The organism is Curtobacterium sp. UNCCL20 (assembly GCF_900101675.1).
In the GTDB taxonomy this organism is placed as follows: Bacteria; Actinomycetota; Actinomycetes; order Actinomycetales; family Microbacteriaceae; genus Curtobacterium.
Map to the genome: position 1 here is coordinate 431,769 of NZ_FNKG01000003.1, position 57,671 is coordinate 489,439.

49 protein-coding genes, 1 tRNA gene and 1 pseudogene (1 of these 51 only partly in view) are annotated in these 57,671 nt (G+C 67.9%); 31 read left to right on the plus strand and 20 right to left on the minus strand.

The genetic code is table 11. From position 1 onward, the window contains the following. Positions 1 to 292: 292 nt before the first annotated feature. Positions 293 to 378: transfer RNA gene (locus tag BLT36_RS15120), tRNA-Leu, on the minus strand. Positions 379 to 540: 162 nt separating this feature from the next. On the opposite strand from BLT36_RS15120, the gene BLT36_RS15125 reads away from it, so the two are divergent. From BLT36_RS15125 to mshC, 3 genes are read left to right on the plus strand one after another with little or no spacing between them, the layout of a single operon-like run. After that, positions 541 to 1,857, plus strand: a complete 1,317-nt coding sequence (locus BLT36_RS15125; RefSeq protein WP_092096351.1) for a M20/M25/M40 family metallo-hydrolase — start codon at positions 541 to 543, stop codon at positions 1,855 to 1,857. 59 nt (positions 1,858 to 1,916) lie between these two features. Beyond that, positions 1,917 to 2,747, plus strand: coding sequence for an undecaprenyl-diphosphate phosphatase (locus BLT36_RS15130; protein WP_092096352.1), 831 nt, complete (start codon positions 1,917 to 1,919; stop codon positions 2,745 to 2,747). Further along, entirely contained in the window at positions 2,744 to 3,988 is a 1,245-nt protein-coding gene (gene mshC, locus BLT36_RS15135; protein ID WP_092096354.1) for a cysteine--1-D-myo-inosityl 2-amino-2-deoxy-alpha-D-glucopyranoside ligase, read from the plus strand. Before BLT36_RS15130 ends, mshC begins: the two co-directional genes overlap by 4 nt. A gap of 89 nt (positions 3,989 to 4,077) precedes the next feature. On the opposite strand, the gene BLT36_RS15140 is transcribed toward mshC, so the two are convergent. Continuing rightward, the gene (locus tag BLT36_RS15140; RefSeq protein ID WP_092096355.1) at positions 4,078 to 5,007 is read right to left on the minus strand and encodes a proteasome assembly chaperone family protein; all 930 of its coding nucleotides are present in this window, start codon (positions 5,005 to 5,007) and stop codon (positions 4,078 to 4,080) included. 160 nt (positions 5,008 to 5,167) lie between these two features. Here BLT36_RS15140 and BLT36_RS15145 point away from each other — a divergent pair, with 160 nt between their 5' ends. From BLT36_RS15145 to BLT36_RS15185, 9 genes are all read left to right on the plus strand, one after another. Further along, positions 5,168 to 5,878, plus strand: a complete 711-nt coding sequence (locus BLT36_RS15145) for an HAD family hydrolase (RefSeq protein ID WP_254787683.1) — start codon at positions 5,168 to 5,170, stop codon at positions 5,876 to 5,878. Beyond that, complete coding sequence (locus BLT36_RS15150; protein WP_254787684.1) at positions 5,875 to 6,972, plus strand: tRNA (adenine-N1)-methyltransferase; 1,098 nt, start codon at positions 5,875 to 5,877, stop codon at positions 6,970 to 6,972. The genes BLT36_RS15145 and BLT36_RS15150 overlap by 4 nt, the downstream gene beginning before the upstream one ends. A 43-nt stretch (positions 6,973 to 7,015) precedes the next feature. Further along, a complete protein-coding gene (locus tag BLT36_RS15155) occupies positions 7,016 to 7,945 on the plus strand; it encodes an FKBP-type peptidyl-prolyl cis-trans isomerase (protein ID WP_092096357.1) in 930 nt (309 codons plus the stop codon). A 71-nt stretch (positions 7,946 to 8,016) separates the two neighbouring features. Beyond that, on the plus strand, positions 8,017 to 9,087 hold the full coding sequence (locus tag BLT36_RS15160; RefSeq protein ID WP_092096358.1) for a helix-turn-helix transcriptional regulator: 1,071 nt from the start codon (positions 8,017 to 8,019) through the stop codon (positions 9,085 to 9,087). After that, positions 9,080 to 10,051: a helix-turn-helix transcriptional regulator gene (locus BLT36_RS15165; RefSeq protein WP_092096360.1), complete on the plus strand. Its 972-nt coding sequence runs from the start codon at positions 9,080 to 9,082 to the stop codon at positions 10,049 to 10,051. Before BLT36_RS15160 ends, BLT36_RS15165 begins: the two co-directional genes overlap by 8 nt. A 288-nt stretch (positions 10,052 to 10,339) precedes the next feature. Beyond that, the gene (gene tatC, locus BLT36_RS15170) at positions 10,340 to 11,092 is read left to right on the plus strand and encodes a twin-arginine translocase subunit TatC (RefSeq protein ID WP_092096570.1); all 753 of its coding nucleotides are present in this window, start codon (positions 10,340 to 10,342) and stop codon (positions 11,090 to 11,092) included. Then, positions 11,089 to 13,530, plus strand: a complete 2,442-nt coding sequence (locus BLT36_RS15175) for a DEAD/DEAH box helicase (RefSeq protein WP_092096361.1) — start codon at positions 11,089 to 11,091, stop codon at positions 13,528 to 13,530. The genes tatC and BLT36_RS15175 overlap by 4 nt, the downstream gene beginning before the upstream one ends. Before the next feature lie 11 nt (positions 13,531 to 13,541). Next, the gene (gene lnt / locus BLT36_RS15180) at positions 13,542 to 15,176 is read left to right on the plus strand and encodes an apolipoprotein N-acyltransferase (protein ID WP_254787685.1); all 1,635 of its coding nucleotides are present in this window, start codon (positions 13,542 to 13,544) and stop codon (positions 15,174 to 15,176) included. A gap of 120 nt (positions 15,177 to 15,296) precedes the next feature. Then, positions 15,297 to 15,647: an RNA polymerase-binding protein RbpA gene (locus tag BLT36_RS15185; RefSeq protein ID WP_070419007.1), complete on the plus strand. Its 351-nt coding sequence runs from the start codon at positions 15,297 to 15,299 to the stop codon at positions 15,645 to 15,647. A gap of 145 nt (positions 15,648 to 15,792) precedes the next feature. Here BLT36_RS15185 and BLT36_RS15190 read toward each other — a convergent pair whose 3' ends face one another. Together BLT36_RS15190 and BLT36_RS15195 are read right to left on the minus strand one after the other, a co-directional pair. Further along, on the minus strand, positions 15,793 to 17,028 hold the full coding sequence (locus BLT36_RS15190) for an SPFH domain-containing protein (RefSeq protein WP_092096363.1): 1,236 nt from the start codon (positions 17,026 to 17,028) through the stop codon (positions 15,793 to 15,795). Then, complete coding sequence (locus BLT36_RS15195) at positions 17,025 to 17,498, minus strand: NfeD family protein (RefSeq protein ID WP_092096364.1); 474 nt, start codon at positions 17,496 to 17,498, stop codon at positions 17,025 to 17,027. The genes BLT36_RS15190 and BLT36_RS15195 overlap by 4 nt, the downstream gene beginning before the upstream one ends. Positions 17,499 to 17,652: 154 nt before the next feature. On the opposite strand from BLT36_RS15195, the gene BLT36_RS15200 reads away from it, so the two are divergent. The 5 genes from BLT36_RS15200 to BLT36_RS18835 all read left to right on the plus strand — a co-directional run bounded on the left by BLT36_RS15200 (position 17,653) and on the right by BLT36_RS18835 (position 22,219). Next, entirely contained in the window at positions 17,653 to 18,423 is a 771-nt protein-coding gene (locus BLT36_RS15200; RefSeq protein WP_092096366.1) for an SDR family oxidoreductase, read from the plus strand. 52 nt (positions 18,424 to 18,475) lie between these two features. Further along, positions 18,476 to 18,931, plus strand: a complete 456-nt coding sequence (locus tag BLT36_RS15205) for an NUDIX hydrolase (RefSeq protein ID WP_092096367.1) — start codon at positions 18,476 to 18,478, stop codon at positions 18,929 to 18,931. 63 nt (positions 18,932 to 18,994) lie between these two features. Then, entirely contained in the window at positions 18,995 to 21,361 is a 2,367-nt protein-coding gene (locus BLT36_RS15210) for an ATP-binding cassette domain-containing protein (RefSeq protein WP_092096369.1), read from the plus strand. Between the two features lie 166 nt (positions 21,362 to 21,527). After that, positions 21,528 to 21,833 carry a hypothetical protein gene (locus BLT36_RS15215; RefSeq protein WP_092096371.1) on the plus strand — a complete coding sequence of 102 codons (306 nt, stop codon included), beginning with the start codon at positions 21,528 to 21,530 and terminating at the stop codon, positions 21,831 to 21,833. Positions 21,834 to 22,042: 209 nt separating this feature from the next. Next, positions 22,043 to 22,219, plus strand: coding sequence for a hypothetical protein (locus BLT36_RS18835; RefSeq protein WP_175529668.1), 177 nt, complete (start codon positions 22,043 to 22,045; stop codon positions 22,217 to 22,219). Between the two features lie 3 nt (positions 22,220 to 22,222). Here the strand turns inward: BLT36_RS18835 and BLT36_RS15220 are convergent, their stop codons facing one another. Further along, the gene (locus BLT36_RS15220; protein ID WP_092096372.1) at positions 22,223 to 23,200 is read right to left on the minus strand and encodes a D-alanine--D-alanine ligase family protein; all 978 of its coding nucleotides are present in this window, start codon (positions 23,198 to 23,200) and stop codon (positions 22,223 to 22,225) included. Next, positions 23,187 to 24,365, minus strand: coding sequence for an alanine racemase (gene alr, locus BLT36_RS15225; protein ID WP_092096573.1), 1,179 nt, complete (start codon positions 24,363 to 24,365; stop codon positions 23,187 to 23,189). The genes BLT36_RS15220 and alr overlap by 14 nt, the downstream gene beginning before the upstream one ends. Before the next feature lie 338 nt (positions 24,366 to 24,703). On the opposite strand from alr, the pseudogene BLT36_RS19060 reads away from it, so the two are divergent. Beyond that, positions 24,704 to 25,621: pseudogene (locus BLT36_RS19060) on the plus strand (IS3 family transposase); the annotation flags it as partial. Between the two features lie 93 nt (positions 25,622 to 25,714). Here the strand turns inward: BLT36_RS19060 and BLT36_RS15235 are convergent. Genes BLT36_RS15235 through BLT36_RS15250 form a run of 4 tightly spaced genes read right to left on the minus strand, consistent with a single transcriptional unit; the run spans position 25,715 to position 29,300 of the window. After that, entirely contained in the window at positions 25,715 to 26,728 is a 1,014-nt protein-coding gene (locus BLT36_RS15235) for a zinc-dependent alcohol dehydrogenase (protein ID WP_092096376.1), read from the minus strand. Next, positions 26,728 to 27,588 (minus strand): fumarylacetoacetate hydrolase family protein, encoded by an 861-nt coding sequence (locus tag BLT36_RS15240; RefSeq protein WP_092096378.1) that lies wholly within the window; start codon positions 27,586 to 27,588, stop codon positions 26,728 to 26,730. Before BLT36_RS15240 ends, BLT36_RS15235 begins: the two co-directional genes overlap by 1 nt. A 33-nt stretch (positions 27,589 to 27,621) precedes the next feature. Continuing rightward, on the minus strand, positions 27,622 to 28,515 hold the full coding sequence (locus BLT36_RS15245; RefSeq protein ID WP_092096380.1) for an SMP-30/gluconolactonase/LRE family protein: 894 nt from the start codon (positions 28,513 to 28,515) through the stop codon (positions 27,622 to 27,624). After that, positions 28,512 to 29,300 (minus strand): IclR family transcriptional regulator, encoded by a 789-nt coding sequence (locus BLT36_RS15250; protein ID WP_217638317.1) that lies wholly within the window; start codon positions 29,298 to 29,300, stop codon positions 28,512 to 28,514. The genes BLT36_RS15245 and BLT36_RS15250 overlap by 4 nt, the downstream gene beginning before the upstream one ends. 117 nt (positions 29,301 to 29,417) lie before the next feature. Between BLT36_RS15250 and BLT36_RS15255 the strand changes: the two genes are divergently transcribed. The 6 genes from BLT36_RS15255 (at position 29,418) to BLT36_RS15280 (ending at position 39,331) form a co-directional block, all read left to right on the plus strand. Next, a complete protein-coding gene (locus BLT36_RS15255; protein WP_217638318.1) occupies positions 29,418 to 31,136 on the plus strand; it encodes an IlvD/Edd family dehydratase in 1,719 nt (572 codons plus the stop codon). Positions 31,137 to 31,182: 46 nt separating this feature from the next. Beyond that, a complete protein-coding gene (locus BLT36_RS15260) occupies positions 31,183 to 33,966 on the plus strand; it encodes an FAD-binding and (Fe-S)-binding domain-containing protein (protein WP_254787694.1) in 2,784 nt (927 codons plus the stop codon). 40 nt (positions 33,967 to 34,006) lie between these two features. Continuing rightward, the gene (locus tag BLT36_RS15265) at positions 34,007 to 34,732 is read left to right on the plus strand and encodes an SDR family NAD(P)-dependent oxidoreductase (protein ID WP_092096383.1); all 726 of its coding nucleotides are present in this window, start codon (positions 34,007 to 34,009) and stop codon (positions 34,730 to 34,732) included. Positions 34,733 to 35,253: 521 nt separating this feature from the next. Continuing rightward, positions 35,254 to 37,026, plus strand: coding sequence for a hypothetical protein (locus BLT36_RS15270; RefSeq protein ID WP_217638319.1), 1,773 nt, complete (start codon positions 35,254 to 35,256; stop codon positions 37,024 to 37,026). Positions 37,027 to 37,244: 218 nt separating this feature from the next. After that, the gene (locus BLT36_RS15275) at positions 37,245 to 38,498 is read left to right on the plus strand and encodes a Bcr/CflA family efflux MFS transporter (protein WP_092096384.1); all 1,254 of its coding nucleotides are present in this window, start codon (positions 37,245 to 37,247) and stop codon (positions 38,496 to 38,498) included. A 59-nt stretch (positions 38,499 to 38,557) separates the two neighbouring features. Beyond that, complete coding sequence (locus BLT36_RS15280) at positions 38,558 to 39,331, plus strand: SGNH/GDSL hydrolase family protein (protein WP_175529669.1); 774 nt, start codon at positions 38,558 to 38,560, stop codon at positions 39,329 to 39,331. On the opposite strand, the gene BLT36_RS15285 is transcribed toward BLT36_RS15280, so the two are convergent. From BLT36_RS15285 to BLT36_RS15320, 8 genes are all read right to left on the minus strand, one after another. Beyond that, positions 39,328 to 39,936, minus strand: a complete 609-nt coding sequence (locus BLT36_RS15285; RefSeq protein ID WP_368086384.1) for a Gfo/Idh/MocA family oxidoreductase — start codon at positions 39,934 to 39,936, stop codon at positions 39,328 to 39,330. The two genes, BLT36_RS15280 and BLT36_RS15285, sit on opposite strands and share 4 nt — an antisense overlap. Then, the gene (locus BLT36_RS15290; protein ID WP_092096389.1) at positions 39,896 to 40,636 is read right to left on the minus strand and encodes a sugar phosphate isomerase/epimerase family protein; all 741 of its coding nucleotides are present in this window, start codon (positions 40,634 to 40,636) and stop codon (positions 39,896 to 39,898) included. The genes BLT36_RS15285 and BLT36_RS15290 overlap by 41 nt, the downstream gene beginning before the upstream one ends. Beyond that, positions 40,633 to 42,234, minus strand: a complete 1,602-nt coding sequence (locus BLT36_RS15295) for a DUF5597 domain-containing protein (protein ID WP_175529670.1) — start codon at positions 42,232 to 42,234, stop codon at positions 40,633 to 40,635. The genes BLT36_RS15290 and BLT36_RS15295 overlap by 4 nt, the downstream gene beginning before the upstream one ends. A gap of 105 nt (positions 42,235 to 42,339) precedes the next feature. After that, on the minus strand, positions 42,340 to 43,449 hold the full coding sequence (locus BLT36_RS15300; RefSeq protein WP_175529671.1) for a serine hydrolase domain-containing protein: 1,110 nt from the start codon (positions 43,447 to 43,449) through the stop codon (positions 42,340 to 42,342). A 128-nt stretch (positions 43,450 to 43,577) separates the two neighbouring features. Next, on the minus strand, positions 43,578 to 45,098 hold the full coding sequence (locus tag BLT36_RS15305; RefSeq protein WP_217638320.1) for a glycoside hydrolase family 43 protein: 1,521 nt from the start codon (positions 45,096 to 45,098) through the stop codon (positions 43,578 to 43,580). A gap of 103 nt (positions 45,099 to 45,201) precedes the next feature. Next, positions 45,202 to 46,491, minus strand: a complete 1,290-nt coding sequence (locus BLT36_RS15310) for an ABC transporter substrate-binding protein (protein WP_175529672.1) — start codon at positions 46,489 to 46,491, stop codon at positions 45,202 to 45,204. An 89-nt stretch (positions 46,492 to 46,580) separates the two neighbouring features. Beyond that, positions 46,581 to 47,405 carry a carbohydrate ABC transporter permease gene (locus BLT36_RS15315; RefSeq protein WP_092096395.1) on the minus strand — a complete coding sequence of 275 codons (825 nt, stop codon included), beginning with the start codon at positions 47,403 to 47,405 and terminating at the stop codon, positions 46,581 to 46,583. Then, a complete protein-coding gene (locus BLT36_RS15320; protein ID WP_092096396.1) occupies positions 47,402 to 48,343 on the minus strand; it encodes a carbohydrate ABC transporter permease in 942 nt (313 codons plus the stop codon). The genes BLT36_RS15315 and BLT36_RS15320 overlap by 4 nt, the downstream gene beginning before the upstream one ends. A 181-nt stretch (positions 48,344 to 48,524) precedes the next feature. Here BLT36_RS15320 and BLT36_RS15325 point away from each other — a divergent pair, with 181 nt between their 5' ends. Both BLT36_RS15325 and BLT36_RS15330 read left to right on the plus strand, forming a co-directional pair. Beyond that, positions 48,525 to 49,520: a LacI family DNA-binding transcriptional regulator gene (locus tag BLT36_RS15325; protein WP_254787695.1), complete on the plus strand. Its 996-nt coding sequence runs from the start codon at positions 48,525 to 48,527 to the stop codon at positions 49,518 to 49,520. 302 nt (positions 49,521 to 49,822) lie between these two features. Beyond that, on the plus strand, positions 49,823 to 50,911 hold the full coding sequence (locus BLT36_RS15330) for a sodium:calcium antiporter (protein WP_092096399.1): 1,089 nt from the start codon (positions 49,823 to 49,825) through the stop codon (positions 50,909 to 50,911). A 13-nt stretch (positions 50,912 to 50,924) separates the two neighbouring features. Here BLT36_RS15330 and BLT36_RS15335 read toward each other — a convergent pair whose 3' ends face one another. Further along, entirely contained in the window at positions 50,925 to 51,956 is a 1,032-nt protein-coding gene (locus BLT36_RS15335; protein WP_092096401.1) for an alcohol dehydrogenase catalytic domain-containing protein, read from the minus strand. Between the two features lie 145 nt (positions 51,957 to 52,101). On the opposite strand from BLT36_RS15335, the gene BLT36_RS15340 reads away from it, so the two are divergent. The 4 genes from BLT36_RS15340 (at position 52,102) to BLT36_RS15355 (ending at position 56,170) form a co-directional block, all read left to right on the plus strand. Continuing rightward, the gene (locus tag BLT36_RS15340; RefSeq protein WP_092096402.1) at positions 52,102 to 52,542 is read left to right on the plus strand and encodes a GNAT family N-acetyltransferase; all 441 of its coding nucleotides are present in this window, start codon (positions 52,102 to 52,104) and stop codon (positions 52,540 to 52,542) included. A gap of 273 nt (positions 52,543 to 52,815) precedes the next feature. Further along, the gene (locus BLT36_RS15345) at positions 52,816 to 54,216 is read left to right on the plus strand and encodes an extracellular solute-binding protein (RefSeq protein ID WP_092096404.1); all 1,401 of its coding nucleotides are present in this window, start codon (positions 52,816 to 52,818) and stop codon (positions 54,214 to 54,216) included. Next, entirely contained in the window at positions 54,213 to 55,184 is a 972-nt protein-coding gene (locus BLT36_RS15350; protein WP_092096405.1) for a carbohydrate ABC transporter permease, read from the plus strand. The genes BLT36_RS15345 and BLT36_RS15350 overlap by 4 nt, the downstream gene beginning before the upstream one ends. Continuing rightward, positions 55,181 to 56,170: a carbohydrate ABC transporter permease gene (locus BLT36_RS15355; protein ID WP_092096407.1), complete on the plus strand. Its 990-nt coding sequence runs from the start codon at positions 55,181 to 55,183 to the stop codon at positions 56,168 to 56,170. The genes BLT36_RS15350 and BLT36_RS15355 overlap by 4 nt, the downstream gene beginning before the upstream one ends. 65 nt (positions 56,171 to 56,235) lie before the next feature. Here BLT36_RS15355 and BLT36_RS15360 read toward each other — a convergent pair whose 3' ends face one another. Beyond that, positions 56,236 to 56,916: an SDR family NAD(P)-dependent oxidoreductase gene (locus BLT36_RS15360; protein ID WP_092096408.1), complete on the minus strand. Its 681-nt coding sequence runs from the start codon at positions 56,914 to 56,916 to the stop codon at positions 56,236 to 56,238. Positions 56,917 to 57,018: 102 nt separating this feature from the next. On the opposite strand from BLT36_RS15360, the gene BLT36_RS15365 reads away from it, so the two are divergent. After that, positions 57,019 to 57,671 carry the 5' portion of a helix-turn-helix domain-containing protein gene (locus BLT36_RS15365; protein WP_092096579.1) on the plus strand. It continues 187 nt past the right edge of the window, so 653 of the gene's 840 nt are visible here — the first part of the coding sequence; it begins with the start codon at positions 57,019 to 57,021; the stop codon falls past the right edge of the window.

Consider the following 57,671-nt stretch of genomic DNA (forward strand, 5'->3'; position numbering starts at 1 on the left):
TGCACGCGCATCGACTGCGTGTGCATGTTCCGACGTTCCACGTGTCGATCGACGGGTGCGGTGTCGAATGATGCACGCGCACCGACCGCCGCACCCACCCCCACCGCACCCGCACCGCACGCACGACCGCCCTGAGCGCAGCGAAGCGGCGAAGTGGCGCAGCGACCGCCCTGAGCGAAGCGAAGCGGCGCAGCGAGGCGGTGACGCCCTGAGCGCCAGCGATGGCGGCACTCGCCGGGAAGACACAACAGAAATGCCCCCCGACCGCAAGGTCAGGGGGCATGCATTTCTGTGTCCGAGGGGGGACTTGAACCCCCACGCCCTAATACGGGCACTAGCACCTCAAGCTAGCGCGTCTACCAATTCCGCCACCCGGACAGGGTGTCTGGTGTCTGTTTCCCGGGTTTTCCCCGGCGTTCCTGCCGAGAGAAGACACTAGCACGGGTCTGAACGCCCGATGAACACGGTCGCGCATCCCGGGCGAGTCCCGCGGTGTCACGGGCCGCGGCGGGGTCGGTGGCGACCGGTAGCGTTGCGGGCATGACGAACCCGGAGGCGACGCTGACCGACCTCGAGGCAACGGCGGCGATCGCCCGCGACCTCATCCGCATCGACACGACGAACTGGGGCAACGGCAAGTCCCGCGGCGAGACCGAGGCGGCGCACTACGTCGAGGCGAAGCTCCGCGGGCTGGGGCTCGAGCCGCAGCTGTTCGAGTCGGAGCCGGACCGGGTGAGCGTCGTCGCGCCGGTTCCGGGGCGCAACCGCGACAAGCCGGCGCTGGTGGTGCACGGGCACCTCGACGTGGTCCCGGCGGACCCGGCGAACTGGTCGGTGGACCCGTTCGGCGGCGTCGTGCAGGACGGCTCGCTCTGGGGTCGCGGTGCGGTCGACATGAAGAACATGGACGCGATGATGCTGACCTCGCTGTCGGACGTCATCGCGCAGCAGGGGGCTCCCGAGCGGGACCTCGTGATCGCGTACTTCGCCGACGAAGAGGCCGGGGGAGTCCTCGGCTCGCACCACGTCGTCGAGCACCACCCCGAGGTCTTCGCCGGGGCGAGCGCGGCCATCAGCGAGGTCGGGGGGTACTCGATCACGCTCGGCGACCGGCGCGCCTACCTGCTGCAGACGGGCGAGAAGGCCCTGATGTGGATCAAGCTCGTCGCCACGGGCACGGCTGCGCACGGTTCGCACGTCATCCGCGACAACGCGATCACCAAGCTCGCCGCGGCCGTCGCGCGCATCGGCAGCGAGGAGTGGCCGGTGCGGCTGTCGGCGACGACGGACGCGATGGTCGCCGAGGTCGCACGCTTCCTCGGGGTGGACCCCACGGTCACCGGGCCGGACGAGGTGGCCCTCGCGACGGGCTCGGCCTCCCGGTTCATCCACGCGGCGCTGCACACCACGTCGAACCCGACGGTGCTCACCGCCGGCTACAAGCACAACGTCATCCCGGACCACGCCGAGGCGCTGGTCGACATCCGCTGCCTGCCCGGCGACGAGGAGTCCGTGCTCGAACGCGTGCGCGAACTGGCGGGCGACGACGTCGAGGTCGTGATGTCCTTCCGCGACATCGGTCTCGAGCAGGACTTCGGCGGTCCGCTGGTCGACGCCGTACGCGACGTCCTCGGCCGTCACGACCCGGGCGCTCCGGTGCTGCCGTACCTGCTCTCCGGCGGCACGGACAACAAGGCGCTCTCGACGCTCGGCATCGCGGGGTACGGGTTCGTGCCGCTGCAGCTGCCGGCCGGCGTGGACTTCCCGGCGATGTTCCACGGGGTGGACGAGCGCGTGCCGCTCGACTCGCTGGCGTTCGGTCGGCGCGTCCTCGGGGACCTGCTCGCCACGTACTGATATTGTGCATGGTCGCCGTCGTGGCGGTGTTCTGACAGTCCTCCCCGAAAGGCCCGCGCGTGCACATCCTCGAGGCGATCTTCCTCGGCTTCGTCCAGGGGCTCACCGAGTTCCTGCCCGTCTCCTCGAGTGCGCACCTCCGCATCGTGGGGCTGTTCCTGCCGGACGCGAAGGACCCGGGTGCGGCGTTCACCGCGGTGACCCAGCTCGGCACCGAGACAGCGGTGCTCATCTACTTCTGGCGGGACATCACCCGGATCGTCGGGCGCTGGTTCCGGTCGCTGTCGGGCAGGACGGTGCCGCGCAACGACCCGGACGCCCGCCTCGGCTGGCTGGTGATCATCGGTACGGTCCCGATCGGCATCGCCGGCATCCTGCTGAAGGACTCGATCGAGACGACCTTCCGCTCGCTGTGGATCGTGGCGATCGTGCTCATCGTGTTCGGCATCGTCCTCGGGTTCGCCGACGTCCTCGGCCGCAAGGTCCGGCGCATCGAGCACATGACGTTCGGGGGCGGCATCCTGATCGGGCTCGCGCAGGTGCTCGCGCTCGTGCCCGGGGTCTCCCGGTCCGGCGCCACGGTGTCGATGGGCCTCGCGCTCGGCTACACCCGTCCGGCGGCCGCACGGTTCGCGTTCCTGCTCGCCGTTCCCGCGGTGTTCCTGTCCGGGTTGTACGAGGCCGCGACGAGCCTCGGTGACCACGGCGCGCCCTTCGGCCTGGCCGACACGCTCATCGCGACGGTCGTCGCGTTCGTCGTCGGCTTCGTGGTGATCGCGGCGTTCATGAACTACATCAGCAAGCGCAGCTTCCTCCCCTTCGTGGTCTACCGGATCGCACTCGGTATCGTGCTCATCGTGTTGTTGTCGCTCGGAGTGATCCAGCCGTGAGGGCCTGGCAGGTCCCGTCCGTCCCCGAAGTCCCCGGTTCCGCCCCTCGGCCGGTCGTGCACGACACGGCGAGCGGGAAACCCCTCGACCCGACCGGCGGCGAGGAGCGTGCGGCGCTCTACGTCTGCGGCATCACCCCGTACGACGCCACGCACCTCGGCCACGCCGCGACGTACCTGGCGTTCGACACGCTGGGCCGCGTCTGGCGCGACGCCGGGCTCGAGGTCGAGTACGCGCAGAACACGACCGACGTCGACGACCCGCTCCTCGAGCGCGCAACCCGTGACGGCGTCGACTGGCGCGAGCTCGCCGCCTCGCAGATCGACCTGTTCCGCCGCGACATGGAGGCGCTGCGCGTCCTCCCGCCGGACGACTACGTGGCCGTCACCGACGAGGTCGAGCGCGTCGCCGAGGCCGTCGCGTTCCTGCAGGAGACCGGTTACGCCTACGCCGTCCCGACACCCGAGTCCGAGGGCGACGACCTCTACTTCGACGTGAACCGTCCGACCGAGTCCTGGACGCTCGGCGACGAGAGCGGACTCGACCGAGAGACGATGCTCGCCCTGTCGGCCGAGCGGGGCGGCGACCCCGACCGCGCCGGCAAGCGCGACCCCCTCGACCCGCTGCTGTGGCGTGCCGCCCGCGTGGGCGAACCGAGCTGGGACACGGTCATCGGCCCGGGGCGACCCGGCTGGCACATCGAGTGCAGCGTCATCGCGGGCGACCGCCTCGGCCTGCCGATCAGCGTGCAGGGCGGCGGCAGCGACCTGGTCTTCCCGCACCACGAGATGAGCGCCGGGCACGCCGCGGCACTCGCGCACCAGCCGCTCGCGAACGCGTTCGTGCACACCGGGATGGTCGCCTACCAGGGCGAGAAGATCTCGAAGTCGCTCGGCAACCTCGTCACCGTACGGGGGCTGCTCGACGACGGCGCCGACCCGCGCGCGATCCGGCTCGCACTGCTGTCGCACAAGTACTCCGACGACTGGGAGTGGTTCGACACCGAGCTGACGAGCGCCACGACGCGGCTGGCGACGTGGGACGCGTGGGTCTCCGGGGCCGACGCAGGCCACGCCGACGATGCCGCCGAGGTGATCGCGCGGGTCCGAGCGCGCGTCGCCGACGACCTGGACACGCCGGGTGCGGTCGCCGCCGTCGACACCGCCATCGCCGGCGGGACGGCGGTCACGCCGGACCTCGTCGACCTCGTCGACGCATTGCTGGGCATCCGGCTGGGCTGAGCGGGGCGCCCCGCGCCCGACGTCACCCCTGACGGCCTGGAGGCGCGGTGCCAGCTGGCACCGCGCCTCCAGGCCCGGGTGGATCGCGCCTACTGCGGCGGGTGCGGCGGTCGGAATCCCTCACCGCCGGCGGTCCCGCCGTCCTTGCCGTCCTTGCGCTCCCGACGTCGCAGGTACTGCTCGAACTCCTGCGCGATGGCGTCGCCGGAGGCCTCGGGCGAATCCACCGTGTCGCGCGCCTGCTCGAGCTGGCCGATGTAGGACGCCATGTCCTCGTCATCGGCGGCGAGGGCGTCGATGCCCTCCTCCCACTCGGTGGCGTCGTCGAGCAGGCTGCCGCGCGGAACGGTCACGTCGGTGAGTTCCTCGATCTTGTCGAGGAGCGACAGGGTGGCCTTGGGCGACGGCGAGTTGTGCACGTAGTGCGGCACCGAGGCCCAGAGGGACAGCGTCGTGAGACCGGCCTTGTCCATCGCGTCGGCGAGGACCCCGAGGATGCCGGTCGGCCCCTCGTACGACGACTTGTCGACGTCGAAGGCGGCGCGGACGCCCGCGTTCTCGCTCGACACGAACACCGAGATCGGACGAGTGTGCGGGACGTCGGCGAGCATCGCCCCGACGAACACGACCGCGTCGATCGAGTACACGTCGGCGAGGTCGATGATCTCGGCACAGAAGGCGCGCCAGGTGCGGGAGGGCTCGGGGCCGACGAGGACGAACACGTCGCGCTCGGTGGGGGAGCCGGTCGCGCCGATCACCGGACGGCCCTCGGCGCCGGGGCCGTACAGGACGATCCGGGGCCACTGGACGCCGCGCACGCCGTTCTCGTCGGTACCGACGTTCGGCCGGTTGAACTGGTAGTCGACGTACCGCTCACCGTCGAGTTCGCGGAGCTCGTCGAGCTCGAGCGACTCGACGATGCGCCGGGCGAGACCGCTCGCCGCTTCGCCGGCGTCGTTCCAGCCCTCGAACGCGACGACGAGCAGTCGGCCGTCGCTGAAGGGGGAGTGCTCTGGCACGGACGGGACCTCCTGGTGGTGGAGCGGGGCGGGAGCGGCGGAGGCCGCGCACGGCCGGACACGATTCGCAGCAATAAGGATAGGGCCGCGGGGAGTCCGCGCGCCCGCTCGTCCGCGGTGAGCGGAACGGTGCGGGGGTGCCCCGGTAGACTCGTCGCCCGTGACCGCGCATCCCTCCGCCCTCGTCCCGCCCGCAGCCGTGCTGTGGGACATGGACGGCACGATCATCGACACCGAGCCGATCTGGCAGCAGTCCCAGGTCGAACTGACGGAGCGCTACGGCGCCGAGTGGACCCACGAGGACGGCCTGTCGCTGGTCGGCAGCGGCCTCGAACGCTCCGGTGAGCTCCTCCGCGACAAGGGTGTCGACATGGAGGTCGAGGAGATCATCCAGTGGATGACCGAGTACGTGATGGTGCGGCTCCGCGACGCCGAGCTGCCGTGGCGTCCGGGTGCGCGTGAGCTCATCGAGGGGCTGCACGCCCGGAGCATCCCGACCGCCCTCGTCACGATGTCCCGCCGCAAGATGGCCCTCGTGGCTGCCGAGGCGCTCGGCGACCGTGGCTTCCGTGTCGTCGTCGCCGGCGACGACGTCGAACGTCCGAAGCCGTACCCGGACGCCTACCTGTCCGCCGCTGCCCAGCTCGGTGTCGACCCCACCGCGTGCATCGCCATCGAGGACTCCGCCACCGGCGTGGCCTCGGCCGTCGCGTCCGGCGCCGTGACGGTCGCGGTCGAGCACATCGTCCCGCTGTCCGAGATCGCTGGCGGCGACGTCCACCTGACCACCCTCCGGGACGTCGACGTCGACCGTCTCATCGAGCTGACCGGCCCGGCCCTCGCGGCCCGCACCCAGGAGGTCGCACGATGACCGACGCACTCCCGAACCCGATCGAGGCCCTGCCGCACACCGCCGGCGGTGCCCCGCACACTCCGCCGCGCGGGCCGTTCCGCGCAGGCGACCGGGTCCAGCTGACGGGTCCCAAGGGCAAGCTCACCACGCTCTCGCTCGAGGTCGCCGGCGAGTACCACACGCACCGCGGCGTGCTCCGGCACGACGACGTCATCGGGCAGCCGGACGGGTCGGTGATCCGGGCGAGCACGGGCGACGAGTACCTCGCGCTCCGCCCGCTCCTGAACGACTACGTGATGTCGATGCCGCGGGGTGCAGCGATCGTCTACCCGAAGGACGCGGCGCAGATCGTCGCGTTCGCCGACGTCTTCCCGGGTGCCCGCGTGGTCGAGGCCGGCGTCGGCTCCGGTGCGCTCTCGCTGTTCCTGCTCCGGGCCATCGGGCCGACCGGGCAGCTGCAGTCGTTCGAGCGCCGTGCGGAGTTCGCCGCCATCGCCCGCGGCAACGTCGGCACCTTCCTCGGGGCCGTCCCGGACAACTGGTCGGTGACCGTCGGCGACCTCGTCGAGGAGCTGCCCTGGGCGACCGACGAGCAGAGCGTCGACCGGGTCGTGCTCGACATGCTCGCCCCGTGGGAGTGCGTCGACGCCGCAGCCGACGCCCTCGTGCCCGGCGGACTCATCGTCTGCTACGTCGCGACCGCCACGCAGCTGTCCCGCACGGCCGAGGCGCTCCGGGACACCGGCCGCTACACCGACCCGCAGTCGAGCGAGACCCTCGTCCGCACCTGGCACGTCGAGGGGCTCGCGGTCCGCCCCGACCACCGCATGGTCGGGCACACCGGGTTCCTCATCACGGCGCGCCGTCTCGCCGACGGGGTCGTCCTCCCCAACCTGAAGCGTCGCGCAGGCAAGGCCGAGTTCTCCGACGAGGACGTCGAGGCCTGGACGCCCGGCGCCGTGGGGGAGCGCTCCGCCAGCGACAAGAAGCTCCGCAAGGTCGCCCGGCAGGCCGCCGCCCAGGCGCGGAAGGTGGCCGCCGCCGAAGCGTCGACGCCCGACGTCGATCCCGCCGCGTCACCCGCGGACGAGCCTGCTGCAGACGCCCGGTAGGCTACGCACCGTGCCCGTCCTGCATCGAACGGAAAGAGGGTCCGTGCGCACCATCCCCGCACTCCTGGTCACCATCGGCCTCGCCGCAGCGCTCACCGGCTGCGCGTCCAGCGGGGCCGGCACCACGCCGTCGAGCTGCGCCGCCCCCGGTGCCGCGTCCGAGGCCGTGACCGCCTCCGGCGCATTCGGCAAGCAGCCGAAGGTGTCGATCCCCAGTGGCCTCACCACGAAGGGCACGCAGGTCTCCGTCCTGAAGCAGGGCGACGGGCGCCAGATCGGCAACGGCACCCCGGTCCTCATCGAGTACACCCTCGTCGACGGCGCCACCGGTGACGTCGCGCAGACCAGCGGCTACTCGGGGAAGACCGCCCCGATCACCGCGGGGGCGTCCAACTACGGCGCGCTCGGCGCCTCGCTCGAGTGCGCCCACGTCGGGGACCGCCTCGCGGTCGCCCTGCCGAAGAGCGCGCTGAGCTCGAGCAGCACCGGCAGCACCGAGACGCCGTCGAAGAAGACGGAGGACGCCGTCGTCGCCGTCATCGACGTGAAGAAGGCCTTCGACGCCCGGGCGACGGGCACGCCGCAGCTCGCCGGCGACAAGATGCCCGCCGTGGTCCTCGCACCCTCCGGTGCGCCCGGCATCACCATCCCGTCGTGGAACGCACCGTCCTCGGATGAGACGCACCTGCTCCGCAAGGGCTCCGGCGCGACCCTGACCGCGAAGGACACCGCGGTCATCAAGTACACCGCCGTGACCTGGGGGACGGAGGGTTCCGAGGCATCCGTCGCCGGCTCGAGCTGGACCGACGGTTCCGGCGGACAGACCGTCCCGCTCGCGAAGGGCCAGATCCAGGAGGGCATCCGCAAGGCCATCCTCGGCCACCGCGTCGGGGACCAGGTCCTGGCGATCGTGCACCAGCAGGGCACGGCCTACGCGTACGTGATCGACGTGCTCGGGAAGATGTCGAGCTGACCCCGTCCGACCATCCACGGACCGCGGCGCGGGTGCACTTCGGTGCACCCGCGCTGCCGTAGGATCGGCTCGTGCCAGCGACCCGTGTGCCCCGTGTGCCTGCCGAGGAACGGCTGTTCAGCCTGGTCCTCGCGCTGCTCTCGACGGAGTCCGGCCTGACGAAGTCCGAGATCCTCGCGAACGTGCAGGGCTACCGCCAGCGGTTCAGCCCGGGCGGTGACAACGCCTCGCTCGAGCGCCAGTTCGAGCGGGACAAGGACGACGTCCGCGAACTCGGCATCCCGCTCGAGACGATCGAGACCCCGGGAGCCGCGGGCAACAACCAGACGCTCCGCTACCGGATCCCGAAGGGCGAGTACGACCTGCCCGACGACGTCCGGTTCACACCGGACGAGTCAGCGCTCCTGTCGCTCGCGGCGATGGCCTGGCGCGAAGGCGCACTGTCGGCCGACTCCCGCCGGGGCCTGCTCAAGGTCCGATCGGCCGGGTCCGAGGACGACGACGGTGCGGGTGCCGGGGTGATCGGCGTCGACGCCTACGCGCCCAGGCTCCGAGCCCGTGACGTCGCCTTCGAGCCGCTGCGCTCCGCGCTCGACCGCGCCGCTGCCGTCCGGTTCGACTACATCACTCCCGGGCAGCACGAACCCCGGCGCCGCCAGGTCGCTCCGCTCGCGCTCGTGCAGCACGGCGGCCGGTGGATGCTCACCGCGCACGAGTTCGCCACGGACAGCGAGAAGAACTACCTGCTCTCGCGGATCGTCGGCCCCGTCGCGCAGTACGAGGTCGGGCAGCACCCGGCGCCGGCGGGTGCCGGGGAGCGCGCACTCGCCGAACTCGAGCGGATCTGGGCCGAGCGCACCGCGCGGATCCGGGTCGCACCGGGGTCCGACGCCGAACGACGACTCGCCCGTCGCCGTGACACCGTGACCGACGAGGCCGGGGTGCTCGTCCTCCACCACGTCGACCCGCAGATCCTGGCCGAGGAACTGGCCGCTTTCGGGCCCGAGGTGCGGGTGCTCGAGCCGGCGGACCTCCGCGACCGCGTGACCGAGCGGCTGCGTGCCCTGGTCGCCGACCACACGTCCGCGGCCGACGACCAGCAGGGAACCGCCGACGACCAGCAGGGAGTCGCCCGTGGCTGACCAGCAACCGCTGCAGGCGCAGGACAAGCTCGCGTTCCTGCTCGCCCTCGTGCCGTACCTCATCGACCGCGAACGCGTCTCGGTGGCCGAGGCGGCGCGGCACTTCGGCGTGCCCGAGGCCCGGATCCGCCGTGCCGTCGAGCTCATCGCGGTGTCCGGCGTGCCCGGCGAGACGATGCAGTACCAGCACGGCGACCTGTTCGACATCGCCTGGGACGACTTCGACCAGAACGACATGATCGTCCTGACGAACCTCGTCGCCATCGACGACTCCCCGCGGCTCTCCGCCCGCGAGGCCTCGGCGCTCATCGCCGGCCTCCAGTACCTCTCCGCGCTGCCCGAGGCCGCCGACCGTGACGCGATCCGCGCGCTCATGGCGAAGCTGTCCCGCGGTGCCGGGGGAGCGGCGGCGAACGTCGCGGTCGGGCAGGACCTGCACGACGTCGCCCTCGCCACGATCCGCCGTGCGATGGCCGACGGTCGCGGGCTCGCCTTCGAGTACGCCGGTCCGCGCACCCAGGGCGGTCCGCGTCGGGTCGACCCGCTCCGCGTCGAGTCGATCGACACCGACTGGTACCTCCGCGCGTGGGACCTCGACCGCCAGGCCCTCCGGACGTTCCGCCTCGACCGGATGTCCGGCGTGCAGGTCGACGAGCGTGCCGCCGAGAAGTCCATCGATGACGTCGTCATCCCGGACACCCTGTTCCAACAGGCCGCCGAGGACGTCATCGTCACGGTGGAGCTCGACTCGTCGTCGCTGCCGCTCGTGGCCGACTTCCTCGCCGACACCGCGGACGCCCCGGACGGCGACGGTCGGGTGCGCATCCGGCTCGCGGCCTCGAACGGGTTCGACGGTGTGGTGCGGCTCGTCGCCGGGCTGCCCGGGCGCGCCGTGGTGCTCGACCCGCCGGCCGCGCGTGCCGCGGTCCGCGACTTCGCGGCGGCGGCCCTCGCCGCCGACTGACACCGGGCGCCAGGCGGCCGCGGCGCGGCGCCCGCCGGCGGCCGCCGGCCGGCGGTCGCCGCCCGAGTCTCGCGTCCAGCGACACTCCTCGTGGTCATCGCCCCGCGAACCGTCGCTCACCGCGAGACTCGGCTCGCGAACGTCGCGCCACCGCGAGACTCGGGTCGCCCCCGAGACAGTCGCGGCAGACTGTCGGCCCCGGTCCCGTAGGATCGGTGCATGGCTTCGACGACCGCGCGCGGGCGAGCGAGGCGGACCGGGCGTCCGACGAAGGACACCGACGGCCGCATGTCGCTCGGGCAGCACCTCATCGAGCTGCGCAACCGCCTCTTCAAGGCCGTCATCGCGGTGGCGGTCTGCGCGGTCGGCGGGTGGTTCCTCACCCCGTTCGTGCTCGACTCGCTGCGCTCCCCGGTGGCCCAGCTCGCCAAGGTCGGTGGGCACACGGCAGAGCTGAACTTCCCGATGATCACGGGCGCGTTCGACCTGAAGCTGCAGATCGCGATCACGATCGGCATCGTCATCGCCAGCCCGGTGTGGCTCTACCAGATCTGGGCGTTCATCGTCCCGGCGCTGGTCCGGCGCGAGAAGCAGTACGTGTTCGGGTTCCTCGGCACGGCCATCCCGCTGTTCTTCGCGGGCTGCTACTTCGGGTGGTACATCCTGCCGCACGTGGTCGGCATCCTCGGCAGCTTCGTGTCGTCGCAGGACACCTCGATCGTCGACGCGAAGGCCTACTACGACTTCGTCATCAAGCTCATCGTGGCGGTCGGCATCGCGTTCGTGCTGCCGGTCTTCCTGGTGCTCCTCAACTTCGTCGGCGTCCTGTCGGCGTCGTCGATCATCAAGTCCTGGCGCATCGCGATCCTCTGCATCCTGGTGTTCTGCGCCATCGTGACGCCGAGCGCCGACGTCATCTCGATGTTCCTGCTCGCCGTGCCGATGATCGTGCTCTACGTCGCGGCCTGCGCGGTCACGTGGCTGCACGACCGCCGGATGGCGAAGCGCCAGGCGAAGCTCGACGAAGAGTACGGACTGTGACCGCCGAACCGAGCGCTGCGGAGCGGTTCGCCGCCGCGAAGGTCCGGAGCCGCTCCCGCAACCTCGAGCTGTTCCGCGCCGACCTGCGCTTCGACCTCGACCCGTTCCAGCTGGCCTCGTGCGACGCGCTCGACCAGGGGCGCAGTGTCCTCGTCGCCGCGCCGACCGGTGCCGGCAAGACGATCGTGGCGGAGTTCGCGATCTGGCTCGCGATGCGCCAGCCGACGGCGAAGGTCTTCTACACCACGCCGATGAAGGCGCTGAGCAACCAGAAGTACTCCGAGCTCGTCGACGTCTACGGCGAGTCCGAGGTGGGGCTCCTCACCGGCGACACGAACGTGAACCCGCGGGCCCGTGTCGTCGTGATGACGACCGAGGTGCTCCGCAACATGATCTACGCGGACTCCGACCTGCTCGACGACCTCGCGTGGGTCGTCCTCGACGAGGTGCACTACCTCGCCGACCGGTTCCGCGGCGCGGTCTGGGAAGAGGTCATCCTGCACCTCCCGACCGAGGTCCGCCTGGTCTCGCTCAGCGCCACCGTGTCGAACGCCGAGGAGTTCGGCGACTGGCTGCAGACCGTCCGCGGCGACACCGACGTCATCGTCTCCGAGGACCGTCCGGTGCCGCTCGAGCAGCACGTGCTCGTCGGGTCGAAGATGGTCGACCTGTTCGACTCCAGCGGCGCAGCGGCGACGAACCGGGTGAACCCGGAGCTCCTGCGCCTCGTCGGGGGTGCGGCGCGCAGCGAACGGAACGGCGGCGGGCACCGGGGGAGCCGGGGGCGTGGCGGCTACCACGACCGCCGTGGGCCGCGCACCGAGAAGCTCCACCGCGAGAAGATCGCCCACATGCTCGACGAGCGGATGCTGCTGCCCGCGATCTTCTTCGTGTTCAGCCGCAACGGTTGCGACCAGGGCGTCCGCAACGTGCTGCGCTCCGGGCTGTCCCTGACGACGGCGCAGGAGCGCAACGAGATCCGCGAGACGGCGGAGTACCACTGCCGGACCCTCCTCGACGAGGACCTCGCCGTCCTGGGCTACTGGGAGTGGCTCGAGGGCCTCGAGCGCGGCGTCGCCGCCCACCACGCCGGCCTGCTCCCCGCCTTCAAGGAGGTGGTCGAGGACCTCTTCCAGCGCAAGCTCCTCAAGGTCGTGTTCGCGACGGAGACCCTGGCGCTCGGTGTGAACATGCCGGCGCGCACGGTCGTCCTCGAGAAGCTCGAGAAGTTCAACGGCGAGGCACGCGTGCCGATCACGCCGGGGGAGTACACCCAGCTCACCGGTCGTGCCGGCCGTCGCGGGATCGACGTCGAGGGGCACTCGGTCATCCAGTGGTCCGACGGCCTCGACCCGCAGGCGGTGGCCTCGCTCGCCAGTCGTCGCACGTACCCGCTGAACTCCTCGTTCAAGCCGACCTACAACATGGCCGTGAACCTCATCGAGCAGTTCGGCCGGCAGCGCACGCGCGAGGTCCTCGAGACGTCGTTCGCGCAGTTCCAGGCCGACCGCTCCGTGGTGGACCTCGCCCGCAAGGTCCGGTCGCAGCAGGAGTCGCTCGACGGCTACCAGCAGGCCATGCAGTGCCACCTCGGCGACTTCACCGAGTACGCGGCCCTGCGTCGTGAACTGTCCGACCTCGAGCGGACGAACGTGCCCGGCGGGCGCGAAGCCTCGCACGGCGCCCGTGCCGAGCGACAGGCCGCGATCACCGAGGTCCGTCGGCGCATGCAGCGGCACCCCTGCCACGCCTGCCCCGACCGCGAGGCACACGCCCGCTGGTCCGAGCGCTGGTACAAGCTCAAGCGCGCCAACGACAAGCTCGTGCAGCAGATCCGCTCCCGCACGGGCGCCGTGGCGACGACGTTCGACCGTGTCACCGACGTGCTCCTGCAGCTGGGGTACCTCGTCGACACCGGCAACGGCGAGGCGACCGTCGCCGCGGGCGGCCGGCGGCTGCAGCGCATCTACGGCGAACGGGACCTGCTCGTCGCCGAGTGCCTCGAGGCCGGGGTCTGGAAGGACCTCACGCCCGCCCAGCTCGCCGCGATGGCCGCGACGATCATCTACCAGCCCCGTCGCGAGGACGCTCCGGGCACGGAGCACGCGCTGCCCCGCGGCGCGTTCCGCCCCGCACTCGACGAGACCCTGACCATCTGGTCCCGCCTCGACGACATCGAGCGTGACGCCCGGCTCGCCGGCTCCCAGCCGCCGACCCCGGCGATGGCGGTCGGCATGTTCCGGTGGGCGTCCGGCTCGGCGCTCGACGACGTCCTGCGGACGCTCGACCTGCCGGCGGGCGACTTCGTCCGCTGGTCGAAGCAGGTCATCGACCTCCTCGACCAGATCCGGAACGCCGGCGACGACGCGCTCGCCCAGACCGCCCGGCGGGCGACGGACGCGGTGCGCCGCGGCATCGTCGCGTACGCAGCGGTCTGACTGGAGGCACGGTGCAGCACTCCGAGTCCGTCGTGCGTCCGCGAGACGCCGGCTTCACCGCGATCCCGCGTGACTCCCCGGCCGTTGGTGCTCCCGCGGACGCCCGTGGCCCGTTCGACGCGCTGCCGCTCGCACAGGCGTTCCCGCTCGCGGTGATCGGCGGGGTGCTGTTCGCCCTGTCGTTCCCGTCGCCCGGCTGGTGGTTCCTGGCGTACCCCGCACTGGCGTGCATGCTCCTCGCCGCGATGGGACAGCGCGCCCGTCGCGCCGCCTGGCTCGGCTACGTCGCGGGGGCCGCGTTCTACGTCCCGGCGATCTCCTGGGCCGGCCGGTACCTGGGTCCGGTCCCGTGGTTCGCGCTCGCGCTGTTCGAGGCCGCGTTCTTCGCGCTCGGCAGCGTGGCGATCGCGCTCGCGTACCGCTGGGTCGCGCGCGTGGTGCCGTCGACCGCCGGACGCGTGTGGGGCCTCCCGGCCGTGGTCGCCGCACAGTGGACCGGACGCGAGTGGTTCTCCGGGAGCTGGCCCTACGGGGGCTTCGCCTGGGGGCGCGTCGGGCTGTCGCAGTCGCAGGGTCCGTTCACGCACCTCGCCGCGTACGTGGGCGTGCTCGGGCTGACCTTCGTCGTCGTCTACTGCACCGCGGTCGTGCTCTCCCTCGCGCTCGTGGCGCCCCGAGCGCCGGGCGTGACCCTGCGCCTGCCGATGCGTGTGGCGACCGCCGGGCTCCTCGTCGCCGCCGTGCTCGCCGTACCCGCGTGGCCGACCGCGACGAACGGCACGATCCGCATCGAGTCGGTGCAGGGCGACGGTCCGGCCGGGTACTTCGACGGTGCGGCGCCGGGCGAGGTGCTCAACGCGCAGGTCGCCGCGACCGACGTCGACGCGAAGGGCGTCGACCTGGTGGTGTGGCCCGAGGGGTCCGCCGAGTTCGACCCGCGGCAGCAGCCGGTGATCGCCTCGGCGCTCGACCAGGTCGTCGACGCAGTCGGTGCGCCGATCGTCGCGGGGGCCATCACGCAGACGTCGTCAGGCGTGCTGCACAACACCTCGTTCGTGTGGACGGCGAACGGGTGGCAGTCCTCCTACGACAAGAAGCGCCCGGTGCCGTTCGGCGAGTACGTGCCCGACCGGTGGTTCTTCTCCAAGCTCGCGCCGTCCCTCATCGGACTGCTCCAGCGGGACTACAGCCCCGGCACGAAGCCGAATGTGCTCTCGGTCGCCGGCGTGAAGGCGGGCATCGCGATCTGCTTCGACATCGTCGACGACGGGCTGACCCGGGACATGGCGCGGGGCGGCGCGCAGGTCATCCTCGCCCAGACGAACAACGCGGACTTCGACGGCACCGACGAGAACCTGCAGCAGCTCGAGATCGCCCGGATGCGCGCCATCGAGACCGGTCGCTCGCTCGTGAACATCTCGACCGTCGGTGCTTCGCAGGTCATCGACCCGAGCGGCCGGACGATCGACCGCGTCCCGGCGTACACCGCGACGTCGATGATCACCGATGTGCCGCTCGGCACCACGACGACCCCGGCCACCGTGGCGTCCGGGTGGATCGCGCTCTTGCTGTCGCTCGGCGGGCTGCTCGTCCTGCTCGCCTGCGCGCCGTGGTCCCGGCGCTCGCGCGACAGCCGTCTCCCCTGATCGCCCGCGTTCCTGAGCACCGCGGTCCCGCACTGGGAACGGACTGTGAATGCGCCTGGGTGGGATTGATGTGGCGTGGGACAGTGTTGGAGAGGGCAGACGAGCGAGAGGAGCACACACATGGCTGATCGGAGTCTCCGCGGCATGCGGCTCGGGAGTCAGAGTCTCCAGAGCGAGGAGGGCGTCGAGCTCTCCGACCGCAAGCGCGCGGTCTACCAGACGGAATCGGGGGAGACGTTCGACATCGTCTTCTCCGCAGATGCAGACGTCCCGCAGACCTGGTCGGAGCCCCGCTCCGGTCGCGAAGGTCGACTGCTCGGCGACGACGGGATCCCCGTCGAGGTCGCCGAAGAGGACGTGAAGGCCCCCAGGACGCACTGGGACATGCTGCTCGAGCGCCGCTCGCGCGAAGAGCTCGAGGAACTGCTGCAGGAGCGCCTCCAGTTCCTCCGTGCACGCCGCGGCGCCTGACGCGCCGTGCTCGACCGCTTGCGCCTGAACCCCCGAGCCTGAATCCCTGCGACTGACAGCACGACGCTCGACAGTACGACGCTCGACAGTACGACGCCCGCCCCGGTGATCCGAGGCGGGCGTCGTCGTGTCGGGGCCGTGCTGACTAGCGGCGTCCGGAGCCGTCGCTGGTGCGGTGGCCGGAGGCATCGCCCGGCTGCTGCGGATCGGTGCTGCTACTGCTGGCCGACTGCCCGTTCGTCGCGCCGAGCTGCTGCTCGGCCTCGTCGTCGGCTGCCGCGAGGTGCTCGTCGACGCTGCGGTTCGACTCCGCCAGACGCTGGTCGAGCTCCGACTCGGGGACGATGTCCGCCGCGGTCGCGTCCGGTCGCGGTGCCGAAGCAGCCGCACCGTCCGCCGACGCCGTGTTCGCGAGGCTCTCGTTCGCGAGCTTCGAGATCCGCGAGAGGAAGTCGCCGCCCGCGCCACCGCCCGCGACCGGACCGCTGCCCGTGCGACCGCCGACGAAGCCCCGGGCGATGCCGGACAGCGCCTCGGTGAACTCGCTCGGGATCATCCAGAGCTTGTTCGCGCTGCCCTCGGCGATCTTCGGCAGGGTCTGCAGGTACTGGTAGGAGAGCAGCTTGTCGTCCGGGTCACCCGTGTGGATGGCGTCGAAAACGGTCGCGATCGCCTGCGCTTCACCCTCGGCCCGGAGGACCTGGGCCTTCGCGTCACCTTCGGCAGCGAGGATGGCGGCCTGTCGCTGGCCCTCGGCCTCGAGGATCTGCGACTGCTTGGTGCCCTCGGCCTGCAGGATCGCGGCACGACGGCTGCGCTCGGCACGGAGCTGCTGCTCCATCGCGTCCTGGATGGACACGGGCGGTTCGATGGCCTTCAGCTCGACTCGGCCGACGCGGATGCCCCACTTGCCGGTCGCCTCGTCGAGCACGACGCGGAGCTGCCCGTTGATGTTGTCGCGGCTGGTCAGGGCCTCTTCGAGGTTGAGGCCACCGACCACGTTGCGGAGCGTCGTGGTCGTCAGCTGCTCGACCGCGCCGAGGTAGTTCGCGATCTCGTAGGTCGCGGCGCGGGCGTCGGTGACCTGGAAGTAGACGACCGTGTCGATGGAGACGACCAGGTTGTCCTCGGTGATGACCGGCTGCGGCGGGAACGAGACGACCTGCTCGCGCATGTCGAGCAGGGGTCGGAGACGGTCGATGAACGGGACCAGAAGGTTCAACCCGGGGTTGAGGGTCTTGTGGTACTTCCCGAGTCGTTCGACGATGCCCGCGGTTGCCTGCGGCACGATGCGGATCGCACGCGACAGGACGACGATCACGAAGATGACGACGACCAGGATGAGGACGAGCAGAGCGATCGTCCCGGCTGAGATGGTCACGAGGTGGCCCTTTCTCCGAGGCGGACGACAGCCGTCGACCCCTCGATGGACTCGACGACCACGGGGGTCCCGAGCGGCGGTGTTCGGTCAGTGGAGTCGGACGAGATGCGGGCGCTCCACGTCTCGCCGTTCGCCAGGCGGACCTGGCCGGGGGCGGACGACGTGAAGCCGACGGCGACGGTGCCGCGGAGCCCGATGAGTCCCTCGACGTTGGTGCGGTGCGGGTCGGCGTTCCGGCCGAGCGCCGCGATGAGGCGCGGCCGGACGAGCGACAGCAGCAGGAGCGCGACGGCGGCGGCGATCAGCGCGGACAGCCACCAGGGCGCCCCGAGGAGTGCTGCGATCAACCCTCCGGCGGCACCGGCCGCGAGCATGATGAAGATGAAGTCGAGAGTGAAGATCTCGACGACACCCAGCAAGAGCACCAGTCCGATCCAGATGCCGGTCTGGATCCAATCGATCCCGTTCACGCGATCTCCCTCCCTCGGTCGCGTGCGGCTGTGCGCTGCATCGCGACGGCCGGTCCAACTCCGTTCAACATATCAGCACCGGGCGGCCCACGCCCAGGCGGTTGGTAGGCTCGACGGCGGCCGAACCGCCGGAACAGACCTGGAGAACACGACTGTGAGCAACCCCCTCGCCCCCGGATCCCTCACCGACAAGCGCGCCCTCGTCACGGGGTCGTCCCGCGGCATCGGTGCCGACACCGTCGGCTACCTGGCCGAGGCCGGCGCCAAGGTCGTCGTCAACTACCGCAACAAGGCCAAGCGCGCCGAGCAGATCGCCGAGAAGATCGTCGCCGCAGGCGGTTCCGCGCTGGCCGTCGGCGCGGACCTCACCGACCACGATTCCGTGCAGGCGATGGTCGACACCGTCGTCGCGGAGTGGGGCGGCATCGACCTGCTCGTCCTGAACGCCTCGGGCGGCATGGAGTCCGGTCTCGGCGAGGACTACGCCCTCCGTCTCAACCGCGACGCCCAGGTCGACATGCTGCAGACCGCCGTGCCGCACATGCCCGCCGGCTCGCGCGTCGTCTTCGTCACGAGCCACCAGGCCCACTTCGTCGAGACCGCCGAGACGATGGACGAGTACATCCCGGTCGCGAAGAGCAAGCGTGCCGGCGAGCTGGCACTGCGCGAGCTCGTCCCGCAGCTCGAGGCCGCGGGCATCGAGTTCGTCGTCGTCTCCGGCGACATGATCGAGGGCACGATCACCGCGACGCTCCTCAACCGCCTCAACCCGGGCGCCATCGAGGGCCGGCGCGAGGCCGTCGGCAAGCTCTACAGTGTGTCGGAGTTCGCCGCCGAGATCGCCGCCGCCGCCATCGAGCCCATCCCCGCCGACCACACCAAGCTCGTGGGCGACGTCACCGAGTTCCTCGGCAAGCGGTCCTGACGGGCACGCGCGGGTCCTGACGGGCGCGCGCTCGCGCGGTAGCGTCGGTCGGGTGACTGCGAAGCCCGGCCTCCGACTGACCTCCCGCATCCTGCTCCTCGACCCCGAGGGGCGTGTGTTCCTGATGGACACGAAGTCGCCCTCGTCCGACGGCGCGCACCGGTGGATCACGCCCGGTGGTGGCGTCGACCCGGGGGAGACCCACCGCGATGCCGCCGTCCGTGAGCTCCGCGAGGAGACCGGCCTCGTCATCGACGAGCCGGGTGAGCCGGTGTGGTCGTGGGACTTCGACGTCGAGTGGGACCTCGCCGACCACGACCGCGGGCACGCCGAGTTCTACGTCGTCCGGACGCCGGGTTTCGTCCTGTCCGATGCCGAGTGGACGGACGACGAGCAGGTCGACATCCTGCAGTCGCGCTGGTGGACCGCCGACGAGCTGGACGCCACCGACGAGGAGTTCGAGCCGGCCGAGCTCCCGGAGCTCGTCCGTCGCCACGCGCCGTCCTGAACCGGGCGGTTCCAGTGCGGAACCGTCCTGTAGAACGTCACACGTCACCGCTAGCCTGGCGTCATGGAACCCAGTGCCGAGCACGCCGCCGACCTCCACGACCGCATCCGGGTCCGTGGCGCGCGCGAGAACAACCTGCAGGGCGTCGACGTCGACCTGCCGAAACGCCGCCTGACGGTGTTCACGGGGGTGTCCGGCTCCGGCAAGAGCTCACTGGTGTTCGCGACCGTCGCTGCCGAGTCGCAGCGGATGATCAACGAGACGTACAGCGCGTTCGTGCAGGGGTTCATGCCGTCCCTGGCCCGCCCGGACGTCGACCTCCTCGACGGCCTCACCACCGCGATCGTCGTCGACCAGGAGCGCATCGGCGGCGACCCACGTTCGACGGTCGGCACGGTGACCGACGCGAACGCCATGCTCCGCGTGCTCTTCAGCCGCCTGGGGACACCGCACATCGGCGGCCCGAACGCGTTCTCGTTCAACCTCGCCACGGTGACCGCCGGGGGAGCGATCACGGTGCAGAAGGGGAAGGACGCCAAGGCCGAGAAGGTCTCGTTCTCGCGGCTCGGCGGCATGTGTGCCGACTGCGAGGGGCGCGGCTCCGTGACCGACATCGACCTCACCCAGCTGTTCGACGACTCGAAGGCCCTCGCCGACGGGGCGATCACCATCCCGGGGTACGGCACCGACGGGTGGATGGTCCGGATGTACGCCGAGTCCGGCTACGTCGAGCCGGACAAGCCGATCCGCGACTTCACCGAGACCGAGCGTCAGGACTTCCTGTACCGCGAACCCACGAAGCGCAAGATCGCCGGCATCAACATGACCTACGAGGGACTGATCCCACGCGTCCGTCGGTCGTTCCTCCAGAAGGACAGAGAGGCGATGCAGCCGCACATCCGGGCCTTCGTCGACCGCGCGGTCACCTTCACCAGGTGTCCGTCGTGCGACGGCACGCGGCTGAACGACGTCGCCCGGTCCTCGACGATCGCCGGCAAGAGCATCGCCGACGTGTGCGCGATGCAGATCACCGACCTCGCGGGCTGGCTGCACGGACTCGACGAACCGACGGTCGGACCGCTGCTCGACGGGCTGCGGGACGCGGTGGACTCGTTCGTCGAGATCGGCCTCGGCTACCTGTCGCTCGACCGTCCGACCGGCACGCTGTCCGGCGGCGAGGGGCAGCGCGTGAAGATGGTGAAGCACCTCGGTTCGTCGCTGAGCGACGTGACGTACGTCTTCGACGAGCCGAGCACCGGCCTGCACCCGCACGACATCGAGCGGATGAACGAGCTGCTGCTCCGGCTCCGCGACAAGGGCAACACCGTCCTCGTCGTCGAGCACAAGCCCGAGGTGATCGCGATCGCCGACCACGTCGTCGACCTCGGGCCGGGTGCGGGGACCCACGGCGGGACGCTCTGCTACCAGGGGCCCGTCGACGGACTGCGGGGGAGCGGGACGGTCACCGGCAAGCACCTGGACGACCGGGCGTCGGTCAAGTCCGGGGTGCGCGATCGGACCGGCGTGATCGAGATCCGCGGTGCCGATGCACACAACCTCCAGGACGTCGACGTCGACGTGCCGACCGGGGTCCTGACGGTGGTCACCGGCGTCGCCGGGTCCGGCAAGAGCACGCTCATCCACGGATCGCTGTCTCCGCGTGACGACGTCGTCGCCATCGACCAGCGGGCCATCCGGGGTTCGCGGCGCAGCAACCCCGCGACGTACACCGGCCTGCTCGAACCGATTCGGAAGGCCTTCGCGAAGGCGAACGGGGTCAAGCCGGCGCTCTTCAGCGCGAACTCCGAGGGTGCCTGCCCGGTGTGCAACGGGGCCGGTGTGATCTACACCGACCTCGGGATGATGGCCGGGATCGCCACCCCGTGCGCCGAGTGCGGCGGCAAGCGGTTCGACCAGTCCGTGCTCGAGTACCGCCTGGGTGGCAAGGACATCAGCGAGGTGCTCGCGATGCCCGTCGCCGAGGCGGAGCAGTTCTTCGCCGCGGGCGAGTCGAAGCTCCCGGCGGCACACGCGATCCTCTCGAGGCTGGTGGACGTCGGGCTCGGCTACCTGACGATCGGGCAGCCGCTCACGACGCTGTCCGGCGGCGAGCGGCAGCGACTCAAGCTGGCGACGCACCTCGGGGACCGCGGCGGCGTCGTCGTGCTCGACGAGCCGACCACCGGTCTGCACCTCGCCGACGTCGATCAGCTGCTCGGGCTGCTCGACCGGCTCGTGGACTCCGGCAAGACCGTCGTCGTCATCGAGCACCACCAGGCCGTCATGGCGCACGCGGACTGGATCATCGACCTCGGCCCGGGCGCCGGGCACGACGGCGGGCGCGTCGTGTTCGAAGGCACCCCCGCGGAACTCGTCGCGGGCCGGTCGACGGTGACAGGGGAGCACCTCGCGGACTACGTCGGCGCGTGAGCCGGCGGGGCTGGAGTGGGAGCCTGAGCCACCGAACGCGGAGGGCGCCGATCCTGAACGCGAGCCGTGAACTCGGTCTAGCGTGTCGAGAGACGCTCATGCACGGCTACCCGGCCGGCGGCTGCCCGGCCGCTCGTCGAGCGTCCGGATCGAAGGAGCAGCCCTCATGTCCAACCAGAACGGTGGACCGAACTACCCCGCAGCCAACACCCCCGGTAGTGCCCCGGCGAGCTCGAGCAACGGACTCGCCATCGCGAGCCTCGTGCTCGGTATCGTCGGCGTCGTCGGCGGTTTCCTGTTCGCACTCGTCGGCGTCGTCGCCGGCATCGTCGGCCTCGTGCTGGGCATCCTGGCGCGGCGTCGTGGGCTCAACCGTGGCATCGTCCTCGCCGGGATCATCCTGTCGGCCGTCGCGATCGTGATCGGCATCATCGGGTACATCCTCACGGCGGTCGTCCTCAGCCAGTCCTGACCGGCCGAGCACGGAGCTCGACGTTCGTCCGCATCCCCTCGTCGGGTCGTGACCCGACGACGCGTGCAGCGTCCGATCTCGGGAACCGGAGGCGCGTGGCGGCACCGCCACGCGCCTCCAGTCCGTCGTGGCGCAGCGTCAGCTCGCCGTCAGCGCGTCCTGCGGACTGCCGGACACCCGCTCAGGGCACCCCGCGTAGCGTCCCGCGCATGAGCTACAGCCAGCCTGACCCCGCCGAAGAGACCACCCAGGCCGCCGAGCCGGAGCAGCCCGACACCGATCGCGAGGTGCTCGAGGAACGCGACGACGAGCAGGCCGCCCTCGAGATCGACGCAGACGACGTGCCGACCGACGGCGAGGACCCCGCAGCCGACAGCGACTCCTGACCCTCAGTCCGCGGCGACGGCTGCGGTGAGCAGTTCGTCGACCAGCGCAACGTACGGCAGCCCGACCGCGGCGAACATCCGTGGGACCTGCGACTGCTCCGTGAAGCCGGGGCAGGTGTTCACCTCGTTGAGGAGGATGCCGTCCGTCGTGACGAAGAAGTCGAAGCGGGCGACGCCGGCGCACCCGAGCCGATCGTAGAGGGTGTGTGCGGCCGCCTCGAGGGCTGCGTGACCGGCTTCGTCGAGACGGGCCGGCACGGTGAAGTCGGCGGTGCCGTCGTACTTCTGCGAACGGTCGAAGACGTCGCCGTCCGCCACGCGGATCTCGAGCGTCGCGCCGGATCGCAGCGCTCCGGAGCGGTCGCGGAAGACGGCGATGTCGACCTCGCGGCCCGTCACGAACTGCTCGACCAGGACGGCGTCGCCGGTGGAGCGTGCCAGTTCGAGGGCCGGTCCGTACTGTTCGACCGACCGCACGACGGAGACGCCGTTGCTCGAGCCGCCGGTGGTGGGCTTCACCACGAACGGTGGTGCGAACGGCAGAGAGGCCGTGTCGGCGTCGGGCGCCACGAGGACTGACGGTGCGGTCCGGATGCCGACCGCCTCGGCGAGCGTCTTCGTGACCCACTTGTCGATCCCGAGTGCGCCGGCGCGGACGGGGGAGCCGGCGACGGGGACGCCGATCATGGCGAGCAGTCCGGCGGCGGCGCCGTCCTCGCCGTTGACACCGTGCAGTGCCGGGAACGCGACGTCACAGGTGCTGAGCACGGCGACGGCATCCGCAGCGCTGAGCGGCGGTCCGCCGGTGTGGCCCCACGCTCCGGATCGGCCGATGGTCACGGGGACGGCCTCGAGTCCGAGTGCTCGCACCGCGCGGGTGACCGCCGCCGCCGAGGCGAGCGAGACGTCGTGCTCGTCGTTGACCCCACCGCCGAGGACGGCGACGCGCCGGACGGCCGGGAGCTGGTCATCGGTGTGCATCGCAGGCTTCCTGGTCGTCGATCGACGTGGTGGAGCGGTGGACCCGGGCCACGCGTGTGCCGATCCGGGTGACGATCTCGTGCTCGATGGTGTCCGCCCAGCCGGCCCAGTCCGTGACGGTGGGCTCGCCGTCGTGGCCGCGCCCGAACAGCGTCACGGTCTCACCGAGCCCGAGTCGTTCGTCGCCGGTGTCCACGACGACCATGTCCATCGAGAACCGGCCGACCAGGGGACGGCGGCGCCCGCGGACCTGCACCTCGGCGCGTTCGGACGCCGACCGGGGGAGTCCGTCGCCGTAGCCGAGGGGGAGCAGCGCCAGGTTCGTCCGGCGGTCCGCGACGTGGTCCAGTCCGTACCCGATGCCCGTGCCGGCCGCGATCTCCCGCGTCGCGATCACCGGCGCGGTCAGCGACAGGGTCGGCTCGAGGTCCGTCGAGGTGCCCGAGGGGTCGATCCCGAACAGACCGGCGCCGATGCGGTGCACGTCGTGCGTGCCCCCGACGCCGGTGATCGTCGCCGCGGTCGCCGCCAGGTGGGTCACGAAGCCGGCGAGTCCGCGACGCCGTGCGGTACGGACCGCGTTGTCGAACAGCAGCCGCTCGCGGTCGTTCTGCGGGTCGGCGGGACGGTCGGCGCACGACATGTGGCCCATCACCCCGACCACCCGGATGCTCCCGTGCTGTTGGAGCTCGAACGCCGCTGTGCAGAGCGCCGCCCAGGTCTCCGGTGGCGCACCGTCCCGTGCCATGCCGACGTCCGCGTGCAGGTGCACCCTGGCTCGTCGGCCGGTCCCGACGGCAGCTCGGCTCACCGCGCTGAGGAGCTCCACACCGGACACCGCGATGTCGACGTCGGCGAGCACCGCGCCGGCGAAGTCTGCGTCGATCGGGTTCAGCCAGCTGAGGACCGGCACCGCGGCGCCGGCGGCGCGGACCGCCAGCGCTTCGTCGATCGTCGTCACACCGATGGACGAGGCGCCCGCGTCGATGACGGACCGGGCGATCGCGCCGTGTCCGAAGCCGTCCGCCTTGAGCACGGCCATCAGTCGTCCGTGGGTGCGAGCTGCGAAGGCGGCCGTGTTCGCACGGATCGCGTCGTCGTGGACGACGAGCTGGGGGACCGACGCGGTGGCGCGGGTGGCCGCATCGGCGGGACTCGTGTGCATGGTGTCGATCGTCCGGTACGGCGGCTCCCGCGACATCACCCCGGCGGATGACGCGGCTCGCCGCGAGGACGAAGTGGGTCGCGTCGGACGGATGACGTGCGATCAGCGCGTGGTGGTGGTCGGACTGGAGGCGCGGATCACCCGAGCCGATCGGCCACCGTGATCCGTGCCTCCAGTCCGACGGTGTGGAAGGATCGCAGTCTTGTGACTGAGGACACGATCGTGACGCACGACCGGCCGGTCCTCGGCGTGGACGACGTCGTCCGCGTTCCGCTGGATGTTTCCTGGGAGCCAGTCCGGTACGAGGACCTCAGTGTTGCAGCGGTGCCGTCGGCGAAGCGGTGGAGCAGGCGGAGCTGCGGGACGCGCAGAAACGGATCCGGCTGCTCGAGCAGGAGAACGAGATCCTCCGCCGGGCGGCCGCGTACTTCGCACAGTCGCAACTCCCAAGATGATCTACCCGCTGGTCCTCGAACTCGCCGACGACGGTGTTCCTGTCGCGGTGGCCTGTCGGGTGTTGGGTTGTTCGAAGCAGTTCTTCTATCGGTGGCGTGCTGATCCGGTGACCGAGCGCGACTGGGCGGACGCGCACCTGACCAACGGAGCGATCGATGCGCATCGGGGCGATCCGACGTTCGGGTACCGGTTCATCGCGGATGGCCTTCGTGCTGCCGGCCGCTGGGTGTCGGAGCGGCGGGTGTGGCGGTTGTGCTCGCAGCAGCGGCTGTGGTCGCTGCATGCGAAGAAGCGTGGCCTGAACCGGAAGGCCGGGCCGCCGGTGCACGACGACCGGGTCCGGCGTGCGTTCACGGCGCCGGACCTCGACAAGCTCTGGCTGACCGACATCACTGAGCACCCGACCGGTGCGGGCACGCTCTCCCTCTGCGCGGTCAAGGACGCCTGCTCGCGCCGAATCGTGGGTTACTCACTCGGCGATCGCGTGCGGTCCCCGCTCACCGTCGCGGCCCTGCGGATGGCGGTGCACCGCCGGAACCCGACCGGGACGGTCGTCCACTCGGATCGCGGGGCGGGTCGGCGCGTGCGCGGACCATGCGGCGATGGAATCGTTCTTCGCGCTCCTGCGGAAGAACGTCCGGAACCGGAGACGCTGGGCGACCCGGGAAGAGCTCGGGCTGGCGACCATCACCTGGATCGAGGCGACCTCCCACCGGAGACGCCGGCAACGAGGTCTGGGGAAGTTGACCCCGATCGAGTACGAGACGATCATCAACCCACGGGTCGCACTCGCGGCCTCAACGAACGAGTCAACGCAACCTGCAGCAGTCCCCAGATTCATCGGCCCGCATCACCGGTCATGACGGCGACGAGTCTGGCGAAGTCGTCCCTAGTCAGATCCTTGGGTCGATGTGCATCTTCGGCCCGGGCCCGGATCTGTCCGGTCGCACGCCAGCAAGCACCCCGGCAGCGCCATCGAGACCAACGGTTCCAGCAACCAGGCCGCGGGGGTCCACCGCCCCCGACGCATACTGCTCAATCGTCCCAGCCAGACCCGGCGATGCGCTCAGCACACCAACCGCGGTGACGTCTCGCAGAGCGACGTCTCGGGTATCGAGCAAGCTGGGGGAGCCGGCGAGGCCGACGAACACCACACGGCCACCGGGCTCGACGAGTTCGACTGCGCGCGCCGGCAGCGACGGCGCGTTCGATGCGTCCACGACGGCGTCGAACGGCAAGACGGGGAGTTCTTCAGAACTCCACACGCCGTCAAATCCCAGCGTCCGAGCGAACTCTAGCGACCGCTCGGACCGTCCCATCAGGTGCACCTCGGCCCCTTGCGCCTTCGCGAACTTGGCGACGAGGAGGCCGATGGTGCCGGGGCCGAGGACGAGGATCCGGTCGCCCGGGTGGACGTTCGCACCCCACACTGACCGGAGCGCGTTTCCGCCGGGCTCCACGAGTGCGCCGAGCGTGTCGTCAACCTCGTCAGGAAGTGCGTGCAACGCCGTTGCCGGCATGGCGAGCTGCTCCGCGAGGGCGCCCGGGAACCCCCCTCGCACTCCCACTTCGAACCGGAACTCGCAGACGTGTTGATGGCCGCGAAGGCACCGGCGGCACGTTCCACACCCGAGCATGGTGTCGCCCGTAACTCGGCGGCCCAGCCAGGCGCTGTCAACACCTTCCCCGATTGCGCTGACGACACCCATCCACTCGTGGCCGAGTCGCATCGGGAACGCGGCGTGTCCTTCGTGAAGGTATTGCATCTCCCCGGTGAAGAACTCAACGTCAGTGCCGCAGACACCTGCTCTGTGGACGTCGATGACGACCTGGCCGGGACCCGCGGTCGGGGATGCAACGTCTCGCACGCCACCCTCACCGGGCGCGGTAACGACAAAGGCGCGCATCAGCGGGGCGCCAGGACGTGCTGTCGCTGTGAGCCAAGTCCGTCGATTCCGAGTTCCATGACGTCCCCGGGTTGAAGCCAGATCTGCGGGTCGAGTCCCATGCCGACTCCGGGTGGGGTGCCGGTGTTGATGAGGTCGCCGGGCTCGAGGACCATGAACTGGCTGAGGTGATGGACGATGAAGTACGGGTCGAAGATCATCGTGGACGTCGAACCTGTCTGGCGTCGCGTCCCGGATACATCGAGCCACATGCCGAGGTTGTTCACGTCGGGGATCTCGTCCGGCGTGACCAACCACGGGCCCGCAGGATTGAACGTCTCCGCCGATTTACCCTTGGACCACTGACCGTTCCGCTCCATCTGGAACGCCCGTTCGCTGACGTCGTTGACAACGCAGTACCCGGCGATGACACCAGCGGCATCCTCGACCGAGTCGAGGTAGCTCGTGCGCTTGCCGATCACGATGCCAAGTTCAACTTCCCAGTCCGGCTTCGTCGACCCGCGGGGGATCCGGACGTCGTCGTCCGGTCCGATCAGGGTGTTGGGGGACTTCGTGAAGAGGATCGGCTCTGACGGGATCGCCTGCCCGGTTTCGGCGGCGTGGTCGCTGTAGTTGAGCCCGATGCAGAGAATCTGGTGTGGTCGGGCGATGGGGGCACCGATGCGCTTCCCGAAGAACAGCTGCGTCTCGCCGCGCTGTGCGCGCTCGTCGACAAGCGCCGCGACTTCCTTTATGCGGTCGCTGCCAAAGAAAGCTTCGTCGAAGTCATCGATGACGTCCGACAAGTCAACGTAGGAATCCTCGTCGACACGGGCGGCGGGCTTCTCGGCGCCGACGGCGCCGATACGCATGAGGTACATGTTGGTCCTTTTCGATCGGGGGGTGGTGCGGGTTCAGGAGCTGGACGACCACGACGCCGACCACGGCGCGGTCGGGATGCCCTTCGCATGAACGTCGGCGAGGAACAGTCGTCCGGCATCGGGGTACTCGTCGAGATCGGCGGCGCTGAGGTCCCGGGACGCCGTTGTGATGAGGAGCTGATGGCTGGCCTTACCGACGAACGCGACGCTCGACACGTGGGGCGCGGGCACCGCGACGGTGTCGATGAGTACGCCGTGGGGGGAGAAGCGGCGGACCTCTCCTGCGCCCCAGATTGCGACCCAGATGCAGCCGTCGGTGTCGACACAGATACCGTCGGGGAACCCATCGCTGATCCGGAGGTGTTCATGGCGCGCACCGATTCGTCCGGATTCTGCATCGTAGGGTCGGGCCCAGATGACTCCGGGGATGGTGTCCGTGTTGTAGAGCACCTTGCCATCGGGCGCCCAGGCGATCCCGTTCGAAAGGGATAGGTCGTCGTCGATCACTGTGGGAGTCCCATCGTCTTCGATGCGGACCAGCGCCTCGCCGCCGGCACTGTCCCCGAGCGCAAGCGTCCCGATCAAGAACCGGCCCATTGGGTCGACGGCGCCATCGTTGCTGCGTCGCGCCGAATCCGCGGGCACGATGCGCGGCCCGGCCGTTCGGCGCCCGTCTGTGTGGACGACCACGAGCTGCTCTTGCGATGCGACAAGAAGTACGCCGGAGTCGGCGAGCACAGCTGCGCCGACCATTCCGTCGAACTGATGTCGTGCGGTCTCGATGACCTGACCGTCCTCGATCACGCCGAGGAACACCTGCCCGCGAACGATGTCGACCCAGAGCACGCCGTCCTCACCGGTCTTGACAGGTCCTTCGCCGAGCACGAACCGGTCCGCGGAAGCGACCCGCGCGTGAAAGCGCGTCATGCTCGCTTCGCCTGGCCCTCGACGATGTGGCGTAACGCGGGGAGGTCGTTCACAAGATCCTCGATTCTCGTTCGGTGCGCAATGCCGCTGATGCTGACGCCCCCGTCGGGCACCGTCGACGACGTTCGGAAGTAGGGGAGCGCGACACAGTTGACGCCCATCTCGTTCTCTTGGTCATCGAGCGCGTAACCGCGTTCACGGATGAGTTGGAACTCTGCGTGCATCGCTTCGACAGCGGTGATGGACCGGTCCGTCGGTCGTTCGAGGGGTCGGTCACCGATCCATTCGTGGATGTCGTCCTCGCTCCGGAGCGCGTAGGCCAGGAGGAGTTTTCCGACGCCAGTGGTGTGGGCTGGGTTGCGGCCTCCGATGGTGGATGTCAGCCGCATCGAGCCGCGTGTCGGATCCACTTTGGCGCGGTAGACGATTGATCGACCGTCGAGCACTGCGTAGTGAGTCGTCTCACCGGTTCGTTCCGCGAGCCGCTCGAGGATCGGTTGAATCCTCAGGTGGTCTGGTCGTGCGGCGTGGTGGGTGAAGGCCATCCGAAGGAACTCGTCTCCAAGGACGTAGTGGCCTCGTGCGTCTTGCTGTGCCAGGCCCGCGCGACAGAGCGATGCGAGCGCGCGGTGGACCGTCGGCTTCGAGCCCTCGATGTTCTGGGCAATGTCGTCGAGAGTCGTGCCTTCGTGGTGTCGAGCGAGTTCGACCAGGACCGCCAGTACGCGATCGGAGCCGACGAGTCGTCCGTCGTTGTGTGGGCTTGGCTGCATCGTGGCCGTCATCGAGTGTCTTTCAGAAGTTCGGTGGCGATGGCGTCCTTGTCGACGTCGCTGCTCAGTGTGGCCTAGGCTACCCACAAGTTTCAATCTGTGGACACAAATTCCGAAAGTTGGAAAACAATGGTGTTGGACCTCCGGAGTTCTGAGTGGTACGCGGGAGACGACCGCAACGCGTACATCCATCGCGCGTGGATGCGCCGTGGCGCCCCAGATGACGCGTTCGAGGGACGGCCCCAGATCGCGATCGCGAACTCAGCGTCCGACCTGACACCGTGCAACGCGCACCTCGACGAGGTCGCGCAGTCCGTGAAGAACGGCGTGTACGAGGCCGGCGGTGTTCCGCTGAACATGCCCGTGGTCTCGCTCGGGGAGACGAACGTCCGGCCGACAGCCATGCTCTGGCGCAACATGGCCGCCATGGCGACGGAGGAGATGCTGCGCGCCAATCCGATCGACGGGGTGGTCCTCCTCGGCGGCTGCGACAAGACGATCCCGTCGCTGCTCATGGCCGCATCGTCCGTCGACATCCCCGCCGTTGTCGTGCCGGGGGGACCGATGAGCACCGGGCACTTCCGCGGTGAACCCCTCGGGTGCGGCACCGACGTATGGCGGCTCAGCGAAGAGGTCCGCGCGGGAACGCTCAGCCAGGAGTCATTCCTGGAGTCGGAGCAAGCGACGATCCGAACGCGCGGACACTGCAACACCATGGGGACGGCGTCGACCATGGCGCTCGTCGCCGAGGCGCTCGGCACGACCATCCCCGGTTTGGCTGGCACTCCCGCGGTGGACAGTCGGCTGCTCAAGGCCGCGCACGAGACTGGTCGGGTCGCTGTGCAGCTCGTCGCCGAAGGGCGCACGCCGTCGTCTTTCCTCACCAGAGCGAACTTCCACAACGCGATCGTCGCACTTTCTGCGATCGGAGGATCGACGAACGCCGTTCCGCATCTGCTTGCAATCGCGGGACGGCTGGGCGCGGAGCTATCCATCGACGATTTCGACCGGATCGGCTCTGAGGTGCCGCTCCTGGTCAATCTGCGACCCGCCGGCAGATATCTCATGGACGACTTCCAACGCGCGGGCGGCTTCCTCGCGGTCCTGCGGGAGGTCCGCGACCTGCTCGACCCGACGGCGCTCACCATCACCGGTCGCCCACTCGTCGAGTACCTCGATGACGCACCAGTATGGGACGCGGACGTCATCACCCCGCGGGACCGTCCGGTTCAGCCGGCCGCCGGGATCACCGTGCTCCGCGGCAGTCTCGCGCCAGGGGGCGCGATCATCAAGCCCGCCGCTGCATCACCGCACCTGCTCAAACACCGTGGACGGGCGGTGGTGTTCGACTCAATCGAGGACTTCCACGCCCGCATCGACGACCCCGAGTTGGACATCGACGCGGACAGCGTGATGGTCCTTCGAGGCTGCGGTCCGAAGGGGTATCCCGGCATGCCCGAGGTGTCGAACATGCCCCTGCCCAAGAAGCTCCTCGAGCAAGGGGTACGCGACATGGTCAGGATCTGTGACGGTCGCATGAGCGGAACGGCGTACGGGACCGTGATTCTGCACGTCACTCCCGAAGCCGCCGCTGGCGGGCCACTCGCCGTCGTGCAGACCGGCGACTGGATCGCGCTGGATGTTCGGGGGCGCCGCATCGACATCGACGTTCCCGCCGACGAACTCGCCGCGCGTCGCCCGAACCAGGCGACGCTGGCTGGATTCGCCGCACCGCGTCGCGGCTGGGAACGTCTGTACGTCGATCACGTCATGCAAGCCGACACGGGTGCCGATCTCGACTTCCTGGTCGGTTCGAGCGGATCGAAGATGAGCCGTGAGTCCCACTGACACGCTACGGCCCGTCCCGGACACGCTTCGCGCCGCCCTCGAAACGGTGTGCAAGTCCGTCGGAACTCGTGCGTCCGACCGATTGGCCGCAGCGCACGACGCCTCGCATTACCTCTTGACCCCCTCCGTCGTCGTCACGCCGTCCGACGTCGAGGAGCTCGCCGCAGTGCTCGAGGTCGCGCGGACAGACGGCACGCCGGTCACGTTCCGCTCCGGTGGGACCAGCCTCAGCGGTCAAGCCGGGACCGCCGGAGTACTCATCGATACTCGACGCAACTTCCGCTCGATCGAAGTCCTCGACGAAGGCGCGCGTGTGCGCACCGGCCCAGGCGCGACAGTCCGAGCAGTGAACACGCGGCTCGCTCGCTACGGCCGGAAGCTCGGACCCGATCCAGCAAGTGAGATCGCCTGCACGATCGGCGGCGTCATCGCGAACAACTCCAGCGGTATGGCTTGTGGTGTCGAGGCGAACACATACCGCACACTCGACTCCAGCATCCTGGTCCTGCCGTCCGGGACAGTGGTGGACACTTCGCTCGCCGATGCCGATGAACGGCTCCTTCGCGACGAACCCGTCATTCATGCTGGGCTCCTAGGCTTGCGCGACAGGGTCCGAGGGGACGAACGTTCCGTGTCGGCTCTCCGCGACCTGTTCGCGTTGAAGAACACCATGGGGTACGGACTCAACTCCTTCCTCGACCACGACCGAGCCGTCGATATCCTCGAGCACCTCGTCATCGGCAGCGAAGGCACAATCGCCTTCGTCGCCGAGGCGACCTTCCGAACGGTGCCCGTCCTCGCTCACGTGGCCACCGGTCTCCTGGTGTTCAACGACCTCGCAGGCGCAACGTCTTCGTTGCCGAGCCTGGTTGCCGCCGGATTCGCCACGATCGAACTCCTCGACGCCACCAGCCTGCGCGTCGGCCAGCGAGACCCATCTGCGCCGCAGTCGCTCCGCAACCTCAATGTGGTCGGTCACGCAGCGCTTCTTGTGGAGTACCAGGAGCAGACCGCCGACGAACTGAAAGTGCAGCTTGCCCGGGTACCCGAAGTCCTCCGCGAGCTGCCCCTCGCCGACCCAGCGGTGATGAGCACGGACCCGGCACGGCGCGCGCAACTGTGGCACATCAGGAAGGGCCTCTACACGGCGGTTGCGGGGAGCCGCCCATCGGGGACAACGGCGCTGCTCGAAGACATTGCGGTCCCGGTCGAACGGCTCTACGCCACGTGCTCCGCGCTGACGGAGCTGTTCGACCGGTACGGCTACCCGGAGAGCGTGATCTTCGGGCACGCGAAGGACGGCAACGTCCACTTCATGATCAATGAGCAGTTCGATTCGCCGGAGATGCTCGTCCGGTATGAAGCATTCACCGAGGACATGGTGCAGCTCGTGCTCGGGCAGGGCGGAACCTTGAAAGCAGAACACGGAACCGGGCGGATCATGGCGCCGTTTGTGCGCCGGCAGTACGGCGACGAACTCTACGAAGTCATGTGGGCCATCAAGCGGCTCATCGACCCTCACGCTCAGCTCAACCCGGGAGTTCTCCTCAACGAGGACCCGGCCTCGCACACGCAACACCTCAAGACCACGCCCCCTGTCGAGGAGGAGGTCGACCGGTGCGTCGAATGCGGGTACTGCGAACCCGTCTGCCCGAGCAAGGACATCACCACGACTCCGCGAGAACGCATCGTTCTCCGCCGCGAGATTGCCCGCGCCCGGGACGCAGGCGACGCCATTCTGGTCGCAACCCTCGAACGAGAGTACGACTACGACGCGATTCAGACCTGCGCCGTTGACGGAATGTGCCAAACCGCCTGTCCCGTGCTGATCAACACGGGTGACCTCGTTCGCCGGCTGCGCGGAGAGGACGTCAGCGCGCCCGTGCAGGCTGCGTGGAGAGCTTCCGCCACACATTGGCGTACGGTCACCAGAATCGGAGGCTCGGCGCTGTCCATCGCGAGGGCAACCCCGAGCGCGCTACCGAAAGCGGCGACCACAGCCCTCAGAGCGATCGCAGGGGACGACAATGTGCCCGAGTACAGCAACGATCTCCCCGGCGGCGGTAACCGGCGTCGCGTCATCGCATCGGACCAAGCGGCAGCCGTCTACTTCTCGAGTTGCACGACCACAATGTTCGGCCCAGTCGGCGACGACGGCGTGAGCGAGTCCTTCATCCGCCTGTGCGAACGCGCCGGGATTCAGCTGCGAACGCCAGACGACATCCCCTCGCTCTGCTGCGGGACTCCGTGGAAATCAAAGGGGTTGACGACCGGGTACGCCACGATGAAGCGCCGTGTCGGCGAATCACTTCGCCGTGCAACTCAGGACGGCTCGCTTCCTGTCGTGTGCGACGCAGCATCGTGTACTGAGGGCCTCGAGATCCTCCTCTCGTCCGCCGGCGAACTTGGAATCCGCGTCATCGACGCAGTAGCTTTCGTCGACGAGTTCGTCCTCCCGGCACTACCGACCGGGGCGAAGATCCCGTCCCTGACTGTCCACCCGACGTGCTCGTCGAGCCGCCTCGGCATCAACCCGGCGCTCCTGCGGGTCGCCGCAGCTGCCTCTGAGCGCGTTGTCGTCCCCGAGGACTGGGGCTGCTGCGCGTTCGCCGGCGACCGCGGAATGCTCCACCCGGAGCTGACAGCCTCGGCCACACGAGCAGAAGCGGCGGACGTGCACCGTGCGGCCAGCGCGGAACACGCCTCGCTCAACCGCACCTGCGAACTCGGGATGACTCGCGCCACCGGCGCGCCGTACCGACATGTCCTCCAGATCCTCGACGAAGCCACACGCGCCATGCGGCAGGAACCAACCGGTCCCGCGCACTGACGCTCACTCAACAAGTCACGAACAGATAACAAGGTGAACGATGTCGGCAGCAACCCGTCCAGAACCCCCCACCACGGATCCCGCGCAGCGAGGGCGGTCTGCGCTCGTGACCGGCGGTGCCAGCGGTCTCGGCGCTGCGTGCGCCGAGAAACTGCGAGCAGACGGACTTCGCGTCGTCACCCTCGACATCGGCGGCGATGCCGATCTCCACGTGGACGTGACCGACGACGACGCCCTCGCTGCAGCCGCAGCAGAAGTCGGTCAGGTCGACGTTCTCGTCAACAGTGCGGGCATCGTTGGCCCCGGGATCCCGCTGATCGATACGAAGACTTCGGACTGGCAAAAGGTGCTCGCCGTCAACGTCCTCGGTGTCGCGTCCACGATGCGCACATTCGTACCTGGTATGGCCGAGCGCGGCTGGGGCCGTGTGGTGAACTTCGCGAGCATGGCCGGCAAGGACGGCAACCCAAACCTTTCGATCTACTCTGCTTCGAAGGCGGCCGTGATCGCGTTGACGAAGTCGTCCGGTAAGGAACTGGCAAAGTCCGGCGTGCTGGTCAACGCGATCGCACCAGCTGTGATTGCCACGCCCATGAACGACTCAACCGACCCCGACGTGCTCGCGCACATCACCAGTTTGATCCCGATGGGGCGCCTGGGTCAGCCTGCGGAAGTCGCGGCACTCGTATCGTGGCTGTGCTCGGACGCCGTCAGCTTCTCGACTGGCGCGGTCTACGACATCAGCGGAGGACGGGCAACCTACTGAGGTGGTGCCGCCCATTAGGGCACGAAGGCGAAGCGCAAGCGCGCCCACACACTCATCGCTACCGTTACCGAGACCGGCGCGCAGCGCCCATCCGCTTTCCCGAGACGTGGGGCGACGCCGCACTGACGAGGTAGCAGGCCTGGTCGTCGGAGCCTGAACAGCGTTCGAGCACCATCGGTCCCGACCCCGTGCCAACGTCGACCACACCAATTCGCCGCCGCGGAGACAGGCCGTCCAGCGCGAGTCCGTCTATCCCGAGAGGCGATCGCGTGTCAAAGACGGCGGACCCGGCGACTTGCGCAAAACGGCGCGCTCCGACTCGCAGATCCGCATAATTGGGATCTCCGCCCGGCGACCAGTCCAAAGAAGGGCAGACCGGGCCGGACAAATCGCGACCCGACTAACGGACGCGAGTCAGAGGTTGGGAAGGCGCCGCTACCTCCCGCCCTCCGCCCGATTCATGCGGGTGTTACACCGTGCATCTCCCATCGAAGAAGCTGGAGCACAGATTGAAACGCACATTGTTCATCGCTGCCGCCACAATGGCGGCAGTTCTCGCGCTGAGTCCCCTCGCTTCGCCAGCACATGCCAGTACCACGTCTGGCGCATGCCTCGCCAAATCACCTGGTGCGTCGGTATCCGTCGACGCGACCTGTGTCGACCCCGCCTATTCGGTTCCTGTTATCGACAGCCAATCCGACGTAACGCAACCGTCGACTGTCCACCTGGTGCAAGGTCATTTCGACGGGACAAACGTCTCGTTTCGCATCTACCTTCCGGCGAAGGACGAGTGGCGCAACCGATTCTTCCAGTTCACTTACCCGCTGGACGGACAAGAGCCACTGAACAGTGTTGCTTTCGCAACAAGTCACGGTGGCTACAGCGTCCAGACCAGTGGAGCGGCCGGCTACCGTCACGCCGCGGCGGCGGCGAAGTTTGCGCGCACCGTGGCAGCAAACTACTACGGAGTGGACAGTGCCGGAATCTTCGGCTACCTCTACGGTTGGAGCGGCGGCGCCTTCCAGGTCGACGGCGCGCTCGAGTACACGACCGGTGTTTGGCAGGGGGCCGTTCCTATCGTGCAGGGGTCGCCTCTTTCGGTGATCCACAATTTCTCAGTGCGCGCGCTGGCGACCTTCGTACTGAAAGACAAAAAGGATCAGATCGAGGCCGCCGAGCGTCCTGGGGGGAGTGGGAACCCGTATGCCGGCCTGTCGCCGATGCAGGCCTCGGTACTGAAGGAAGCCACCCGAATGGGAATCCCTCTGAAGGCCTGGGAAGACTTCGATTACTTGGCCACGACAGTCGCCTTCGACGGCTTCGTGACACTCGTGCCTCAGATCGACTCAACCTATGTTGACGACTTCTGGAGCAAGCCAGGTTACCTTGGTACCGAGCACTCAGCGTTGGGCACATTCTTCCGACAGAGTGTGGCAAAAGACCCGTCGCTTCGCGCGCGACTGGCGCTTATGGCCTATCACCGTTATACGATTCCTTCGACAGGGTTCGGCGCCGCCTACGACCAGTTCCGCACGTTCAACGGCACACCGGCCTTCCCTCAGCGTTCGATGAACGTCGCGCGCATCATTTCTTCGAGCATCACCGGCGGCGCCAGCTTCAGCGGAGCGCTCAACGTCAAGACCATTGCGGTCAACAGCACGATCGACGCCGATGCGTACCCGTGGGAAGGTGCGTGGTACGCCAAGCAGGTTCAGTCCGCTCTGGGAGCAGCAGTCGACAGTCGGTTCCGTGTTTGGTTCACCGAGAACGCCGATCACAACCCCGAAAACCGCACCGGAGCGGGGGCGGATCGCCTGGTCGGATACGCCCCTGTCGTCTACCGTGCACTCGACGACCTCACAGCCTGGGTTGAGCGCGACGTAGCGCCGGCGAAGTCCAGCTCGTATCGGGTCACGCAGGACAATCAAGTGTTGCTCTCGGACTCGATCAATCGGGGAGGGGTCCAGCCTCTCGTCGAGCTGACAGCCCTTGCGGCGGCGAAGCGACACGACGTTCGGGTTGGAAAGTCCGTCACTTTCAGCGCTCGCGTCCAAGTGCCCCGTGGGACCGGCTCGATCGTCTCCATCGGTTGGGATCCTCAGGGATACGGGAGCTTCCGCGAGCTGAAGATTCCGTCCGGCAGCACCACCCTCGTACTGCACCTCTCTGCCCGCTACGGCACGGCAGGAACGTACTACCCGACGGTCAGGGTTGGGGCTCAGCGTGACGGCGACAAGTCGCAGGTCCTCACGACGGTCCTCAACCTGGATCGGACGGACGTGGTCGTCCGCTGACACCCCCGGGGTGTCGCGCCGAGTAATCGCGGCACCCCGGAACCGTCCTCGAGAAAGGCACTTCGTCAGGACGGTGGCCAACCCAGCGCCCGTTAACGTCGATTGGTACGGGGATTTTGCGCAACCAGCACGGAAGATCGGCTCCCGCATGACAATGTGGGCTCTAATCAGTACCTGCCGGTTCCGATCCGGATTCGCCCCCGTTCCCGGAGTGACTCGTGACATCAGCTGATTCAACTGCCGCTGAGCCTGAGGAGTTGACCGCTCGGCTCGTAATCGTAGTCGGGCTGCTAGCCGTTTTGGGGCCACTCACAATTGACCTCTATCTGCCGGCATTTCCTCAAATGCAGCAAGATCTCGGGACAACGCCGCCCCTGATCCAGGTCACGTTGAGTGCGGCGACAGTGGGCTTCGCACTCGGGCAACTAGTAGTCGGGCCATGGAGTGACAGGGTCGGTCGACGTACACCGCTTTTGCTTGCAACCGCCGCTCATGTTGCCGCCAGCGTTGCGATTACTGCGTCCCCGGACGTCGGCTGGGTGCTCGCTTTGCGAGTCGTTCAAGGCGTCGGGGCCGCGGGTGGCGGTGTCGTGGCCGTGGCGATGATCCGGGATGTCACAGACGGTCGACGTCTGATTAGGGGCTTGGCGCACCTGGCACTCTTCACCGGCATAGCGCCCGTAGTGGCTCCGTTCCTCGGCGCCGAACTCATGCACTTCACGAGCTGGCGCGGAATCTTCGCGACCGTCGCCGTGTACGGATCCGTCATGTTCCTGCTTTGTCTCCGTCGGCTTCCTGAGACGCATCCTCGAACGCACCGAACGCACTCGCAATCAAAACATGCCGTGCTTCTCGCTTACGGCAAGCTTCTCGGAAACGCCCGAATCGCGGGCGTCTCGCTGATCGGTGGTCTGATCGTCTCGTCAGTCTTTTCCTACCTGTCGACCTCCTCTTTCTTGTTCCAGCGAGAGTTTGGGTTGTCCCCGCAAGAATACGGGATCATCTCTGCTGTGAACGCCGTGGCGTTTGTAGTCGGGACCCAGGTCTCCGCAGTCGTCGCTGAGCGTACTTCTCCGCTGAGAGTGCTTCACGTGGTGCTTCCGACGATGACGGTGACGGGTCTCGGGCTGAATCTGATCCCTGCACAATCACCGGGCCTCTATCCCGTGTGCATGATTATGCTGCTCTTCCTGGGGCTCGCCGGAGCTTGCGGCCCGTGCCTGAGCGCCATCGGGTTGGCTGATCAAGCTGCGAACGCGGGGACTGCAGCAGCCTTCATGGGGGCGGTGAACTTCGGTCTTGCTGGCGCGGCAGCGCCGGTGGTGGGGGCGTTTGGAGTCTCAACGTTTGGTCCGCTCGGGATCGTGATCGGATCGGTTATGGGAAGTGCAACTCTCGTGCTCTGGCTCATGGTTGCCCGCGGGCGGAGCAGCGTTCTGAAGCCGAGCTTGCTACGACGGATCAGGGAATGAGAACGGTTGACGGAGCCACCCGCTCTCATGGAAGCGCATCAGATCTGATCGTTGCGGCAGTGGGAGGCTCGTTTGCTGCGGGCCCCGGCATCAAACCGGTGACCGACAAAGCTGCCGGCCGATCGGGCAGAAATGCCGCACACCTCGTCAGTCGTGCGCTCGGTGGACGGCTCGTCGACGTGTCGGTTTCGGGAGCAACGACGGCGAATGTTCTGCATGAAGCACAACGCATTCGCTCGCACTCGTTCCGCCCGCAGATCGAGAGTGTCCTACCTGGGACGGATCTGGTCCTCGTGACCGCCGGCGGAAACGACCTGCAGTACATCGGGAGCATGGTCGCACGCGCGAAAGCGAACACCTTGCGGGGTAGAAGGATTACTCGTAGCTTCGGGCGGCAGATGCTCAACCGGTCAACTCTGGTGATGCCTAGCGAATACCATCGCCTCCGCACCGCCACATCCCTCGAACGCATCGTTGTCGAATGTCGGCGGCGGGCACCAGCGAGCCGTGTTCTTCTCGTGGACTATCTGCCCGTTCTCCATGCTGGCAGCGTTGAGGGACCAGCTCTTCCCTTTACCAGTGCGGAAATACGACACTTCCGCGAGTTGGCTGCAATGTTGTCCACAGCCATTGAAACGGCCGCATTTCAAACCGGCGCGGATCTTCTGCCAGCATCAGCCTATGGTACTGAGAACTGCGTCGGGAGCGAAAACCCGTACACCCGAGGATTCGAGAAGCACTTCGGCGACGGCACCGCCTTCCATCCCACGGGCGCCGGCATGGAGAGGGTAGCCGACGGTATTCTGGCGCTCCTCGGAAGTAACGCTGACTAGGTCAGGGTGCGTTGAGGGGGATCTAATTCCTCGGCAGCGGGTTCAACGGTACTTACGACGTCGACCAAAACGCGCGAGTCCGTGGACTCAATGATTCCCGGACTGCGGAAGAAGGCATGGGCGGGCTCCTGCGCCTCGATGAGTCCGTCGGTGCGCGCCGCGGACTGGAGTGCAGGGCCAAGAGACGTGTCGGGTGCGCTCGCCACTCCGAGACCGGACGCCGCGGCAAAGGCGACGGCTCTACCGGAGCACCGGTCGACGGCAAGCGGCTTCTCTGACCAGACCCATTTGCCGGCTTCGAGGGCTCGCATCGCCATCGCCGCGGCGACGGCCATCGGTACCGTCAGGTTCACCACGATCTCGACGGGGTCATGGGAACGAAGTTCATCGACGCTTCCCGATCCGGGCACTCCACAGACCGTTGCCTGCGCCTCGGCCTTGTTGAGGCCAACGTCCGCGATGAACCGCAGACGTCCGGGCACCGTGTGAGCGTTCCGAGATCGGTCGGGCTGATGGCACCGGCGCGGATGAGGCCGACCCCGACAGGACCCACCGGCGCAGCGCTCACCGCTGCGCGTCCAGCTCCTTGACGGCCCGGAGGCCAAGCTCCAGCGCGCCCATCAGGTCGCCAGGGTATTCGTCGAACTCAAGCACGCGCAGTGCCTGCGGGGCTGCAGCGAGTGCCTCAGCGATTGGCACTTCGCCTGACCCCGCAACCACCTGACTCCCGAACGGCGGATTCGGCGTGACTGTCCCGTCCTTCACGTGCATCAACGAAACTCGCTTCCGGAGCCGTCGCAGCAGCGCGGCAGCATCGACGCCTCCGATCGATGCCCAGTAGATGTCCAGTTCGAGAACGACGTCGGGATGTAGAAGTTCTGTGAAGACTTCGAGCGCTGTGCTGTCGCCGGACGTCGCGAATTCCCACCAGTGGTTGTGATAGCCAACTCGCAAGCCGTGCGGCCCTAACGTTCGCGCGTGCCCGTTCAGATCGTTTGCGAAATCGCGGAACGCCATAGGGTCGTCCCAGCCGTCGCGGCGGCCGGGATCGATGAGTGTGCGAGTGCCCAGTGCGGATGCCGCGCCGACTACCGCACTGAGGTCCGCCTGCCCGATGAGGGGCACGTGTGCCGACGGGACGCTCAGACCGAGTCGGCTCGCGGTGTCGGCATGATTGTCCGCGAAGTCGACGAGGTCGAATGGCTCCACCGCAGTGAAGCCCGCCGATTGGAGTTGCTCAAGGGTTCGTGTTGGGTCTGAAGCGAACTGGTCGCGCACCGACCAGAGCTGAACTGAGTAGATCACCGAGCCTCCGAAATCCTAGCCGCCGCTCGGCCGGGAGCGGCACTTGCCGTGTACGTGGTTACGCGCAGCACGCCGGACAACTGCAGGTTCTGGCGAATGGGGAAGAGCTCCGACTGCCCCTGGTTCAGAATCGGCAGGCGAATCCACTCACCGCCGCCGATCTCGTCACCGTTGAGTCGTCGCTGAGCTACAAAGGCCTCGCCGTCCCGCTCCAGCTCCTCGACAGCCGCCCAAGCACCGCGCCCTCCCGCACCGTCTAGCGGACGAATTGCGAAGCCACGGCCAACAATGAAGTACTCGTTTGAACCAACTCGAGCAACACAGCCAACGCCGTTTTGTGAGGACGGGAAGATTTCAGACATGTGTTTCGACGTGACTTCAAGCATATCGCCGAAGAGCAAACGAGATGGCTCCTCGTTTGTCAATGTAAAACCGCAGAGCTCAGCGTTGGGGTGCCGTCCCAACAGCATGCTGAGGGAGCGGAGAAGAGCAAAAGCGTCCTGCACTTCGCGGTAGCTATCGTCCTCCTCCGACATGAGGTCAAACGCAAAAGGTGCGGCTCCTATGGCGCCCAGTTCCCCGACCGCCCGGAACATTTGTTCCACGCCGGTGCGGTTGCACTGCATCTCCGGGATGAAAAGGACGCCGTCGATCGCTCGATACGCGTCGGCGACGGCGTCAAAGCTGCCAAAGTAGAGGTCCGGAGCGAGGAAATCGAGCGACGGCGCGAGGTGCCTCCAGATTGCGGCGGTGTGTCGAAGCGGCCCGCCGCTGGGGTAGTCGCCGGGCCGAGCGCCGCCCGCGAGGGCGAGCTGGGAGTCGCCACCGTCGTTGGATGCGTTGGCATCCACCCAGGCGTTCACGAACATCGGCACGTCGAACTCGGCACGACCGGCCCGGGCCACGGTCTCGATGTAGCGCGCGTAAGCGGCTGCCATGAACGCCTCATCCGCCTCGTCCGCAAGCAGAGCCGGCCAGCCGGCGGAAGTAGAGCGGCCGCCACGTTCGTACGAGTCTGCCAGGCGCCCGTTTTGGGCAGCGGATATGGCTGCCGCGACATCGGAAGGCACTGGCTTGTTCCAGTGGTCTTCAGCGAGCGAGCTGCGGTCCCGAGCATCGCTGAGCACACCGACTTCGTTCTCGACCTGCACCATAAGTACCGTTTCACCATCGTCGATACTTGCGAGATGACGCATCAGGGCCGCGAAAGCACGGGCATCCGCGTCACGCGCCGCGTCGGAGAACGGGGTTACAGACTCGAGGACGAGTCCGGCTGAGTTGATGATTCGCGGGAAGCGTTCGCTGTTGCCCTTGACCCAGATCGGGGTGTAGGTCGACATGCCGTTCTTCCACGTGCCGAACCAAAGCGGGATCAGATGCAGTCCGCGCACCCGAGCGGCGTCGACGAGGATGTCGACCAGTGCGAACTCGAACAGTCCTTCTTCTGGTTCGATCGATTCCCAGGCGATCGGAGCGAGCACTGTGTCCACACCGAGGCGCGTTGCTGCGTCGAACGACCTCTCGATTGCCGTGGGAGTGCTCGACCCGGAGTTGTGTATCTCGCCGGCGACTAGCAGGAACGGTTCGCCGTGCAGCATGTATCGGCCGTCTGCGAGCTTGCGGTGGGACTGTGGCATGAGGTTCTTCCGGTATCTGTGACGGGTTCAACAGCATGGTGATGAAGTTGCGGTGTTTCGCGTCGCTCAGTCTCCGATGACATTGTGAAGCGCCGTGACGATCCGCTGCCCGCGGGACCAGTCACCCATCCGGTTCGTCAGATAGGCGAATGAGAGACGATTCTCCGGGTCGGCGAACGCAACTTGCCCTCCGGCCCCATCGTGGCCGAAGGACAGCGGGGTGAGGTAGGGCTCCCAGCCGGAGGGGATCATCACGCCGGCACCCCACGCCTGGTAGGGAGGAGAGTCGACGGGGAAACGGCCAGGTCCGGAGCTTCGCGGGGCCCGGAGCATCTCGACCGTTGCGTCGTTGATTGACCGGACGCCGAGGGTCGGAGTCACTGTCGACGACCAGATGCGGGCCAAGCCTGACGCGGTCGCGACACCGGTAACGCCGGCGAGGACACGGCGGAGGACCTCAGGGCGATTGAAGTCGGGTATGCCGATGCCTCCGCCCACGGTCATCGCCCGGCCATGCCAGAACGAGGCAACCGATCCGGAGGCGGGGGATCCGTTCGAGAACTGACTCGACTCGCTCTCAGCGTCCACCCAGTGACTGAGCCGAGGGACTTGCTCGTCGGAGAGACCAAAGAACACCTCTGCGCTGAGGGGCTCCGCGAGTTCCTCCTGGAGGAACTGAGAAATAGTTGAACCGGTGAGTCGCGCGATGATCTGCTCGGCAAAAACTCCGTGGGTGAGTGCGTGGTAATGATGGTCCGCGCCCGGCTCCCAGAGCGGCTGTTGCGCCGCGAGGGTGGCTGCGAGCGTTGAGCCGTCCAAAATCTGCTCTTGTGTCAAGTCGATGCGCGGCGCAGAGACACCGCCTCGGTGAGCTAGGGCGTCCCCGATCGTGAGTTTGTCCTTCCCGAACGCTCCGAACTCCTGCCAGATCGTGGAGACCGGGGTCTCGAAGGACTCGATCGTTCCTCTCTCAACGAGCAGCGCGATCAGGAGGCTTCCAATGCCCTTTGAACACGAGAAAATCGGTTGCAATGTCTGCGCGGTGAAAGCCTCACCGGTGCGGCCGTCGGCGACGCCAGCGTGGACCTCGACGACTGGTTGGCCGTCGATCCAGATAGCTAAGGCACCTCCTGTCTGACGGTCGTCCGGGATAGTGGAAGCGAAGGTCCTGATCACGGACTCGAATCGGGGCTGGGCCCATCCCTGAATGGACTCAGGACTAGTGCCGCCTGACGTCTCGGTTCTGCTCGGCATGCGCGTTCCGTTTCTCTCGAGGGTTTTGTGGACGAGGTATCCAGCGAGTGTCAGTCTGCCGAGTACACGAATGATTCGAGCCGCCCCTGCGCATCTCCGGGGCCGACCGCGAGCATGCGCCCTGTGAATCCAGCGGCAACTTCAGTCGAGAGGTAGCGTCCGTCGAGTCGACCGAGTTCGATCTCGCCTTCGTTCTCCACCAGGGATAAGACGATCTCGTCTGGACCCGCTAACCGTAGGGGTTCCGGCTGCGGCCGCGGTGGGATGCTGCGAATACGGAGGATCGTTCTCGAGCTTCCCGTCGAGACACTTTTGAGGGTGTGCTCGATTTCACCGATACGGGCCAACGCTCGAACGGTCCCGGCTTCCACAAAGAACCCGTACCAGTGCCTGTCATCAACCCGGAGCAAAAACCTGGCAGACCCTGTAAACACAGCTTCCGCGATCCAACGAAGATCGCGCACCCGCGTGCACAACAAACCGCTGGTGCCATTCTCGTGCAGCAATCGAAGGCCGCCCTCCGGGTCCCAAGCGACAACTTGCTCCGCTTCAGAACCCGGTACGACCCAGCGGTCATCGAGTCGTGTCGTCGTGAAATTGTCCTGGAACGAGGTGAGAGAGGGAGGAATGTCGAATGCTGAATCATCGAAGACGGGCCAACCTCCAACCCAGTCAATTGCGCCGAGGAAGGTCTCACGCCCGAGCACATGGTATCCCGGTGTTGACCCTCGATTTCGGACTCCCAGATACACGGCAGCCCAGCCGCCGTCCGCCAGCTGAATCAGGTCGGCATGACCGACATTTTGAACGGGATGAGAAATCACGCTTCGCCGGGAAAATATGGGGTTCTGAGGGTGCGTCTCGAACGGTCCGCGGGGAGAAGGTGCTCGGGCAACGGTCACGGAATGCCCCCGTTCAGTGCCTCCTTCTGCCAGCAGCAGGTACCACCACTGGTCGATGAGGTACAGGTGTGGGCCTTCAACGGCATCCAGTCCGCTTCCTTGCCAGATTGGATAGGGCTCGTCGAGAAGCTCGCCGGATCCGAGGTCGACCCGGGCTTGCATTATGCCCGTTTCGGTCGTGAAGTCCATCGCTTTCCAAGTGAGGAGGCAGAGTCCGTCTTCGTCCCAGCAGAGGTCGGGGTCGATGCCGATCGCTTCGCTGATGAAAGTCGGCTCCGTCCATGGACCCGCTGGATCGGTCGCCGAGACGACGATTTGACCGGCGGTGAAGTCACTCACATTCGTAGTGACGTACCAGAATCGACCTGCATGATAGCGGAGCGTGCCGGCATAGATTCCAGTAGAGTCCGCGCCGGCGCCTCGCCGGAATTGAGTCCGTCGGGAGAGGATATGGCCGACCTGTGTCCAACTGACAAGGTCGGTGCTGTGGAAAAGCGGGATGCCCGGGAAATACTCGAAGCTCGAAGTCGCGAGGTAGTAGTCGTCACCAACCCGGCATACTGTCGGATCGGGATAGAATCCCTGAAGAATAGGTGCTATGGCGGAGTTGCCACTGTGGTGCTTCGACCGACGACCCGCGGCATCGGGGTGCGTTTGACTTGTTTTCACGGCGTTCTCCTGAAGAAGGGGACCTAGCGGCGAGCAGATGCCACGGATTCGGCCCGCCGCCTCATCGGCGAGGAGGCGGCGGGCCGGGATTGCAGTGGTCGACCTACTCGACGCCCTTGTCGTAAGCCGATTGGACCTTCGCAAGTGTCCCGTTCACGGTGTCCCTGCCGAGGAGGAGCCCTTGAATGGACTCGTTGATCGCGGGCTGGGTTGCCGCATTCGGCCACACGGGCAGCTTGGTGAAGGTGCCCGATTCGATGTACTTCGCGAACTCGTTGAGTGACGCGGGTGCCTTGTAGTCCTTCTGCGGAATTGCAGGGAGCGCAGCGAACGCGGCTGCGTGTGTTGCGATCTGGTCTGGCTCAGAGAGGAACTGCAGGAAAGCCTGGGCGGCCGCGGGATTCTTTGCCTTCGCGTTCACGGCGATGGTGTAACCGAGCAACGCGGTTGCGAAGGTGTCCTTCGGGTTGTCCGTCGCGGGCATTGGTGCAAAGGTCAGTTCGTCCTTCGGGGCTTTCGCCCCGATGGATCCAAGGACGGCCGAGACATCGACGATACCCAAAGCCTTGCCGGCGGCGACCTCGTCGGCGCCCTGTGTCCGGTCGCGGCCGAGTGCCCCGTCGCCGAAGCAGCCCATATCGAACATCTTCTTGTAGATCTCGAGCTGGTCCTTCCACCCGGACTTGGCGAATTTGAAGGTACCTGCGGTGGTCTGCTTGGTCGCTTCCGGGTCCGGACCATAGACGAGTGACGCCGTCTGCGCGTACGAAAGCATCTGCGGCCCACCTTGCGCGTCGCCAAGGCCCTGCGCGTAGGCGTAGACGCCAGCCTTCTTCGCAGCGGTGCAGAGGCTGTACACCTCGTCGATGGTCTTCGGGACTGTCAGACCGTACTTGTCCAAGGTCGTCTTGTCGTACACGGCCCCCATGCCCTGGGCGATCCCAGGATAAGCGTAGGTTTTACCCTTGTAGTTCACCTCGCTCTTCCACTGGTCTGGAATTGTCTTGGTCCAAGGCGACGACGAGATATCGAGGAGCTTTCCCTGCGAGGCAAGAGTGACGACCGTCGTGCCTCCACCCGTGCCCGGGGTTCCGCCAGGGAAGGTGATGAGGAGGTCGGGCGCAGTTCCCGCCTGTAGCTGAGTGCTCAGGACGCCGCTGAGGTCGCCCCCCTGGTAGGTGATGTCCATCTTCACGCCAGGGTGTTCCTTCTCGAAGGCTTTCGCAACCGGATCGATCGAATCTTTGAAGGTCGAGTCCCAGATGCCCGTGACCGTCCCGGTGAGCTTTCCGTCCGAGCTTGCGGCCGTGGGGGTTCCGCTGCTTGAGCAGCCTGCGAGGAGTGCGCCGGTCATGATCAGCGCGCCGGCCGCGAGGCCAGTTCGAATCTTCATCGATCCTACTTTCTGAGCTTGCTTTTGATGGGGGAGGTGATTTCGACCGGCCGAACGCCGGAAGTTTCTGTCGTCGCCGCTAGAGGCCATTAGCCCTTGAGCCCCCCTGCGAACCCCTGGATGACGTACCGTTGGAATACTAGGTAAATCGTCAGCACAGGAACCATCGATATTATGAGGGCGGCGAAGATGAGGGACCAATTAGTCGCGTAAGCGCCTACGAATTGGAAGATTGCAACGGGAATCGTGGAGATGCTGCTGCCTGCCAAGTAGAGCAAAGGGCTGAAGAAATCGTTCCAGATTCCCACTCCAACCAAAATGATCAGGGTGCCGAGCACCGGGCGAAGCAAAGGAATGACCACGTGGAAGAACACGCGAGAGTCGCTGCAACCATCGATGCGTGCTGCTTCCTCGTACTCGAGAGGAACACTTGAGCGGAGGAACGTTGTTGTCAAGAAGATGGCAAACGGCATGTTCCCGCCGACGTACAGGACGATGAGAGCCCAGGGCGTTCCGAGCAGGCCGAGGTCGCGCATTGTCACATAGAGCGGCAAAAGGGCGACCTGGGCGGGGAGCAGCAACCCGATCAGGAAGAAGTAGAACGTCGAAGTAGCGAGCCGTGCGGTGGACCGCGCCAGCGGATAAGCGGCCATTGTCGCCACGATCAAGATCGCGAGGCACGAGACGGTCGTGACGAGCATGCTCGTCACGATGGCCGAAGGAAGTCCAGACTGCGTCCAAGCTTGGACGAAGTTGTCTCCTGTTGCCCGGGTACTCGGTACGAAGGCGGGCGTGAAATCGTCGGCGGGGCGGATCGCCAGATTGATCAAGAGGTACACGGGGATGAGGAACAGCAGGCTGCTGCCGTAGGAAAAAACGTGCGCTCCGGCGCTACCGATCTTCGAGGCGTTCATGCGTTTCGATCCTGACGTCGAAGTACGGCGAACTGGATAAGCGAGAGGGCTGCAACACCAATGGCAAGGAGTACGGCGAGGGCCGCAGAGAGTCCGTACGAGCCGTATTGGGAGAAGTACTTGTAAATAAGTGTTGAGATCGTTTCTGTCGAGCCAGCCGGCCCGCCGCCCGTGATAGCGAAAATCTGGTCGAAAATCTTCAGGCCGCCTATCAGTCCGATCATGAGGTTGATGGTCACGGCGGGGGCCAGTAGCGGCAGCGTGATGTTTCGGAACTTCCCCCACGTCCCCGCCCCGTCGAGAGAAGCTGCCTCGAGCAACTCCGCGGGCACACCTTGTAGCCCAGCAAGGTAAATGATCATGGTCGAACCAGTGAACTGCCACACGACCACCACGATGATGATCCAGAGCGCCGTGTTCGGGTTGCCAAGGAAATCGATCTGCTGGACGCCGAAGGACTGGAGGGCGACGTTGATCGCGCCCGTCCCCGGAGGGCCAAAGATGTACTTGAACAGATATCCCACCACCAGGGGGGATACCACCATCGGTGCGAAGATGATCGTTCGCAAGATGTTCCGCCCCCTGAGCGGCCCGCTGAGCACGAGCGCGAGCAGGAGTCCGAGTACGTTCTGGATAACCACCGTCGCGATCGCGATGAAGAGGGTTCGCAGCGCGGCCGTACCCGAGTCGCCCTGGAAAAGGGTGACGAAGTTGCCGAATCCGATGAACTCCGCATTCGGCTTGAACGCTGACCAGTTGGTCAGCGACATGTACGCGCCCTGGACCGTGGGGACAATTACGATGAGGAGGTAGATAGCGAGTGCGGGAAGGGCGAACCACCACAGAGCGCGTCCGACCGAACTCCGCCGGCGTCGGGGACTGTGTCGATCGGCCGGGGCCACCGGTGCGAGGGCGGGCGTCTTCACTGTCGTCGTCATTGACCTACCTGCTTTGGTGCGATTACCGGTGGCAGCCGTTCGGTCGGCTGGCGTCCGAGGATCTCCGTTGATGGGCCGATCGTAAGGTGTGAAACAGTGGCGCCGTACGCGAGTTGCGCAATAAGATGACGCTCACGTTGCGAAGGAGCGCGGTTCGATGGAGAACGTCTCTCGGGTTTCGATGGCCGATGTAGCAAGTGCGGCCGGGGTGTCACTCTCGACCGTGTCACGGGCGCTGTCGGGTCGCGGCGATCTGCCGGGGGAGACACGTTCGCGGATCCAGCTCGTGGCTCGGGACCTCGGGTATCAGCGGGCTGCGACACCGCGAGGTCGCCCATCGACCAGCGATCCGCGCATGATCGAGCTTGTTCTGGGCGTCTTCGATGACCCGTGGACCGACGAGGTCGTCAGCGGGGCGCGGTCAGCTGCGGCGCGGTTGGGGTACGACCTGGTGTTGACGGCCGAACGCGACGATCCCGCCGACGATTGGCCAACTCGGGCGGCAGCTCGGAAGTCTGGAGGCGTCATCCTTGGGCTCATCCGCCCGACGCAAACTCAACTCGCGCGACTTCGAGATTTCAACATCCCCGTCGTCTTGCTTGATCCCCGTTCGGGTTCGCACAGGGAACTCGAGAGCGTAGGGACGACTGACGAGGCAGGGGGGCATGATGCGGGTGCGCACCTAGCGGACCTTGGCTTCGTACGGTTCATGGTCGTCGTGGGGGACCCTCCATTCCGATTCGGCAGGGCCCGCGAGGCAGGCTTTCGAGCGGCCGTTCTGGAGCGGGTTCCGGGCGCCGAGATCAGAACGGTGCGGGCTTCCTGGACGGACGCGGATCTGGCGGCTGCTCTCCGCCCGGTGTTGCGCCAAACACCGCTGCCAATCGGCGTCTTCGCCTGTAACGACGCGATGGCGGCAGGCGTGTACAGAGCAGCGGCGACCCTTGGTCTCCGGATCCCGCAGGATCTTTCGGTGATCGGTTTCGACGACACGCCACTTGCGGCCTCGCTGGCACCACCTCTCACGACCGTGCGTCAACCTATCCGCGAGATGGCCGCTCGATCGGTCGAGTTCATTCGTGAACTGAGATCGGGTGCGGCCCGGCCTGGCGAGCGGATCGAATTGCCCACCAAACTGATCGTTCGTGGCTCGACCTGCGCAGCTGTCCGTCCGTAGAGCCTTTGCCGGTCCGCGCCTGACCGTTCCCATTGCGGTCGACTCGGATCGGCCGGGAACGTCTGAGGGCCGGGAGTGGCAACGAAGGAGGAGGCCGTGGCCAGCGGAGGCTGGACGCTGATCGGGTGTTCGTCGAGCCAACGTCGCTGCTTGGCGGACCAGCTGGGATTCGCGGCCACGTGAGGGAGCCCTCCGCTCTGGGCGTGAAGAGGGCTCAGCGCCGATAATGCATATTATGTCAACTCAGGCGGAACGGGCCGGCCGGAAGCACGCTCGGCTGCACCGGAGTTGTGTGTCCCGATGTGAGTTCACTGCCCCTCTGGTTGCTGGTCGTCATCTTCGTCGCGGGCGCGGCGGTGATCTGGATCGCCGGCATCCAACTCTCCAAGACCACCGACGTCCTCGATGACCGCCTGCACCTCGGGAGCGCCCTCGGCGGGCTGATCGTGCTCGCCGTGGCGACGAACCTGCCGGAGATCGCGATCACCGTCAGTGCCGCAGCGTCGGGCTCGATCGAGGTGGCCGCCGGGAACATCCTCGGCGGCATCGCGCTGCAGACCGTCGTCATCGCGGTGCTCGACGTGTTCGGCCGCCGAGGCAAGGGCGTCAAGCCGATCACCTACCGAGCGGCGTCGCTCGGTCTCGTCCTCGAGGCGATCGTGGTCGTCGCCGTTCTGGCCGTCGTGATCGCTGGCAGCCAGCTCCCGCCGGACCTCATCGCGCTGCGCCTGACGCCGGACGTCGTGCTCATCGCGATCATCTGGCTCGTCGGACTCTTCCTCGTGCAGGGTGCCGGCAAGGGACTCCCCTGGCACCAGGACGGTGCCGCTCCGGACACGACCACTCCGCACCCGAGCTCACACCGGACGCGGAAGTCGGCGACGGCGACGGCGACGGCGACGGCGACGAAGCAACCGAGCACGGCGAAGGCCGCCGTGGTGTTCTCGGTGTCCGCACTCGCGACGCTCGTCGCCGGCGTGGTGCTCGAGCGGGCCGGCGACGCCGCGTCGTCGCAGATCGGGCTGTCCGGCGTCCTGTTCGGCGCCACCGTGCTCGCACTCGCCACGAGCCTGCCGGAGATCTCGACCGGGCTGCAGGCCGTCAAGCAGGGCGACGACAACCTGGCGGTGAGCGACATCTTCGGCGGGAACGCGTTCCTGCCGGTGCTCTTCCTGGTGGCGACGCTGATCTCCGGGAAGGCGATCCTCCCCCAGGCTAACGCCAGTGACGTCTACCTGACCGCGATCGCGGCGCTCCTCACCCTCGTCTACGCGGTCGGGTTGGTCTTCCGGCCGAAGACGCGCATCGCCGGCATGGGGGTCGATTCGTTCGTCGTCGTGCTGCTCTACCTGGCCGGGGTGGCGGGACTCGTCGCGATCACGATCGGCTGAGCCTCGTCGAGCGTCAGAACACCGCCACCGTCATGCCGGCCGACGTCGCTGGTCGGTCCATCGCGACGAGAGCGTCAGGCAGGTCGTCGAACGGGATCGTCCGACCGACGGACTCGGACGGACGGAGCCGACCGGTGACGACGTCGTCGAGCATCGCCGCGTACTCCCCCACGGCGATCCCGTGGCTGCCGAGCAGTTCGAGTTCCTCCGCGATCACCTTCCCCATCGGGATCGCCGGCGTGGCCTCGTCGTCGAGGAGCAGACCGACCTGGACGTGCCGACCCCGCGGACGGAGCGACGCCACCGCCGCCACCGAGGTCGCCCGACTGCCGAACGCATCCACCGAGACGTGCGCCCCGCCGCCGGTGATCGTCCGGACGGAGTCGACGACGTCGTCGTCCATCGGGACAGGGTGAGCGCCGAGTGCTTCGGCACGGGCGAGCGCGGCGGGCGAGACGTCGACCGCGACGACGTGTGCACCTGCGGCGACGGCGACGATCACCGTCGACAGCCCGACCCCGCCGCAGCCGTAGACGACGACCCACTCCTCCTCGACGACGCGGCCGCGGGCGTGGAGTGCGTGGTACGCGGTGCCGAACCGGCACCCGAGCCCGGCCGCCTCGGCGAACCCGACGGCATCGGGCAGCGCCACCAGGTTGACGTCCGCGTGCGGGACGACGACCGACTCGGCGTAGGAGCCGGGCAGGGTGAAGCCCGGCTGCTGCTGTCGTGTGCACACCTGCGTGGCGCCGTCGAGGCACTGGGCGCACTCCCCGCACGCGAAGACGAACGGCGCGGTCACGCGATCCCCCACGGCGAACCGCGTCACGTGCGGCCCGACGGACGACACGACGCCGGCGAACTCGTGGCCGGGCACGTGCGGCAGCCGGACCGAGTCGTCGTGACCCTTCCACGCGTGCCAGTCGCTCCGACACACCCCGGTCGCGGCGACCCCGACGACCACGCCGTCCTCGGGCGCGACGGGGTCCGGGAGCTCGATGATCGACGGCACGGACCCGAACTGCTCGTACTGCACTGCGCGCATGGCGCCATCCTGGCAGACGGCAAGAGCCCGGACGGGCAGACCGGCGGGGTCCGCACTCCCCCACAGGCACCCTGGCACGCCGGGAGTCCACAGATCGCGGATCGGCCGTTGTCCGGCCGCCAGGGCCTCCGCTTCACTGGTGGGCATGGACGGAATCCGCTTCTCCGACGATCCCGACGACCTCGACGTCGACCGCGTGCACCACTGGCTCAGTGAGCAGTCGTACTGGGCGCGCGGCCGTGACCGTGCCACGCAGCTGGCGATCATCGCCGGGTCCCGGAACTTCGGTGTGTACGACGACGCGACCGGGCAGCAGCTCGGGTACGCACGTGTGATCACCGACGGGGTCACCTTCGGCTGGCTCGCCGACGTCTTCGTCGATCCCGGTTCACGGGGGCGGGGTGTGGGCGTCGCGCTGATCGAGGGCGTCACCGCGGCGATCGAGCCGCTCGGCCTCAAGCGGTTCGCCCTCTTCACGGCGGATGCGCACGGCCTCTACGAGCGGTTCGGGTTCCGGCGGCTGCCCGATGCTGACGGCTGGATGATGCGGCCCGGCCCGGGGTTCGGGGGTGACTTCCACCCGTGATGCAGGACCCGGCGGACGACGCGTGTCGCGGGGTGCAGACGCGGGGACCGACGGTCGGGAGGCCCGTGGCGGGGTCACCACGGGCCTCCAGTCCGTCTCCTGGTTGCGTCGAGACCACCTCCAGAAGCCGCCGTCCTCGGACGCGGGATGGTTTGTCCCCTCCGCGCGGGCCGATGTCCGGCCCGCGCGAAGACCAGTAGAAGGAGAAGCAGGGGATGCGTCCGACGGTGGGCGCGGGATGGAGGCACGGTGTCCGGAGATCGCAGGAGCAGGATGCGGACCAGGGCCACCACCGTCGGTTCCCTCGTGGTCGTCGGCCTGTTCCTGTCGGGCTGCGCGTCCGGCATCCAGCCCCGGGACGACAGCAAGGTCGACTACTCGACCGGTGCGCACCTCTCCGGCACGCTCGACGTGATGGGCTTCGGCCTCGGCGACGACGTCGCGAAGACCCGCGACCGCGATGCCCGGAAGGCCCTCGGCGGTGACGTCCGTGTCGCGATGGCCCAGGGTGCACTGGACACGCAGACGTTCCTGTCCGCGGTGGCCGCCGGCGATCCGCCGGACCTCGTCTACGCATCCCGCGACGACGTCGGGTCCCTCGCGACGCAGGGAGCGCTCCTCCCCCTCGACCGGTGTCTCCGCGGGTCGGACACGGACACGTCACAGTTCCGCGAGACCGCGCTCGCCCAGGTCTCGCACGGCGGACACGTCTACGGCGTCCCGGAGTTCAACCAGCTCCAGGTCGCCATGGCGTCCACCGACCTGCTCGACCGCGCCGGGCTGACGATGTCCGACGTGAACGGCTCGGACTGGACGGCGATGTCGGCCGCGAACGCGGCGATGACCCGGACGACCGGCAAGCGCCTCGACGTGCTCGGGGTGGACTCGAAGCTCCCGGACTTCTTCTGGCTCTGGACCCTCGCGAACGGCTCCAGCCCGATCTCGGCGGACGGTCGCACCGCGCAGCTCGACGACCCGGCGGTGGTCGAGGCCCTGCAGTACGCGGTGTCGCTGACGAAGCCGGCCGGCGGCTTCGGGCGTGTCAAGGCCGTCCGGGACGCCGCCGACCTGTTCGGCGAGGACAACCCGTTCGCGTCCGGCGCCCTCGGTGCCGAGCCGATGGACAACTGGTACGTCAACGTCCTCGAGGACGTGAGCCCCGACGTCCACCTGCAGTTCGACGCGTTCCGCGACCGTACGGGTGACCCGATCGCGTTCGCCGGCGGGAGCGCATGGGCGGTGCCGGTCAACGCCCGCGATCCGCAGCTCGCCTGCCGCTACGCCGTGACCATGACGAGCGTCGATGCCTGGCTCGACGCCGCGGAGGCGCGGATCCGCGAAGGCGACGCGTCCGACAAGCAGTTCACGGGCCTCCTGACCGCGAACCGCGTCGCGGACGCGCGGATCGAACGCTTGGCGCTCGATCAGGCGGCGGACCAGGGTCGCGCGTCGGACGACCAGTGGGTGCAGGCCGTGCGCGCGATCTACACGGCCAACGACCACGCCGTCTCGGCACCGGCCAACCCGGCGGCGGCGGAGTTCGCGAAGGCCTGGCAGGACGGCGTGAACAGCGTGCTGAACGGGCAGGCGACACCGGAGGCGGCGATGCACCGGGCGCAGCGGGTCGCGCAGCAGGCGCTCGACGACGCCTGGGCTGAGGAAGGACGACGATGACCACGATCCGGACCGGCCGACGGGCGCGCACCGACCAGTCGGGGACGCCGCCCCTCCGCACCGGCGTGCGCCGCCGCCGACGTCGCGAAGCAACGAGTGCCCTGCTCTTCATCAGCCCCTGGATCATCGGGTTCCTGGTGTTCACGCTCTGGCCGATCCTGCAGAGCGCGTGGCTGTCGATGACCGACTACGACGTGCTCCACGCCGCGCGGTGGGTCGGCTGGGACAACTACGTCGAGCTCTTCCAGGACCCCAAGGTCGCCCTCTCGCTCGGCAACACGGTCCTGTACACGGTGCTCGAGGTCCCCGCGCACGTCCTCGTCTCCCTCGCACTCGCTCTGCTGCTCGCACGCGCCGGCCGCAGCTCGGGCTTCTTCCGCACCGTCTTCTTCCTGCCGAAGATGACGCCGGCGGTGGCCGTCGGTGCGCTCTTCCTCCTGGTCTTCAACGGGCAGGACGGGCTCGTCAACCGTGCGCTGGCGCTGGTCGGCATCGACGGGCCGGCGTGGACGACCGACCCCGCCTGGGTCAAGCCGGGCCTCGTCCTGATGAGCCTCTGGACGGTGGGGGCGAGCGTCGTGATCTTCCTCGCCGCACTCCGAGCGGTCCCCTCCGACCTGCTCGAGGCCGCGACCCTCGACGGCGCGGGCCCCTGGCAGCGGACCCTCCGGGTGACGCTCCCCCTCATCAGCCCCAGCATCTTCTTCGTCACCGTGGTCACCACGATCGCGTCCTTCCAGACCTTCACGGAGTCGTACACGGCGTTCTTCGGCGCCTCGAGTTCGGCGTACGGCAACGACGCTGCGCTGTTCTACGTGATCTACCTGTTCCAGCAGGGGTTCGAGTACCTGCACATGGGCTTCGCCTCCGCGATGGCGTGGGTGCTCTTCCTCGTGATCCTCGCGGTCACGATCGTCCAGATCCGCGTCTCCCGACGCCTGGTCCACTACGAAGCGGGTGACGCATGAGCGCCGACACACTGCCTGGAGGCACGGCCTCCCCCGACACGACGGCCGGCGTCGGCCTGGGGCCGGTCCCACCCCGCTCGGTGCGAGCGGGTGCAGCCGGGATCGCTGGTACCGCGAGCGGTGCGGGTGCCCGCGCTGCGCGCCCGGACCACGAAGCCGGACGCGGCTGGCGTCGCGGCCTGACGATCGCAGCGCTCGTCGTCTGCGCGGTCGTGTTCCTCTACCCGTTCGCGTGGCTCGTGAGCGCGTCGTTCAAGCCCCGGAGTCAGGTCTTCGACAACGCGCTCATCCCGCGCACCTTCACGCTCGACAACTACGTCACGATCTGGCAGTCCGCGCCGATGGCGTTGTGGATCGCGAACACCCTCGTGGTGACCGTCCTCGCGACCGTCGCCGTCACGTTCACGTCCGCGATGGTGGCCTGGGGGTTCGCGTACTTCCGGTTCCGCGGGCGGAACCTGCTGTTCGGACTGGTGCTCGCCACGATGATGCTCCCCGGCGCCGTGACGATGATCCCGACCTTCATGATCTGGAACGCCCTCGGGCAGTCCGGAACGCTCACGCCGTTGTGGGCGGGCAACCTGTTCGGGTCCGCGTTCTACGTCTTCCTGCTCCGACAGTTCTTCCTCGGACTCCCCCGCGACACCTTCGACGCGGCGACGGTCGACGGTGCCGGGAACTTCCGGGTGTTCTGGTCGGTCGCCCTGCCACTCTGCAAGCCCGCCCTCGTCGTCACCGCGCTGTTCGAGGCGCAGGCGAGCTGGACCGACCTGATGAAGCCGCTCATCTACCTTCGCGACTCCGCGACCTTCACCGTCCCCCGGGGGCTCAAGGCGATGGTCGACCAGTTCGGCTTCGGCGGCGAGTTCCACTGGGAGCTCATCATCACCGCGTCCGTGATCACCACCGTGCCGATGATCATCCTGTTCTTCATCGGACAGCGGCAGTTCGTCGAGGGGATCGCCACGACCGGCGCGAAGGGCTGAGCCCTCCGCGCCGGTCGACGAACGTCCGGGCCGGGCCGGGGTCGGGGCCGGGGCCGGGGCCGGGGTCAGTACTCGACGCGACCCTCGCGGTCGTGGAACTCCCCCGTCGGTCCGTCCGCGCCGATCGTGGCCAGTGCCACCGTCGCGTCGGTCCCCTCGGTCACCGTCTGGTGCCCGCCGAACCCGTTGAACTCCGTCGCCGTGTACCCGGGGTCACTCGCGTTCACCCGGAACCCGGGCAGGTTCTTCGCGTACTGCACCGTCAACGCGATGACGGCTGCCTTCGACGCCGCGTACGGGATCGACGGCACCGGGAACTCGTCACGGCCCGGCGTCGACAGCCACCGCGCGAAGCCCACACCCGAGGCGACGTTCACGATGACGGGGTTCGCGGACTCGCGCAGCAGCGGCAGCGCCGCCTGGGTCACCCGCACCACGCCGGTGACGTTCGTGTCGAGCACGGAGCCGATCGCGGCCGCGTCGAGGTCGTCGACCCCGAACGAGGTCCCGAGGACCCCGGCGTTGTTCACCAGGACGTCGAGTTCGGGGATCTCCGCGATCGCCCGGTCGACGCTCCCCTGGTCGGTGACGTCCAGCTGGACGACGTGGGCGCCGAGCGCACGGGCGTCGTCCCCACGGGCCGGGTCGCGCATCCCGGCGTACACGGTGTGCCCCGCCTCGATCAGGCGGCGGGCGGTCTCGAGCCCCAGGCTGCGGTTGGCTCCGGTGATGAGTGTCGTTGTCATGCCCCCACCATCCCGGTCCGGGGTCGGTTCCCCCAGGCACGGGTCGACAGTGGGACCACCAGTACCAGGAAGGCCTGGAGGCGCGGGGCGATGATGGTGCACATGAGCGAGTTCGCGAGTGTGTTGCGTTCCTGGCGCGACCGGGTGCGTCCCGAAGAGGTCGGCCTCCCCGCGGGTCCCGGCCGACGGACCCCGGGTCTCCGACGCGAAGAGCTCGCTGCGCTCGCCGGAGTGAGCGTCGACTACGTGGTGCGGCTCGAGCAGGGCCGCGCCGAGAACCCGTCGGCGCAGCTGCTCGGTGCCCTCGCGACCGCGCTGCGGCTGACCGTGGCGGAACGTGACCACCTGTTCCGGGTCGCCGGGGCCGCGCCGCCGTCGCGTGGGATCGTCCCCCGGCACGTCACGCCCGGTGTGCAGCGCATCGTCGACCGGCTCGGCGACGTGCCGCTGGCGGTGTTCACGGCGACGCACGACATCGTCCTGTGGAACGACCTCTGGGCCGCGGTGAACGGCGACCCCGAGCAGTACTCCGGCATCGAGCGGAACCTCGTGTGGCGGCACTTCATGCACGGCCACGACGGCGTCGCGTGGGACGACGCCCACCAGGAGGACTTCTCGAGCGACCTCGCCGCCGACCTCCGCGCCGCCGTCGGACGCTACCCGGCCGACCGTGACCTCGCCGAGCTCGTCGCCCGCCTCCGTCGTGGGTCGTCCGAGTTCGAGCGGCGCTGGGACACCGGCCGGATCGCCGAGCA

Coding starts and splice junctions, on each gene's coding strand:
- BLT36_RS15215 (WP_092096371.1), top strand. CDS start 21,528: ATGTCCAACCAGAACGGTGGACCGAACTACCCCGCAGCCAACACCCCC.
- BLT36_RS15310 (WP_175529672.1), bottom strand. CDS start 46,491: ATGAAGATTCGAACTGGCCTCGCGGCCGGCGCGCTGATCATGACCGGC.
- BLT36_RS15315 (WP_092096395.1), bottom strand. CDS start 47,405: ATGAACGCCTCGAAGATCGGTAGCGCCGGAGCGCACGTTTTTTCCTAC.
- BLT36_RS15235 (WP_092096376.1), bottom strand. CDS start 26,728: ATGCGCGCCTTTGTCGTTACCGCGCCCGGTGAGGGTGGCGTGCGAGAC.
- BLT36_RS15125 (WP_092096351.1), top strand. CDS start 541: ATGACGAACCCGGAGGCGACGCTGACCGACCTCGAGGCAACGGCGGCG.
- BLT36_RS18835 (WP_175529668.1), top strand. CDS start 22,043: ATGAGCTACAGCCAGCCTGACCCCGCCGAAGAGACCACCCAGGCCGCC.
- BLT36_RS15325 (WP_254787695.1), top strand. CDS start 48,525: ATGGCCGATGTAGCAAGTGCGGCCGGGGTGTCACTCTCGACCGTGTCA.
- BLT36_RS15210 (WP_092096369.1), top strand. CDS start 18,995: ATGGAACCCAGTGCCGAGCACGCCGCCGACCTCCACGACCGCATCCGG.
- BLT36_RS15295 (WP_175529670.1), bottom strand. CDS start 42,234: ATGCTGCACGGCGAACCGTTCCTGCTAGTCGCCGGCGAGATACACAAC.
- alr (WP_092096573.1), bottom strand. CDS start 24,365: ATGCACACGAGTCCCGCCGATGCGGCCACCCGCGCCACCGCGTCGGTC.
- BLT36_RS15345 (WP_092096404.1), top strand. CDS start 52,816: ATGCGGACCAGGGCCACCACCGTCGGTTCCCTCGTGGTCGTCGGCCTG.
- BLT36_RS15355 (WP_092096407.1), top strand. CDS start 55,181: ATGAGCGCCGACACACTGCCTGGAGGCACGGCCTCCCCCGACACGACG.
- BLT36_RS15220 (WP_092096372.1), bottom strand. CDS start 23,200: ATGCACACCGATGACCAGCTCCCGGCCGTCCGGCGCGTCGCCGTCCTC.
- BLT36_RS15150 (WP_254787684.1), top strand. CDS start 5,875: ATGACCGACGCACTCCCGAACCCGATCGAGGCCCTGCCGCACACCGCC.
- BLT36_RS15335 (WP_092096401.1), bottom strand. CDS start 51,956: ATGCGCGCAGTGCAGTACGAGCAGTTCGGGTCCGTGCCGTCGATCATC.
- tatC (WP_092096570.1), top strand. CDS start 10,340: ATGTCGCTCGGGCAGCACCTCATCGAGCTGCGCAACCGCCTCTTCAAG.
- BLT36_RS15185 (WP_070419007.1), top strand. CDS start 15,297: ATGGCTGATCGGAGTCTCCGCGGCATGCGGCTCGGGAGTCAGAGTCTC.
- BLT36_RS15340 (WP_092096402.1), top strand. CDS start 52,102: ATGGACGGAATCCGCTTCTCCGACGATCCCGACGACCTCGACGTCGAC.
- BLT36_RS15320 (WP_092096396.1), bottom strand. CDS start 48,343: ATGACGACGACAGTGAAGACGCCCGCCCTCGCACCGGTGGCCCCGGCC.
- BLT36_RS15350 (WP_092096405.1), top strand. CDS start 54,213: ATGACCACGATCCGGACCGGCCGACGGGCGCGCACCGACCAGTCGGGG.
- BLT36_RS15245 (WP_092096380.1), bottom strand. CDS start 28,515: ATGACGCGCTTTCACGCGCGGGTCGCTTCCGCGGACCGGTTCGTGCTC.
- BLT36_RS15265 (WP_092096383.1), top strand. CDS start 34,007: ATGTCGGCAGCAACCCGTCCAGAACCCCCCACCACGGATCCCGCGCAG.
- BLT36_RS15255 (WP_217638318.1), top strand. CDS start 29,418: ATGGTGTTGGACCTCCGGAGTTCTGAGTGGTACGCGGGAGACGACCGC.
- BLT36_RS15250 (WP_217638317.1), bottom strand. CDS start 29,300: ATGACGGCCACGATGCAGCCAAGCCCACACAACGACGGACGACTCGTC.
- BLT36_RS15240 (WP_092096378.1), bottom strand. CDS start 27,588: ATGTACCTCATGCGTATCGGCGCCGTCGGCGCCGAGAAGCCCGCCGCC.
- BLT36_RS15360 (WP_092096408.1), bottom strand. CDS start 56,916: ATGACAACGACACTCATCACCGGAGCCAACCGCAGCCTGGGGCTCGAG.